This is a genomic window from Streptomyces sp. NPDC104831, assembly GCF_055583025.1.
In genome coordinates this window covers 84,836-140,952 of the sequence record NZ_JBVJOT010000005.1, presented here as the reverse complement: position 1 = coordinate 140,952, position 56,117 = coordinate 84,836, and the positions used below count along the sequence as shown (strand labels likewise).

At 71.3% G+C, this 56,117-nt stretch carries 52 protein-coding genes and 1 tRNA gene (1 of these 53 cut by a window edge); 28 read left to right on the top strand and 25 right to left on the bottom strand.

Features of this window, described 5'->3' with window-relative positions; translation table 11 throughout:
* The 7 genes from ACZ63H_RS05580 to ACZ63H_RS05550 all read left to right on the top strand — a co-directional run.
* On the top strand, positions 1-501 hold the 3' portion of the coding sequence (locus ACZ63H_RS05580) for an SCO family protein (protein ID WP_469862423.1). 156 nt of this gene lie to the left of the window's left edge; 501 of the gene's 657 nt are visible here — the last part of the coding sequence; its start codon lies off the left edge, out of view; the stop codon is at positions 499-501.
* Positions 498-962, top strand: a complete 465-nt coding sequence (locus tag ACZ63H_RS05575) for a copper chaperone PCu(A)C (protein ID WP_469862421.1) — start codon at positions 498-500, stop codon at positions 960-962. Before ACZ63H_RS05580 ends, ACZ63H_RS05575 begins: the two co-directional genes overlap by 4 nt.
* A gap of 13 nt (positions 963-975) precedes the next feature.
* The gene (locus ACZ63H_RS05570; RefSeq protein WP_469862419.1) at positions 976-3,018 is read left to right on the top strand and encodes a copper resistance CopC/CopD family protein; all 2,043 of its coding nucleotides are present in this window, start codon (positions 976-978) and stop codon (positions 3,016-3,018) included.
* Positions 3,019-3,026: 8 nt separating this feature from the next.
* Positions 3,027-4,307: an iron uptake transporter deferrochelatase/peroxidase subunit gene (efeB, locus tag ACZ63H_RS05565; RefSeq protein WP_469862417.1), complete on the top strand. Its 1,281-nt coding sequence runs from the start codon at positions 3,027-3,029 to the stop codon at positions 4,305-4,307.
* A 101-nt stretch (positions 4,308-4,408) separates the two neighbouring features.
* Positions 4,409-5,341, top strand: a complete 933-nt coding sequence (gene pheA, locus ACZ63H_RS05560) for a prephenate dehydratase (RefSeq protein ID WP_469862415.1) — start codon at positions 4,409-4,411, stop codon at positions 5,339-5,341.
* A gap of 552 nt (positions 5,342-5,893) precedes the next feature.
* Positions 5,894-7,171, top strand: coding sequence for a serine--tRNA ligase (gene serS, locus ACZ63H_RS05555; protein ID WP_469862413.1), 1,278 nt, complete (start codon positions 5,894-5,896; stop codon positions 7,169-7,171).
* Positions 7,168-7,965, top strand: a complete 798-nt coding sequence (locus ACZ63H_RS05550) for an HAD family hydrolase (protein ID WP_469862411.1) — start codon at positions 7,168-7,170, stop codon at positions 7,963-7,965. The genes serS and ACZ63H_RS05550 overlap by 4 nt, the downstream gene beginning before the upstream one ends.
* A gap of 142 nt (positions 7,966-8,107) precedes the next feature.
* On the opposite strand, the gene ACZ63H_RS05545 is transcribed toward ACZ63H_RS05550, so the two are convergent.
* The 5 genes from ACZ63H_RS05545 to ACZ63H_RS05525 all read right to left on the bottom strand — a co-directional run bounded on the left by ACZ63H_RS05545 (position 8,108) and on the right by ACZ63H_RS05525 (position 11,982).
* Positions 8,108-8,197 (bottom strand) — tRNA-Ser (locus ACZ63H_RS05545).
* Between the two features lie 283 nt (positions 8,198-8,480).
* Positions 8,481-9,200: an ABC transporter permease subunit gene (locus tag ACZ63H_RS05540; RefSeq protein ID WP_469862409.1), complete on the bottom strand. Its 720-nt coding sequence runs from the start codon at positions 9,198-9,200 to the stop codon at positions 8,481-8,483.
* A gap of 10 nt (positions 9,201-9,210) precedes the next feature.
* Positions 9,211-10,122: an ABC transporter ATP-binding protein gene (locus ACZ63H_RS05535; protein WP_467940546.1), complete on the bottom strand. Its 912-nt coding sequence runs from the start codon at positions 10,120-10,122 to the stop codon at positions 9,211-9,213.
* Positions 10,119-11,027, bottom strand: coding sequence for an ABC transporter permease (locus ACZ63H_RS05530; protein WP_469862407.1), 909 nt, complete (start codon positions 11,025-11,027; stop codon positions 10,119-10,121). The genes ACZ63H_RS05535 and ACZ63H_RS05530 overlap by 4 nt, the downstream gene beginning before the upstream one ends.
* The gene (locus ACZ63H_RS05525; protein ID WP_469862538.1) at positions 11,017-11,982 is read right to left on the bottom strand and encodes an ABC transporter ATP-binding protein; all 966 of its coding nucleotides are present in this window, start codon (positions 11,980-11,982) and stop codon (positions 11,017-11,019) included. Before ACZ63H_RS05525 ends, ACZ63H_RS05530 begins: the two co-directional genes overlap by 11 nt.
* Positions 11,983-12,222: 240 nt before the next feature.
* Between ACZ63H_RS05525 and ACZ63H_RS05520 the strand changes: the two genes are divergently transcribed.
* The 4 genes from ACZ63H_RS05520 to ACZ63H_RS05505 all read left to right on the top strand — a co-directional run bounded on the left by ACZ63H_RS05520 (position 12,223) and on the right by ACZ63H_RS05505 (position 16,893).
* Complete coding sequence (locus ACZ63H_RS05520; RefSeq protein WP_469862405.1) at positions 12,223-13,065, top strand: M24 family metallopeptidase; 843 nt, start codon at positions 12,223-12,225, stop codon at positions 13,063-13,065.
* A complete protein-coding gene (locus ACZ63H_RS05515) occupies positions 13,062-14,816 on the top strand; it encodes an SDR family oxidoreductase (RefSeq protein ID WP_469862403.1) in 1,755 nt (584 codons plus the stop codon). Before ACZ63H_RS05520 ends, ACZ63H_RS05515 begins: the two co-directional genes overlap by 4 nt.
* A 208-nt stretch (positions 14,817-15,024) precedes the next feature.
* Positions 15,025-15,927 carry an LLM class flavin-dependent oxidoreductase gene (locus ACZ63H_RS05510; protein WP_469862401.1) on the top strand — a complete coding sequence of 301 codons (903 nt, stop codon included), beginning with the start codon at positions 15,025-15,027 and terminating at the stop codon, positions 15,925-15,927.
* Positions 15,928-16,023: 96 nt separating this feature from the next.
* Positions 16,024-16,893, top strand: coding sequence for an HAD hydrolase family protein (locus ACZ63H_RS05505; RefSeq protein WP_469862399.1), 870 nt, complete (start codon positions 16,024-16,026; stop codon positions 16,891-16,893).
* 166 nt (positions 16,894-17,059) lie between these two features.
* On the opposite strand, the gene cydD is transcribed toward ACZ63H_RS05505, so the two are convergent.
* From cydD to ACZ63H_RS05490, 3 genes are read right to left on the bottom strand one after another with little or no spacing between them, the layout of a single operon-like run.
* Positions 17,060-20,584: a thiol reductant ABC exporter subunit CydD gene (cydD, locus tag ACZ63H_RS05500; protein ID WP_469862397.1), complete on the bottom strand. Its 3,525-nt coding sequence runs from the start codon at positions 20,582-20,584 to the stop codon at positions 17,060-17,062.
* A gap of 59 nt (positions 20,585-20,643) precedes the next feature.
* A complete protein-coding gene (gene cydB / locus ACZ63H_RS05495; RefSeq protein ID WP_469862396.1) occupies positions 20,644-21,651 on the bottom strand; it encodes a cytochrome d ubiquinol oxidase subunit II in 1,008 nt (335 codons plus the stop codon).
* Between the two features lie 15 nt (positions 21,652-21,666).
* Entirely contained in the window at positions 21,667-23,175 is a 1,509-nt protein-coding gene (locus ACZ63H_RS05490; protein ID WP_469862394.1) for a cytochrome ubiquinol oxidase subunit I, read from the bottom strand.
* Positions 23,176-23,383: 208 nt separating this feature from the next.
* On the opposite strand from ACZ63H_RS05490, the gene ACZ63H_RS05485 reads away from it, so the two are divergent.
* Entirely contained in the window at positions 23,384-23,761 is a 378-nt protein-coding gene (locus tag ACZ63H_RS05485) for a cyclophilin-like fold protein (protein ID WP_469862392.1), read from the top strand.
* Positions 23,762-23,814: 53 nt separating this feature from the next.
* Here the strand turns inward: ACZ63H_RS05485 and hisC are convergent, their stop codons facing one another.
* Positions 23,815-24,894: a histidinol-phosphate transaminase gene (hisC, locus tag ACZ63H_RS05480; RefSeq protein ID WP_469862390.1), complete on the bottom strand. Its 1,080-nt coding sequence runs from the start codon at positions 24,892-24,894 to the stop codon at positions 23,815-23,817.
* 455 nt (positions 24,895-25,349) lie between these two features.
* Here hisC and ACZ63H_RS05475 point away from each other — a divergent pair, with 455 nt between their 5' ends.
* The 3 genes from ACZ63H_RS05475 to ACZ63H_RS05465 all read left to right on the top strand — a co-directional run bounded on the left by ACZ63H_RS05475 (position 25,350) and on the right by ACZ63H_RS05465 (position 28,894).
* A complete protein-coding gene (locus ACZ63H_RS05475; RefSeq protein WP_469862388.1) occupies positions 25,350-26,462 on the top strand; it encodes a LacI family DNA-binding transcriptional regulator in 1,113 nt (370 codons plus the stop codon).
* Between the two features lie 308 nt (positions 26,463-26,770).
* Entirely contained in the window at positions 26,771-27,859 is a 1,089-nt protein-coding gene (locus ACZ63H_RS05470; protein ID WP_469862386.1) for a metallophosphoesterase, read from the top strand.
* A 180-nt stretch (positions 27,860-28,039) separates the two neighbouring features.
* On the top strand, positions 28,040-28,894 hold the full coding sequence (locus tag ACZ63H_RS05465; protein WP_469862384.1) for a hypothetical protein: 855 nt from the start codon (positions 28,040-28,042) through the stop codon (positions 28,892-28,894).
* Between the two features lie 54 nt (positions 28,895-28,948).
* Here ACZ63H_RS05465 and thiC read toward each other — a convergent pair whose 3' ends face one another.
* Entirely contained in the window at positions 28,949-30,733 is a 1,785-nt protein-coding gene (thiC, locus tag ACZ63H_RS05460) for a phosphomethylpyrimidine synthase ThiC (RefSeq protein ID WP_469862382.1), read from the bottom strand.
* Positions 30,734-30,985: 252 nt separating this feature from the next.
* Between thiC and ACZ63H_RS05455 the strand changes: the two genes are divergently transcribed.
* Entirely contained in the window at positions 30,986-32,416 is a 1,431-nt protein-coding gene (locus tag ACZ63H_RS05455) for a YibE/F family protein (RefSeq protein WP_469862536.1), read from the top strand.
* A gap of 81 nt (positions 32,417-32,497) precedes the next feature.
* Here the strand turns inward: ACZ63H_RS05455 and ACZ63H_RS05450 are convergent, their stop codons facing one another.
* The 4 genes from ACZ63H_RS05450 to ACZ63H_RS05435 all read right to left on the bottom strand — a co-directional run bounded on the left by ACZ63H_RS05450 (position 32,498) and on the right by ACZ63H_RS05435 (position 34,851).
* A complete protein-coding gene (locus ACZ63H_RS05450) occupies positions 32,498-32,935 on the bottom strand; it encodes an SsgA family sporulation/cell division regulator (RefSeq protein WP_318202501.1) in 438 nt (145 codons plus the stop codon).
* Between the two features lie 99 nt (positions 32,936-33,034).
* Positions 33,035-33,748 (bottom strand): IclR family transcriptional regulator, encoded by a 714-nt coding sequence (locus ACZ63H_RS05445; RefSeq protein WP_469862380.1) that lies wholly within the window; start codon positions 33,746-33,748, stop codon positions 33,035-33,037.
* Between the two features lie 440 nt (positions 33,749-34,188).
* Positions 34,189-34,401 (bottom strand): DUF5326 family protein, encoded by a 213-nt coding sequence (locus ACZ63H_RS05440; protein WP_469862378.1) that lies wholly within the window; start codon positions 34,399-34,401, stop codon positions 34,189-34,191.
* Positions 34,402-34,533: 132 nt separating this feature from the next.
* A complete protein-coding gene (locus ACZ63H_RS05435) occupies positions 34,534-34,851 on the bottom strand; it encodes a cupin domain-containing protein (RefSeq protein WP_469862376.1) in 318 nt (105 codons plus the stop codon).
* A 102-nt stretch (positions 34,852-34,953) separates the two neighbouring features.
* Here ACZ63H_RS05435 and ACZ63H_RS05430 point away from each other — a divergent pair, with 102 nt between their 5' ends.
* The 5 genes from ACZ63H_RS05430 to ACZ63H_RS05410 all read left to right on the top strand — a co-directional run bounded on the left by ACZ63H_RS05430 (position 34,954) and on the right by ACZ63H_RS05410 (position 38,676).
* Positions 34,954-35,331 (top strand): phage holin family protein, encoded by a 378-nt coding sequence (locus ACZ63H_RS05430; protein ID WP_469862374.1) that lies wholly within the window; start codon positions 34,954-34,956, stop codon positions 35,329-35,331.
* A gap of 7 nt (positions 35,332-35,338) precedes the next feature.
* Positions 35,339-35,830, top strand: a complete 492-nt coding sequence (locus tag ACZ63H_RS05425) for a low molecular weight protein-tyrosine-phosphatase (protein ID WP_469862372.1) — start codon at positions 35,339-35,341, stop codon at positions 35,828-35,830.
* Complete coding sequence (locus ACZ63H_RS05420) at positions 35,827-36,975, top strand: cystathionine gamma-lyase (RefSeq protein WP_469862370.1); 1,149 nt, start codon at positions 35,827-35,829, stop codon at positions 36,973-36,975. Before ACZ63H_RS05425 ends, ACZ63H_RS05420 begins: the two co-directional genes overlap by 4 nt.
* A 225-nt stretch (positions 36,976-37,200) precedes the next feature.
* Positions 37,201-38,106 (top strand): LysR family transcriptional regulator, encoded by a 906-nt coding sequence (locus ACZ63H_RS05415; protein ID WP_469862368.1) that lies wholly within the window; start codon positions 37,201-37,203, stop codon positions 38,104-38,106.
* A gap of 87 nt (positions 38,107-38,193) precedes the next feature.
* Entirely contained in the window at positions 38,194-38,676 is a 483-nt protein-coding gene (locus ACZ63H_RS05410; RefSeq protein WP_469862366.1) for an NUDIX hydrolase, read from the top strand.
* Positions 38,677-38,682: 6 nt separating this feature from the next.
* Here the strand turns inward: ACZ63H_RS05410 and ACZ63H_RS05405 are convergent, their stop codons facing one another.
* Together ACZ63H_RS05405 and ACZ63H_RS05400 are read right to left on the bottom strand one after the other, a co-directional pair.
* Positions 38,683-39,834, bottom strand: a complete 1,152-nt coding sequence (locus ACZ63H_RS05405) for a globin domain-containing protein (RefSeq protein ID WP_469862534.1) — start codon at positions 39,832-39,834, stop codon at positions 38,683-38,685.
* Positions 39,835-39,935: 101 nt separating this feature from the next.
* Positions 39,936-40,568 carry an HAD family hydrolase gene (locus ACZ63H_RS05400; protein WP_469862365.1) on the bottom strand — a complete coding sequence of 211 codons (633 nt, stop codon included), beginning with the start codon at positions 40,566-40,568 and terminating at the stop codon, positions 39,936-39,938.
* A 152-nt stretch (positions 40,569-40,720) separates the two neighbouring features.
* Between ACZ63H_RS05400 and ACZ63H_RS05395 the strand changes: the two genes are divergently transcribed.
* On the top strand, positions 40,721-41,587 hold the full coding sequence (locus tag ACZ63H_RS05395; protein ID WP_469862363.1) for a GNAT family N-acetyltransferase: 867 nt from the start codon (positions 40,721-40,723) through the stop codon (positions 41,585-41,587).
* Between the two features lie 69 nt (positions 41,588-41,656).
* Here ACZ63H_RS05395 and ACZ63H_RS05390 read toward each other — a convergent pair whose 3' ends face one another.
* Both ACZ63H_RS05390 and ACZ63H_RS05385 read right to left on the bottom strand, forming a co-directional pair.
* Positions 41,657-42,076 (bottom strand): GlcG/HbpS family heme-binding protein, encoded by a 420-nt coding sequence (locus ACZ63H_RS05390; protein WP_469862362.1) that lies wholly within the window; start codon positions 42,074-42,076, stop codon positions 41,657-41,659.
* Positions 42,077-42,184: 108 nt separating this feature from the next.
* The gene (locus ACZ63H_RS05385; protein ID WP_469862360.1) at positions 42,185-43,393 is read right to left on the bottom strand and encodes an MFS transporter; all 1,209 of its coding nucleotides are present in this window, start codon (positions 43,391-43,393) and stop codon (positions 42,185-42,187) included.
* A 141-nt stretch (positions 43,394-43,534) separates the two neighbouring features.
* Between ACZ63H_RS05385 and ACZ63H_RS05380 the strand changes: the two genes are divergently transcribed.
* A complete protein-coding gene (locus tag ACZ63H_RS05380; RefSeq protein ID WP_469862358.1) occupies positions 43,535-43,993 on the top strand; it encodes a MarR family winged helix-turn-helix transcriptional regulator in 459 nt (152 codons plus the stop codon).
* Between the two features lie 9 nt (positions 43,994-44,002).
* The gene (locus ACZ63H_RS05375) at positions 44,003-44,455 is read left to right on the top strand and encodes a GNAT family N-acetyltransferase (RefSeq protein WP_469862357.1); all 453 of its coding nucleotides are present in this window, start codon (positions 44,003-44,005) and stop codon (positions 44,453-44,455) included.
* Positions 44,456-44,530: 75 nt separating this feature from the next.
* On the opposite strand, the gene ACZ63H_RS05370 is transcribed toward ACZ63H_RS05375, so the two are convergent.
* Positions 44,531-45,916 (bottom strand): serine hydrolase domain-containing protein, encoded by a 1,386-nt coding sequence (locus tag ACZ63H_RS05370; RefSeq protein WP_469862355.1) that lies wholly within the window; start codon positions 45,914-45,916, stop codon positions 44,531-44,533.
* A gap of 226 nt (positions 45,917-46,142) precedes the next feature.
* Positions 46,143-47,618 carry a replicative DNA helicase gene (gene dnaB, locus ACZ63H_RS05365; protein ID WP_469862353.1) on the bottom strand — a complete coding sequence of 492 codons (1,476 nt, stop codon included), beginning with the start codon at positions 47,616-47,618 and terminating at the stop codon, positions 46,143-46,145.
* A gap of 482 nt (positions 47,619-48,100) precedes the next feature.
* On the opposite strand from dnaB, the gene ACZ63H_RS05360 reads away from it, so the two are divergent.
* Positions 48,101-49,438, top strand: coding sequence for an MATE family efflux transporter (locus ACZ63H_RS05360; RefSeq protein WP_469862351.1), 1,338 nt, complete (start codon positions 48,101-48,103; stop codon positions 49,436-49,438).
* A gap of 190 nt (positions 49,439-49,628) precedes the next feature.
* Here ACZ63H_RS05360 and rplI read toward each other — a convergent pair whose 3' ends face one another.
* The 4 genes from rplI to rpsF all read right to left on the bottom strand — a co-directional run bounded on the left by rplI (position 49,629) and on the right by rpsF (position 51,364).
* Positions 49,629-50,075: a 50S ribosomal protein L9 gene (gene rplI / locus ACZ63H_RS05355; protein WP_030938854.1), complete on the bottom strand. Its 447-nt coding sequence runs from the start codon at positions 50,073-50,075 to the stop codon at positions 49,629-49,631.
* A gap of 18 nt (positions 50,076-50,093) precedes the next feature.
* Positions 50,094-50,330: a 30S ribosomal protein S18 gene (gene rpsR, locus ACZ63H_RS05350; RefSeq protein WP_003949403.1), complete on the bottom strand. Its 237-nt coding sequence runs from the start codon at positions 50,328-50,330 to the stop codon at positions 50,094-50,096.
* Between the two features lie 81 nt (positions 50,331-50,411).
* A complete protein-coding gene (locus ACZ63H_RS05345; protein ID WP_469862349.1) occupies positions 50,412-50,993 on the bottom strand; it encodes a single-stranded DNA-binding protein in 582 nt (193 codons plus the stop codon).
* Between the two features lie 80 nt (positions 50,994-51,073).
* The gene (gene rpsF / locus ACZ63H_RS05340) at positions 51,074-51,364 is read right to left on the bottom strand and encodes a 30S ribosomal protein S6 (RefSeq protein WP_003991486.1); all 291 of its coding nucleotides are present in this window, start codon (positions 51,362-51,364) and stop codon (positions 51,074-51,076) included.
* A 274-nt stretch (positions 51,365-51,638) separates the two neighbouring features.
* On the opposite strand from rpsF, the gene ACZ63H_RS05335 reads away from it, so the two are divergent.
* The 3 genes from ACZ63H_RS05335 (at position 51,639) to ACZ63H_RS05325 (ending at position 54,308) form a co-directional block, all read left to right on the top strand.
* Positions 51,639-51,953 carry a hypothetical protein gene (locus tag ACZ63H_RS05335; RefSeq protein WP_469862347.1) on the top strand — a complete coding sequence of 105 codons (315 nt, stop codon included), beginning with the start codon at positions 51,639-51,641 and terminating at the stop codon, positions 51,951-51,953.
* A gap of 119 nt (positions 51,954-52,072) precedes the next feature.
* Positions 52,073-53,191: a lipid II:glycine glycyltransferase FemX gene (locus ACZ63H_RS05330; RefSeq protein WP_469862345.1), complete on the top strand. Its 1,119-nt coding sequence runs from the start codon at positions 52,073-52,075 to the stop codon at positions 53,189-53,191.
* Positions 53,192-53,276: 85 nt separating this feature from the next.
* The gene (locus tag ACZ63H_RS05325; protein ID WP_318202481.1) at positions 53,277-54,308 is read left to right on the top strand and encodes an alanine racemase; all 1,032 of its coding nucleotides are present in this window, start codon (positions 53,277-53,279) and stop codon (positions 54,306-54,308) included.
* A 90-nt stretch (positions 54,309-54,398) separates the two neighbouring features.
* Here the strand turns inward: ACZ63H_RS05325 and ACZ63H_RS05320 are convergent, their stop codons facing one another.
* On the bottom strand, positions 54,399-55,952 hold the full coding sequence (locus tag ACZ63H_RS05320; protein WP_469862343.1) for a glycosyltransferase family 87 protein: 1,554 nt from the start codon (positions 55,950-55,952) through the stop codon (positions 54,399-54,401).
* Positions 55,953-56,117: the final 165 nt, after the last annotated feature.

Below are 56,117 nucleotides of genomic sequence, written 5' to 3'. Positions count from 1 at the left end.
TTCGACAAGCCGGCGCTGGTGCTCACCGACACCCACGGCAAGAAGTACGACCTCCGCAAGGAGACCCAGGGGCACCCGACCCTCGTCTACTTCGGCTACACCCACTGCCCGGACATCTGCCCGGCGACGATGAGCAACATCGCCGTCGCCAAGAAGTCGCTGCCCAAGGCCGAACAGGACGATCTGAAGGTCGTCTTCGTCACCACCGACCCCGGCCGCGACACCCCGGCCGAGCTGGGCAAGTGGCTCAAGGGCATCGACCCCGAGTTCATCGGCCTGACCGGCGACTTCGCCAGGATCCAGGCCGGCGCGCGGACCCTCGGCATCGCCGTGGAGCCGACGAAGAAGGACGAGAACGGCAAGCTCGTCTCCATGCACGGCACCCAGGTCGTCGCCTTCTCCCCGAAGACCGACGCCGGATACGTCCTCTACGGCGAGAGCGCCACGGCCGACGACTACACCAAGGACCTGCCCAAGCTCGTCGAGGGAGCCAACCCGTGAGGCGTCCGGCCGTCCTGACCGCGGGCGCGCTCACCGCCGCCCTGGCCCTCACCGGCTGCTCGGACTCCGCGAGCGCGGACGCCGGGAAGGCGGACCTGTCCGTCAGCTCCCCCTACATGCCCCAGCCCGTCTCCGCCGACATGGCCGCCGGTTTCCTGACGATCACCAACAAGGGCGGGGCGGGCGACGAGCTGACCTCGGTCAGCAGTGACGTCGCCGGCGAGGTCACCATGCACAGCACCACCGGCGGGGCCATGGCGCAGGAGTCCTCCTTCGGCATACCGGCGCACAGCCGGCTCGTGTTCCGCAGCGGGGGCAACCACCTGATGTTCGAGAAGCTGAAGCGTGCGCCGAAGCAGGGCCAGACGGTCACCGTGAAGCTCACCTTCGCCCGGTCCGGACCGCTCACCGTCGAGATGCCGGTGGAGTCCGCGACGTACACCCCGTCGACCGGCCACTGAAGGAGGGACCACCGTGACCCGGACCACCGCCCCCCGTCTGCGGACCCTGCTGCTGCTCCTGCTCGCCGTCACCGGCGCGCTGCTGGTGGGCGCCTCACCCGCCTCCGCCCACGCGGCGCTGACCGGCAGCGACCCCGCGCAGGGGGCGGTGGCCGGACAGGCACCCACCCGGGTGTCGCTCACCTTCTCCGAGAAGGTGGCCATGAGCGACGACTCCGTGCGCGTCCTCGACCCCCGGGGCAAGCCGGTCGAGACGGGCGGCGCCGTCAACGTGAGCGGGACGACGTACGCCGTGAAACTGAAGGGCCGCCTGGCCAAGGGCACGTACACCGTCACCTACCAGGTCGTCTCGGCGGACAGCCACCCCGTCGCCGGTGCCTACACCTTCTCCGTCGGCGCGCCCTCGCCCACCGTCGTGTCCGGCGCCGGTCCGGCCGCGGGCGGCGGGGTCGTCGGCGGGCTCTACGCGTTCGGCCGGTACGCGTCGTACGCCGGTTTCCTCGTGCTCGCCGGCGGCGCGGCCTTCGTGCTCGCCTGCTGGCAGCGCGGCGCGGGGGTGCGGGCCGTGCAGCGGCTGGTCGTCGGCGGCTGGATCACGCTGACCGCGGCCACCCTGTGGCTGCTGCTCCTGCGCGGCGCGTACACCACCTCCGGAAAGTTCGCCGACGTCTTCGACCTCGATCTGCTCGGCCAGGTGCTCCAGACCAAGACCGGGGCCGCGCTGGTCTCCCGGCTGCTGCTGCTCGCCGCCGCCGCGCTGTTCGTCGCCGTCCTCTTCGGCACCTACACCCGGCGTACGGACGTCACCGAGAAGCGGGACCTGACCTTCGGGCTCGCGGTCGGCGGGACGGTCGTCGCGGCCGGGCTCGCCACCACCTGGGCCATGGCCGAGCACGCCTCCACCGGGCTCCAGCCGGGTATCGCCATGCCGGTGGACGTCGTCCACCTGCTGGCCGTCGCCGCCTGGCTGGGCGGGCTCACCGCCCTGCTGACCGCGCTGTACCGGGCGCCCGCCGAGCATCCGGTGGAGGCCGCCGCCGTCCGGCGCTTCTCCCGGCTGGCGTTCGGCTCCGTCGTCGCGCTCGCCGCCACCGGCGTCTACCAGTCCTGGCGTCAGCTCGGCTCCTGGCCGGCGTTCACCGAGACCCGCTACGGGCAGTTGCTGCTGGCCAAGATCGCGCTGGTGGCGGTGCTGGTCGGCATCGCGGGCCTGTCCCGGCGCTGGACGGGCCGGCTCACCGACCGCGGCGCGGACGCCGGGCGGGACCGGGCGGAAGGGGCCCCCGCCGCCGACACCGCAACCGATGCAGGCACCGGCACCGGCACCGGCACCGGCACCGAGCGGGAAGGGGCCGAGCGGGTCACCGCCGCCGACGCCGGTCTGTCCGGCGCGGCCCGGGAGGAGCAGGTCCTCGCCGCCGCGACGACCGGTGGCGGCGGCGCGGGCGGGGACTCCGGCGACGCCGGTGACGCCCGGCGGGCCGCCCAGCTCGCCCGGCAGCGCGCGGCCGTCGACGCCGCCCGGCGCAAGCGGCTGCGCGACGCCGACGAGAACCGCTTCGGACTGCGCCGCTCGGTGCTCGCCGAGGCCGGTGTGGCCCTCGTCCTGCTCGCCGTCACCACCGCGCTGACCCAGACCGAACCGGGCCGCACCGAGCAGGAGGCCGAGGCGGCCGTCTCCGCCCCGGCCGGCTCCGGCACCTCGGCGGCCTCCGGCGCGCTCACCCTGGACATGCCGTTCGACACCGGCGGCACCGGCGGCAAGGGCGTCGTCCGCATCGACCTGGACCCCGCGCGCACGGGCGGCAACGAGATGCACGTCTACGTCCAGCGGCCCGACGGGCGGCCCCTCGACGTCCCGGAGGTGAAGGTCTCCTTCACCCTGGAGGCGAAGAAGGTCGGCCCGCTTCCGGTGAACCCCGACCACATCACCACCGGCCACTGGTCGGCGAGCGGGGTGCAGCTGCCCATGGCCGGCGACTGGAAGGTCGCCGTCACGGTCCGCACCTCCGACATCGACCAGGCGACCGTCTCCAAGAACGCGCAGATCGGCTGAACCACACCATGCCCGACCAGTCCCTCTCCCAGGTCCGTACCCCCGACGCGCCGGCGGCGGAGCCGGTGACCCGCGCGAGCGGCGTCTCCCGGCGCGCCCTGCTCGGCACCGCCGGCGCCACCGGGCTCGTGCTCGGCGCGGCCGGCGGGGCCGTGGGGTACGCCGCCGCGCCCGCCGGGGCCACCCCGCTGACCGCGCTGGGCTCCGGCCGGGCGATGTTTCACGGGAAACATCAGCCCGGCATCACCGAGGGCCTCCAGGCGCGCGGCCACCTCGTCGCCTTCGACCTGGCGGCGGGCGCGGGCCGCAAGGAGGCGGCGGCCCTGCTGCGCCGCTGGTCGGCGACCGCCGAGCGGCTGATGGCGGGCGAACCCGCTCCGCACGACGACACCGACGTGGCCCGGGACGCGGGACCGTCCTCGCTGACCGTCACCTTCGGCTTCGGGCACAGCTTCTTCGCCAGGACCGGGCTGGAGAAGCAGCGGCCGACCGCGCTGGACCCGCTCCCGGACTTCTCCTCCGACCGGCTCGACAAGGGCCGCAGCGACGGCGACCTGTGGGTGCAGATCGGCGCGGACGACTCCCTGGTCGCCTTCCACGCCCTGCGCGCGATCCAGAAGGACGCGGGATCGGCCGCGCGGATCCGCTGGCAGATGAACGGCTTCAACCGCAGTCCGGGGGCCACCGACCGCCCCATGACGGCCCGCAACCTCATGGGCCAGCTCGACGGCACCGGCAATCCCAAGCCGTCCGACGCGGACTTCGAGAAGCGGATCTTCGTGCCCTCCTCGGGCGAGCCGGCGTGGATGGCGAACGGCTCCTACGCCGTCGTCCGCCGCATCCGCATGCTCCTGGACGACTGGGAGAAGCTGTCGACCACCGCCCAGGAGCAGGTCATCGGGCGCCGCAAGGACAACGGGGCACCGCTGTCCGGCGGCGACGAGACGACCCCGATGGACCTGGAGAAGGCCGACACCAAGGGCGACTACCTGGTGCCGCTCAACGCGCACGCCAGGATCACCCGGCCCGACCGGAACGGCGGCGCGGCCATGCTGCGGCGCCCCTTCTCCTACCACGACGGCATCGACCCGGACGGCACCCCGGACGCCGGTCTCCTCTTCATCTGCTGGCAGGCCGATCCGCTGCGCGGCTTCGTCCCGGTGCAGCGCAAGCTCGACCGGGGCGACGCGCTGTCGCCGTTCGTCCGGCACGAGGCGAGCGGCCTGTTCGCGGTGCCGGGCGGGGCGGCGAAGGGCGAGTACGTGGGGCAGCGGCTGCTGGAGGGATGAGCGCGGCCGCTTGAGGGAGGACCCGGATTCAAACCACCCGGTCGAGTGGCATTTCTGAGACACCTGCCTCAGGCCCCGCTACGGCCATTAGGGTGAGGACCATGCCAGCGAGCTATGCCTATCTCGGTCCGGAGGGAACCTTCACGGAGGTCGCCCTGCGCACGCTTCCGGAGGCGGCCACACGGGAGCTGATCCCGTACATCTCGGTGCAGTCCGCGCTGGACGCGGTGCGGGCCGGCGAGGCCGAGGCCGCGTTCGTGCCGATCGAGAACTCCGTCGAGGGCGGCATCACCACCACCCTGGACGAGCTGGTCGCGGGCGAACCGCTGATGATCTACCGCGAAGTACTGCTGTCGATCACCTTCGCGCTGCTGGTCCGGCCCGGCACGAAGCTCGCGGACATCAAGACGGTCTCCGCCCACCCGGCCGCCCAGCCGCAGGTGCGCAACTGGCTGCGCGCCCACCTCCCGGACGCGGTCTGGGAGTCGGCCGCCTCGAACGCGGACGCCGCCCGCCTGGTCCAGGAGGGGCGATACGACGCCGCCTTCGCCGGCGAGTTCGCCGCCGCCCGGTACGGCCTGGAGGCGCTGGAGACCGGGATCCACGACGCGGAGAACGCCCAGACCCGATTCGTGCTGGTCGGCCGCCCGGCCCGGCCGGCCGCTCCCACGGGTGCCGACAAGACCTCGGTGGTCCTGTGGCAGCGGGACGACCACCCCGGCGGGCTGCGCGATCTGCTCGGCGAGTTCGCCTCGCGCGGCATCAACCTGATGCTGCTCCAGTCCCGGCCGACCGGCGCGGGCATCGGCAACTACTGCTTCTGCATCGACGCCGAGGGCCATATCGCCGACCGGCGGATGACGGAGGCGCTGATGGGGCTGCGGCGGATCTGCCTCCAGGTGCGTTTCCTCGGTTCCTATCCGCGGGCGGACATCGCGCCGGGCGAGGCCCGGCCGACCCCGCGGGGGATGTCGGACGAGGAGTTCATGGCGGCGGCGGACTGGGTGGCGCGCTGCCAGGACGGCCGGTTCTGACCGGTCATACGGCCTGACGAACGTTATCCACAGAAGTTATCCACAGGTTCCCTTCTCGACCTGGGGACAAGTCGACAGGACGGGAGCACAGGGTCGACAAATCGCCCTGTGCCGCCCAGCCGTGACCTCTCCCCTTCGACCCGCCCTTCGTCCACCCGTTTCCTTTGGTTCATCTTTTGGGGCGACCGTTTTCCACCCGAAAGTGGGCGTCACCGACGTTTGACCCGGGAATTCTGCGGCCCGTGGAGACTTTTCCCAGTGATCAATTCCAGAGTCCACAGATCTTCCACACAGCCTGTGGATAACTCTTCCCAGGGCGGGGATCCCTGTGGACAACCGGCTCGCCAAATCCCGTTCTCCACAAGGGAATCGGGTCAACCGGACGCCCGGGGGCTGCCCCGTCCCAGGGAGTGAGACACTTTCGCCTTGACCTGCGGCGGCGGAGAGGGGACACCCTCGGCAATTACCGCATAACGGAACGTAGGCCGCGAATGGGAACTCACCGTAATAGGGATTCGTGAGCCGTGACCCGGCACCGGTAGCCTGGGCCCCGTGATTGACCTTCGCCTGCTTCGTGAGGACCCCGACCGTGTGCGCGCATCCCAGCGCGCCCGTGGAGAGGACGTCGCGCTCGTCGACTCCCTCCTGTCTGCCGACGAGCGGCGCAGGTCCTCCGGCGTCCGCTTCGACGAGCTGCGCGCCGAGCAGAAGCAGCTCGGCAAGCTGATCCCCAAGGCTTCCGCCGAGGAGAAGGCCGAACTGCTGAGGCGGGCCGAGCAGCTGAAGGCCGACGTCAAGGCCGCCGACGCCGAACGCGACGCGGCCGACGCCGAGACCCAGGAACTGCTGCTCCGGCTCGGCAACCTCGTCCACCCCGACGTGCCCGTCGGCGGCGAGGAGGACTTCGTCACGCTGGAGACGCACGGCGCGATCCGCGACTTCGCCGCCGAGGGCTTCGAGCCCAGGGACCACCTGGAGCTGGGCCAGCTGCTGGGCGCGATCGACGTCGAGCGCGGCGCCAAGGTCTCCGGCTCCCGTTTCTACTTCCTCACCGGTGTCGGCGCCCTGCTGGAGCTGGCCCTGGTGAACGCGGCGATCGCGCAGGCCGGCGCGGCCGGTTTCACCCCGATGCTGACCCCGGCGCTGGTCCGCCCGCAGTCCATGGCCGGCACCGGCTTCCTCGGCCAGGCCGCCCAGGACGTCTACCACCTCGACAAGGACGACCTGTACCTGGTCGGCACCTCCGAGGTCCCGCTGGCGGCCTACCACATGGACGAGATCATCGACGCGGACCGGCTGCCGCTGCGGTACGCGGGCTTCTCCCCGTGCTTCCGCCGCGAGGCGGGCTCGCACGGCAAGGACACCCGGGGCATCTTCCGCGTGCACCAGTTCGACAAGGTCGAGATGTTCTCGTACGTCGCCCCCGAGGACTCCCAGGCCGAGCACCAGCGCCTGCTGGAGTGGGAGAAGCAGTGGCTGACCTCGCTGGAGCTGCCGTTCCGCGTCATCGACGTCGCCTCCGGTGACCTCGGCTCCTCGGCCGCCCGCAAGTTCGACTGCGAGGCGTGGATCCCGACCCAGGGCAAGTACCGCGAGCTGACCTCGACCTCGGACTGCACCGAGTTCCAGTCGCGCCGGCTCTCCATCCGCGTCCGCGACGGCAAGCAGGTCAAGCCGCTGGCCACGCTCAACGGCACGCTGTGCGCCGTACCGCGCACCATCGTGGCGATCCTGGAGAACCACCAGCGGGCCGACGGCTCCGTCCACGTCCCCGAGGTGCTGCGCCCGTACCTGGGCGGCCGTGAGGTGCTGGAGCCGGTGTCCCGGTGAGCTTCCCCTACGGGCTCATCGCCACCGACCTCGACGGAACGCTGCTGCGCTCCGACGAGTCGATCTCACAGCGCACCCGTGACGCGCTCGCCGCGGCCACCGCGGCGAGCGCGGCCCACATCGTCGTCACCGGCCGCGCGGTCCCGTGGACCCGGCACATCCTGGACGACCTCGGCTACGACGGCCTCGCCGTCTGCGGCCAGGGCGCCCAGGTGTACGACGCCGGAGCGCACCGGCTGCTGACCTCGGTCACCCTGGACCGGCAGCTGGCGGGCGTGGCCCTGGCCAAGATCGAGGCCGAGGTGGGCCCGCTGTACCTGGCGGCCAGCCGGGACGGCCTGGACGGCGAGGTGCTGGTGGGCCCGGGTTACGCGGTCACGGGACGGCTGCCCGGCACCCCGTTCACGGACGTCTCCGACCTGTGGGCGGCCCCGCTGAACAAGATCTACATACAGCATCCGACGCTGGGCGACGACGAGCTGGCGGCGGCGGCCCGGCAGGCGGCCGGCGGCTTCGTCACGGTGGCCATGGCGGGGGCGGGCATCGTCGAACTGCTTCCGCTCGGCCTGTCCAAGGCCACGGGCCTGTCGCTGGCGGCCCGCCGGCTGGGTCTGAAGGCGGCCGACACGATCGCCTTCGGCGACATGCCCAACGACATCCCGATGTTCGCCTGGGCGTCCCGGGGCGTGGCCATGGCCAACGCCCACGCGGAGCTGAAGGCGGTGGCCGACGAGGTCACGGCCTCCCACGAGGAGGACGGCATCGCGGTGGTCCTGGAACGCCTGCTGGCGTAGCCGCCCGGCAGGAGCGCCCCGAAGGAGTGCGGGACCGTGTCCGACGTGCGGCTCCGCCGCGCGGGCGCGGCCGGCCACCCGGACCCGCACCCGGCGGCGGGCCCGGGCTTCACTGACGGCCGAGCCCCAGTGTCCGGACGTCTGGCGGAGGATGCACGGATCGAACGTGCGCGGGCCCTCGGACCCGACCACGGCTCAGCAAGCCGGTGCCTTACCACTCGGCCAATCCTCCGGGTGGGCGGCCCACGCGGGCATGGAGCTCGCGTGCTCGAAGCGGCCGCCCCGGGCGGTTCCCTGGCTCTACGGAGAGGTGGCGACTACTCCGGAGCCGGCCTCGGTCCGCCCTGACGGGAGCCGGGCGTACTGCCGTGCATGGACATCGCCCACCTCCACTCCCGGTTCGTGTCGCCGGGACGATCCCGGCGGATGGGGCACGACCACTGCCCCGCCGCCGCAGCGGACGCCACCGAATAACGGGCGCGTGGAGACGGGCCGCCCAGGAGGGCCGGGCTTCCTCACTCCTCTCCGGCGAGCGTCAGCGACCGCAGCTTCTGGCCGGCGTACCAGGTGGCCAGGGCGGTGACCGCGACCAGCAGCACGGTGGCCGTCGGCAGGCTCACGTCGGAGGTCACCAGCTGCCCGTCGGCGATCTTGTGGGCGACGGCCAGCGACCACTGCTGCACGCTCAGCGTGCGCGCGCCCGGCACCAGCGAGCCGAACAGGGCCTCCCAGACCAGGGCGTAGACGAGTCCGAAGACCACCGCGTGCCGGGAGACCGTGCCCAGCAGCAGGAACAGCGCCGAGTAGGCGATGGAGGAGACCAGCGCGGCGACCGTGTAGGCCACGGCGACCTGCTGGCCGTTGCCGTTCAGGATCAGGCCCGCGATCAGGGTGGGCACGGCCGAGAAGACCATGGTCACGGCGATGGCGACGATGAGCTTGGTGAAGATGATCGTGGGCCGCTTCAGCGGCTTGGACAGCAGATAGACGACGGAGCCGTCGTCGATCTCCGGGCCGATGGCGCCCGTGCCCGCGATCACGCCGACGATCGGGACCATGGTGGCGAGCGCGAAGCCGCCGAGGACGTCGGAGGCGGTCTGGTCGTCGGCTCCGGTCAGGGCGCGCACGGCCACGGAGATGACGATCAGCAGCAGCGGCAGCGCGCCGAGGATGAGGGCCCGGCGACGGCCGAGCAGGGCCCGGTAGGTGAGTCGGGCGACGGTGGGGTCGTACATCTTCGGCCTCCTACGCCGCGACCAGATACGAGAAGACGGACTCCAGGGACTCGTCGGACGGCGAGACCGTGAGCAGCCGGATGCCGTGGTCCTTCGCGACCTTCGGCAGCAGGGCGGTGAAGCGGCCGAAGTCGACGGCCTGGACGCGCAGGGCACCCTCGGCGTGATCGACCTCGATGCCGGCCGTGGAGGGGTCGGCGATCAGCGCGGCCGCGAGGGCGCGGTCGTCGCTGGAGCGCACCAGATAGCGGTGCGGGCGGTCGGTCATCAGGCGGCGGATCCGGCGGAAGTCGCCGCTGGCCGCGTGCCGGCCGGCGACGACCACCTCGATGTGCCGGGCGAGCTGCTCGACCTCTTCGAGGATGTGCGAGGAGAACAGCACCGTGCGGCCCTCGTCGCCCATCTTGCGCAGCAGGTCCATCAGCTGCATGCGCTGACGCGGGTCCATGCCGTTGAACGGCTCGTCCAGCAGGAGCAGCGACGGGTCGTGCACCAGGGCGCTCGCCATCTTCACGCGCTGCCGCATGCCCTTGGAGTACGTGGCGATCTTCCGGTCCTGGGCGTACTCCATCTCCACCGTGGCCAGGGCGCGCTGGGCGGCCTTGGCGCCGAGGCCGTGCAGTTCGGCGTTGGCGACGACGAACTCCCGGCCGGTGAGGAAGTCGTACATCGCCTCGCGTTCGGGGACGATGCCGATGTGCCGGTAGATGGCCTCGTTGCGCCACACCGGCTGCCCGTCGAGGGTGACCGTGCCGGTGGAGGGGGCGAGGAAGCCGCCCATCATGTTGATCAGCGTGGACTTCCCGGCGCCGTTGGGGCCGAGCAGTCCGGTGACACCGGGGCCGATGGTCATGGTGATGTCGTTGACGGCGACCACGTTGCCGAACCAGCGGGAGACATGGTCGATGTTCAGCGTGGTCACAGTCCCACCTTCCGGTAGCGGCGGATCAGGATGCCGTAGCAGGCGGCGATCAGGCCGAGGACGAGCAGGACGTGGACCACGCCCTGGGCACCGGACGGGCCGGTGCCGCCGGGGTATGCGGAGGTGCCGCCGAGGAACGCGGACTGCACGCCGTCGATCAGCGTGATCGGCGAGAACAGCCCGATCCACGGCACGGCGGCGCTGCTGCCCTGGGTGTCGGCGATGGCCTGGAGGGTGGAGACCGCGCCGTAGGAGATGGTCAGCACGGCGATCACGGCGGCGATGCCGAAGCCGCGGCGCGGGGTGAACGCGGCGATGACCAGGCCGATGCCGGCGAAGAGCAGCGAGAGGAGTGCCACGGAGACCAGTCCCTGGGCGAATTCCTTGGTCTGGTGGGCGAAGCCCATCTTGGACAGGAGTGCGCCCGCGTACATCACCAGCAGCGGGGCGCCGGTGAGCACGAACAGCGCGGAGGCGAGCGCCGCGAACTTGGCGCGGACGTAGTCGGCGGTCTCGATGGGCCGCGAGAAGTACAGCGGCACGGTCTTGAAACGCAGGTCGCGGGAGACCGCCTGGGGTGCCTGCGAGGCGACGTACAGGCTGATCACGGCCTGGGTGACGATCGCGTACCGGGTGTAGGCCACCGGCAGTTCGTGCGCCTTGGTGACGACGGCGACGGCCACCATGATGGCGGCCGGCACGCACATCACCGCGAACAGCAGCATCGGCAGCACCTTGGACTTCACCGAGCGGCCGAGGCCGTACGCGCCGCGCAGGGACTGCGAGTACAGCGAGCGGCGGGCGTAGGAGCGGCCGAGGCGGGGGCCGTCGTAGCCGCGGTAGCCGATGTCGTGGATGCGGCTCTGGTCGCCGGTGGGCGTTGCCAGGGGGTGCTCAACCGCCATGGCCGACCGCCTCCTTCCGCTGTTCGTCGCTGCTGGTGAAGACCTCGGAGATGTGGTGCCGGCGCTGCTCCATGCGCACCAGGCCGAGATCGAGTCCGGCGACCACGTCCCGGACGAGGTCGTACGTCTCCTCGCCGGTGGCGGTCAGCAGCAGGATGTGTCCCGCGCCGGGCAGCCCGCCGGCCTCCGCGTGGGTCTCGACCCCGTGTGCGTGCAGCGCGTCGCGGACCGCGCGGGTGCCGTCGGGATGGGCGTCGCTGTCGGTGACCTCGATCGCGAGGGTGGTCGTGGTCTGGGTGAAGTCGGTGGTGGAGCTGGAGCGCAGCAGCTTGCCGCCGTCGATGACGACCACGTGGTCGCAGGTGCGCTCCAGCTCGCCGAGCAGGTGGGAGGTGACCAGGACCGAGATGCCGAAGTCGCTGTGGATGCGGCGGATCAGGCCGAGCATCTCGTCGCGGCCGACCGGGTCGAGGCCGTTGGTCGGCTCGTCCAGGAAGATCAGCTGCGGGTCGTGCACCAGGGCCTGGGCGAGCTTCACGCGCTGCTTCATGCCGGTCGAGTAGCCGCCGATGGGGCGGTAGCGCTCCTCGTACAGCCCCACGTGGCGCAGGGTGTCGGCGGTGCGTTCGCGCGCGGCGGCGGGCGGCAGGCCGGACATGCGGGCCATGTGGACGACGAACTCGGTGGCCGAGACGTCCGGCGGCAGGCAGTCGTGCTCCGGCATGTACCCCACGCGCTCGCGGATGGCGGCGCCCTTGGCGGCGACGTCGAGGCCGAGCACCTCGGCCCGGCCCTCCGTGGCGGGGGACAGCCCCAGCAGGATCTTGATCAGGGTGGACTTGCCGGCGCCATTGGCCCCGACGAGTCCGGTCACACCGGGCCCGATGTCCACGGACAGCCGGTCGAGCGCGGTCACCCGGGGGAACCGCTTGCTCAGGCTTTCGGTCGCGATCACAGTCACGCCTACGACGTTAGTGATCCGGACCACGTCCGTCGTCAGACCTCAGAGCCGTTTCGCCGTCCGCCCCAGGTATTACGGGGCCCTAAGGGTCGCCCACCCGAGGGCAGGGCCGGGCGTGGCAGAGGACGGTTGTCCACAGCCCTTGATCCCGCCTATTGACGCCACCTCTAACAAGTGCCAGATTCGCCTGTGTCAAGTTACGGACGCGTAGCGCTCTCGACGGGACGGGGCGGCATGACGACGGCAGTGAGCAGCGGACCCTCCGCGGACCTGCGGGGATTCAAACGGGTGCAGCGCCTGGCCTACGAATGCGCGGAGGCGGTGGCGGCCCGGCTCGAACCGGGCGTGACCGAGCGTGAGGCGGCGCGGATGCAGCGCGAGTGGCTGCGCGAGCGCGGAGTGCGGGACTGGTTCCACCTGCCCTTCGCCTGGTTCGGGGACCGCACGGCCTTCGCGGGCTTCCGCGTCCCGCTCCAGTTCTTCCCCACCGGCCGCGCCCTGGAGCCCGGGATGCCGTTCATCCTGGACCTGGCGCCGGTGTACGAGGGCTACCCGGCGGACGTCGGCTACTCCGGCTCACTGGGCGTGAACCCGGTGCAGGACCGGCTGATGGCCGATCTGGAGGCGCACCGGGAGCTGATCCTGCGCGAGGTGCGCGAGCGGCGCCCGCTGCGGGAGATCTACCAGGACGTGGACCGGCTCATGGTGCGTCAGGGTTACGCCAACCGGCACCGCGCCTACCCCTTCGGAGTGATCGCCCACAAGGTGGACCGGGTACGGCGGCGCCGCTGGTCGCCCCACCTGTTCGGATTCGGCACCCAGTCCCTGAAGGGCCTGGCCTCCGACGCGCTGCGCGGCCACCGCGAGGGCTGGTCGCCGCTGTGGTCGCCGTACCGCTTCTCGGACCACCCGCCGCGGCCGGGCCTGTGGGCGGTCGAACCGCACCTCGGCTTCCGGGGCACGGGCGCGAAGTTCGAGGAGATCCTGGTGGTCACCGACTCCCGGGACGCCGAGGAGAGCGCGTTCTGGCTGGACGACGATCTGCCGCACGTGCGGCGCTGGGCGGAGGAGAAGTGACCTTGGAGGGTGCACGCGAGCGCCGGGTGCGCACGGGCGGGGTCGAGCTGTGCGTGGCCGAACTGGGCGACCCGGCACAGCCGACCGTCGTCCTGGTGCACGGCTACCCGGACAGCAAGGAGGTCTGGTCGGAGGTCGCCGGCCGGCTGGCCGACCGCTTCCACGTGGTGCTCTACGACGTCCGGGGCCACGGCCGTTCCACGGCGCCCCGGCCCCTGCGCGGCGGCTTCACGCTCGCCAAGCTCACCGACGACTTCCTGGCCGTCGCGGACGCGGTCAGCCCGGACCGGCCGGTGCACCTCGTCGGGCACGACTGGGGCTCGGTGCAGTCCTGGGAATTCGTCACGGTCGGCCGCGCGGAGGGCCGCATCGCCTCGTTCACCTCGATCTCCGGCCCCTGCCTGGACCACTTCGGGCACTGGATCGACGCGCGCGTGAAGCGTCCGACGCCCCGGCGGGTGGGCCAGTTGCTCGGCCAGGGCGCCAAGTCCTGGTACGTCTATCTGCTGCACACCCCGGCCCTGCCGGAGCTGGCCTGGCGCGGCCCGCTCGGCAAGCGCTGGCCGGGCATCCTGGAGCGTGCCGAAGGGGTGCCGGCCGGCGACTACCCGACCGCCTCCCTCCCCTCGGACGCGGCCCACGGCGCCTGGCTGTACCGGGACAACGTCCGCGCCCGGCTGCGCAGGCCACGCCCCGACGCGTACGCCCACGCGCCCGTGCAGCTCATCACCCCCGAGGGCGACGTGTTCCTCTCGGAACGGCTGTACGACGACCTGGACCGGTGGGTGCCCCGGCTGACCCGGCGCACGCTGCCCGCCGGGCACTGGGTCCCGCGCACCCGGCCCGATCAGCTGTCGGCGTGGATCGAGGAGTTCGTCACCTCCGTGGAGGGCGGCCGGCCCGCCCCGCGGCCCACCGGCCGGCACGCCGAGCGGTTCGCCGGCCGGCTGGTGCTGATCACCGGCGCGGGCAGCGGCATCGGGCGGGCGACGGCGTTCGCCTTCGCGGAGGCCGGCGCGCGGGTGATCGCCGTCGACCGCGACGCCGAGTCCGCGGCCCGCACCGCCGAGCTGTGCCGGCTCGTCGGCGCGCCCGAGGCGTGGGCCGAGCCGGCCGACGTCTCCGACGAGCAGGCCATGGAGAAGCTCGCGGAGAAGGTCCACCGCGAGCACGGCGTGCTGGACGTGCTGGTCAACAACGCGGGCATCGGCCTGTCGGGCTCCTTCTTCACCACCACGGCCGACGACTGGCGCACGGTGCTGGACGTGAACCTGTGGGGCGTCATCCACGGCTGCCGGCTCTTCGGGGCCCGCATGGCCGAGCGCGGCCAGGGCGGCCACATCGTCAACACGGCGTCGGCGGCGGCCTACCAGCCCTCGCGCCTGCTGCCGGCCTACAGCACCTCCAAGGCGGCGGTGCTGATGCTCTCCGAGTGCCTGCGCGCCGAGCTGGCGCCCAAGGGGATCGGCGTCACGGCGGTCTGCCCGGGCATCGTCAACACCAACATCACCGCCACCGCCCGCTTCACCGGTGTGGACGAGGCCGAACAGCGCCGCCGCCGGCAGCGTTCCGCCCGCCTGTACGGCCTGCGCAACTACCCGCCGGAGAAGGTGGCCGACGCGATCCTGGACGCGGTGGCCCGCGACAAGCCGGTGGCGCCGGTGACCCCGGAGGCCAAGGGCGCCCACCTGCTGTCCCGTCTCGCACCGGGTCTGCTGCGCAGGATCGCGCGGCTGGAACCGAGGCTGTGAGGAGGAGGGGGCGTGGTGTCCCCGGGCACCACGCCCCCCGGTTGTCCACAGTTTCGTCGATTCGGCTGTGGATAACCCCACTTCGTTGTGGATCAAACCTCCGAACGGGAAAACCCGCGTGATCCGCGTCTCTCCGTCCGCGGCCGCCAAGCGCGTGCGCGGATGACCGTTTCCCCCGCCACCGGTGGACCCGCTTACTCTCGGACACATGAGTCTGCGTCTGAGCACCGTGATCCTTCCGTACCGCCGCTGGCACGAAGGAGCCCGTTCGGCGTGGCAGCGTGCCGAACAGCTCGGCTTCCACACGGCGTACACCTACGACCACCTGTCCTGGCGCAGCTTCCGGGACGGCCCCTGGTTCGGCGCCGTCCCGACACTGACGGCCGCCGCGGCGGTCACCGACCGGCTGCGCCTCGGCACGCTCGTCACCTCCCCGAACTTCCGCCACCCGGTGACCCTCGCCAAGGAACTGGTCTCCCTGGACGACATCTCCGGCGGCCGGATCACCCTCGGCATCGGCGCCGGCGGCACCGGTTTCGACGCGACCGCCCTCGGCCAGGAGCCCTGGTCCCCGCGGGAGCGCGCGGACCGGTTCGCCGAGTTCGTGCCCCTGCTCGACCGGCTGCTCACCGAGGACACGGTGAGCCACGAGGGCCGGTTCTACTCGGCTCACGAGGCCCGGAACATCCCGGGCTGCGTCCAGCGCCCCCGGCTGCCGTTCGCCGTGGCGGCCACCGGTCCGCGTGGTCTGAAGCTCGCCGCGCGCCACGGCCAGGCGTGGGTGACCACCGGCGACCCGAAGCTGTACGAGACCGGCACGCCGGAGCAGTCCGTCGAGGCCCTGCGCGGACAGATCGGCAGGCTCGCCGAGGCGTGCGAGGCCGCCGGGCGGGACCTGGCCGGGCTGGACAAGATCCTGCTCACCGGATTCACCCCCGACCGTGGCCGGCCGCTGTCGTCCTTGGACGCCTTCGTGGACTTCGCCGGCCGCCACCGGGAGCTGGGCTTCACGGAGATCGTGATCCACTGGCCCGTTCCGGACTCCGTTTTCACGGCGGACGAGAAGACCTTCGAGCGGATCGCCATGGAGGCGCTCCCCCAGCTGGACTGATCCGGGGCCGTCCCGGCCGCCCTCATCCGCGTCGCCTGTGTCTCATCTGTGCACAGCCCCGCACGCCCGTGCGGGAGCCTGCGCGAGAATGGCCGGGTGACCTCAGCGACCAGACAGCCCGGAACCCCTGCCGCCGCCCTGCCGGCGCGGCTGATCGCCACCGACCTCGACGGCACTCTGCTGCGCGACGACAAGTCGGTCTCCGCGCGGACCGTCGCCGCGCTGGCCGCCGCCGAGGAGGCCGGGATCGAGGTCTTCTTCGTCACCGGCCGGCCGGCCCGCTGGATGGACGTGGTGAGCGAACACGTCCATGGTCACGGCCTGGCGATCTGCGGCAACGGCGCCGCCGTGGTCGACCTGCACGGCGGTCCCGGCGCCCACCGGTTCGTGAAGGTCCGCGAGCTGACCCGGCGAGACGCCCTGGCCGCCGTGCGGCTGCTGCGCGACGCGGCCCCCGGCACGGTGTTCGCGGTCGAGCAGACCTACGGCTTCCACCAGGAGCCGGACTATCCCAAGCTGCACATGGAGATACCGGAGACCCTCCTGCCCGCCGAGGAACTGCTCGCCCCCGACGGCCCGACCGCCGACCAGCCCGTGCTCAAGATCCTCGCCTACCACCCCTCCCTCGACCCCGACGCCTTCCTCACGCTGGCCCGTCTGACGGTCGACGGCCACGCCAACGTCACCCGCTCCAGCCCCAGCGCCCTGCTGGAACTGAGCGGACCGGACGTCTCCAAGGCCAGCACCCTCGCCCTGTGCTGCGCCGAGCGCGGCATCTCGCACGAGGAGGTCGTGGCCTTCGGGGACATGCCCAACGACGTGGAGATGCTGACCTGGGCCGGCCAGTCGTACGCGATGGGCAACGCCCACCCGGACGCCGTCGCCGCCGCGTCGGGCCGTACGGTCGCCAACAACGAGGACGGCGTGGCGGTGGTGATCGAACGGATCCTCGCGGACCGGGGGTAACGGGGGCGGGAGCCCCTCCCGTGGCGCGGGGCGGATGACACGGGCCGTACGAGGCGGGGTGCGGGAGCGGCGGGGCGGCGGGCCACGGGCCTGAGGCGGCGGGGATTCCGTCGCCGCGGCGGCGCTGCCTGTCGCGCCCCGGCCGGTCCGCTTCGCCCCGCCGGCCTCACCGCGCTCCCACCAGTTCCTCCACCTCGGCCTCCCGGGCGGCCATCTCCCGCAGCGGCCCCTCCTCGGCCAGCAGCCGCCGGTACGGTCCGCGCTGCACCACCCGGCCCGCGTCGAGGACGATCACCTCGTCCACCGCGTCGAGTCCCGCCAGCCGGTGGGTGATCAGCAGCGTGGTGCGGCCCTCCGTGACGGCCAGCAGATCGGCGGTCAGCGCGTCCGCCGTCGCCAGGTCCAGGTGCTCGGCGGGCTCGTCCAGGACCAGCACCGGGAAGCCGGCCAGCAGCGCGCGGGCCAGCGCCAGCCGCTGCCGCTGCCCGCCGGACAGCCGGGCCCCGTGCTCGCCGACGAGCGTGTCCAGACCGTCGGGCAACGACTCCACCCAGTCCAGCAGCCGGGCCCGCGCCAGCACTCCGCGCAACTCGGCCTCGGTCGCGTCCTTCCTGGCCAGCAGCAGGTTCTCGCGCACCGAGCTGTCGAAGAGGTGCGCGTCCTGCGCGCACAGCCCGACCAGCCGCCGCACGTCGTCCCCCGCCACCGCGCACGCGTCCACACCGGCGAGCGTGTACGAGCCCGCCCGCGGATCCAGGAACCGCAGCAGCACCTGCGCGAGCGTCGTCTTGCCGGAACCGGAGGCCCCCACCACGGCGACCCGGCGCCCCCGCTCCAGTGTCAGGTCCACCCCGGCGAGCGCCTCACGCCGCTGCCCCTCATGGCACGCGACCACGCCCTTGAGCACCACCGGGAACGGCGACACGGGCGCCGGCCGGGGCTGCTCCGGCTCGCGTACGGGATCGGCGGCGTCCAGGATCTCGTACACCCGCTCCGCGCTGCGCCCCACCCGCTGCCGGTAGCGCACCGCGAGCGGCAACCCCAGGACGGCCTCGAAGGCGGCCAGCGGGGTCAGCGCGACGACGGCCATCGCCACGCCGCCCAGCCGGCCTGCCGCCACCGCCTGGGCGCCGAACAGCGCGGTGGCCGTGACGGTCAGCCCGGAGATCAGCGCGGTGAGCCCGTCGCCGAGTCCGGTGACGGCGGCGGCGCGCGCGGCGATCCGGGTGAGGGCGCCGTCGGCCCGCCGGGCCGCGTCCGTACGGTCCGGCAGCGCACCGGCGACGGTCAGCTCGGCGGTGCCGGTGAGCAGGTCCGCCACCCGGGTGGCGAGCACGCCCCGGGCGGGCGCCAGGCGCCGTTCGGTCCGCCGGGCCACGGCCGCGGTGAGCAGGGGCACGCCGACGCCCGCCGCCAGCAGGCCCGCCGCGAGGGCGGTGCCGGCCTCGGGCAGCAGCCAGGCCGTGAAGCCGACGGAGGCGGCCGAGACGGCGACGGCGGCCCCGGCGGGCAGCAGCCAGCGCAGCCAGTAGTCCTGGAAGGCGTCCACGTCCGCGACCAGCCGGGTGAGCAGATCGCCGCGCCGCGCGCCGCGCAGGCCCGCGGGGGCGAGGCGTTCCAGACGCCGGTACACCGCCACCCGGGTGTCGGCCAGCATGCGCAGGACGGCGTCGTGCGAGACCAGCCGCTCCGCGTAGCGGAAGACGGCCCGCCCGATACCGAAGGCACGGGTGGCGGTCACGGCCACCATCAGATAGAGCACCGGCGGCTGCTGCGAGGCCCGCGAGATGAGCCAGCCGGAGGTCGCCATCAGCCCGACGGCACTTGCCAGGGCGAGACTGCCCAGCACCAGGGCCCCGGTCAGCCGTCCCCGGACCCCCGCGCCCAGCGCGCGAACCCGGGCCGGCGCACCCCGCCCCCGGTCCCCGGCCGGCGCACCGCCCCCGCCGAGCCCTTCCTCCTCCGGCCCGTCGTGCCGGGCGGCGCGAGGCAGGGGGTCCAGGGGGTCGGGCCCGTGGGACGCCCGGCCGACCGCCGGGTGCTCCGCGACATCCGCGACATCCGCGCCATCCAGCCGTACGACCCTGTCGGCCACCCCGAGCAGCGCGGGACGGTGCACGACGAGGAGCACGGTCCGCCCGGCGGCCAGCCTCCGCACCGCCGCGACGACCTCCTCCTCCGTCGCCCCGTCCAGCGCGGCCGTCGGCTCGTCCAGCAACAGCACGGGCCGGTCCGCGAGAAACGCCCGGGCGAGCGCGAGCCGCTGCCGCTGGCCCGCCGACAGCCCCGCGCCGTCCTCCCCGAGCACGGTGCGGGCCCCGTCCGGCAGCGCCGCCACGAACTCCCACGCACCGGCGTCCCGCAGCGCCCGCCGCACGGCGTCGTCGTCGGCCCCGGGCCGGGCCAGCCGCACGTTCTCCGCGATGGTCCCGGCGTACAGATGAGGCCGCTGCGGCACCCACGCGATCCGCGACCGCCACTCCTCCAGGTCGAGCCCGGCGAGATCGGCGCCCCCGATCCGCACCCGCCCCCCGGTGGGCCGTACGAACCCGAGCAACACGCCCAGCAGCGTCGACTTGCCCGCACCGCTCGGCCCGACCAGCGCGACGGTCTCACCGGGCTCCACACGGAACGACACTCCGGTCACCGCGTCCGAAGAGCGCCCCGGGTGGCGGACGGTGACGTCCTCGAAGGCCACGGCGCCCGCGGGCACCGCGCCGGTGCCCGGTGCCGGCGCCGGCGTCTCCAGCACGGAGAAGACCTCCTCCGCGGCGGCCAGCCCCTCCGCCGCCGCGTGGTACTGCGCCCCCACCTGCCGCAACGGCAGATACGCCTCGGGAGCCAGCACCAGGATCACCAGCCCGGTGTACAGGTCCATGTCCCCGTGCACGAGCCGCATCCCGATGGTCACGGCCACCAGCGCGACGGACAGCGTGGCCAGCAGCTCCAGCGCGAAGGAGGAGAGGAAGGCGATCCGCAGGGTGCGCAGGGTGGCCTGCCGGTACTCCCCGGTGATCCGCCGGATGGACGCGGCCTGCGCCTTGGCCCGGCCGAACACCTTCAGCGTCGGCAGCCCCGCGACCACGTCCAGGAAGTGGCCGGACAACCGGGACAGCAACCGCCACTGACGGTCCATCCGGGACTGGGTCGCCCAGCCGATCAGCATCATGAAGAGCGGAATCAGTGGCAGGGTGCCGACGATGATCGCCGCCGACACCCAGTCCTCGGTGACGATCCGCGCCAGCACCGCCACCGGCACGACCACGGCCAGTCCCAGCTGCGGGAGGTAGCGCGAGAAGTAGTCGTCCAGGGCATCGACCCCGCGGGTGGCCAGGGTGACCAGTGAGCCGGTCCGCTGCCCGGCCAGCCAGCCCGGGCCGAGCGCCGCCGCCCGGTCCAGCAGCCGCCCGCGCAGCTCCGACTTCACCGCCGCGCCGGACCGGTGGGCCGCGAGTTCGGTGAGCCACGCGACCAACGCCCGTCCCACGGCCACGGCGGCCAACAGCAGCAGGGGAGTGCGCAGATCGGTGGCCGAGCGACCGTGCTGGAACGCGCCGACGACGATCTCGGCGACGAGCATCGCCTGCGCGATGACCAGTCCGGCCCCCATGGCCCCCAGGCCGACGACGGCCATGAGGAAGAGGCGGGTGGCGCGGGCGTACCGCAGAAGGCGTGGATCGATTGGTTTCACGTGAAACATGCCCTTCGGTCCAGAGGGTGTGTTTCACGTGAAACACACCCTCGGCGGACTCAGTGAGCGGCGTCGGGAGCGATGTGCTGCGTACCGATCCGCTTGCGGAACACCCAGTAGGTCCAGCCCTGGTAGAGCACGACGAGCGGAGTGGCGATCGCCGCGAGCCACGTCATGATCTTCAGGGTGTAGGGGCTCGACGAGGCGTTGGTGACCGTCAGGCTCCAGTCCCCGTTCAGGGTGGACGGCATGACGTTCGGGAAGAGCGAGAGGAAGAGCATCGCCACGGTGGCCACGATGGTGACGCCGGACAGCGAGAAGGCCCAGCCCTCCCGTCCCGCCTGGTTGGCCACCAGTGCGGCGACCAGGGCGACGACGGCCACGACCAGGGCGACCAGACTCTTGCCGTCCCCGCTGTCGGCCTGCGTCCACAGCAGGAAGGCGAGCGCCACGAGGGTCGCGGCCAGGCCGGTCCAGCGGGCCAGCCTCCGTGCTCGCACCCGGATGTCGCCGACGGTCTTGAGCGCGGTGAAGACCGCGCCGTGGAAGGTGAACAGCGTGAGCGTCACCAGACCGCCGAGCAGGGCGTACGGGTTGAGCAGGTCCCCGACATCGCCGACGTACTCGAAGTGCCGGTCGATCTTCACGCCCCGCACGATGTTCCCGAAGGCCACGCCCCACAGGAACGCCGGGAGGAGCGAACACCAGAAGATCGCCGTCTCCCAGGTGCGCTGCCAGTTCTCCTCGGGGCGCTTGACCCGGTACTCGAAGGCGACGCCCCGGACGATCAGGCAGACCAGGATGAGAAGCAGCGGCAGGTAGAAGCCGGAGAAGAGGGTGGCGTACCACTCGGGGAAGGCGGCGAAGGTCGCGCCGCCCGCGGTGAGCAGCCACACCTCGTTGCCGTCCCAGACCGGGCCGATGGTGTTGATCAGCACCCGGCGCTCGGCCCGGTCCCGGGCCAGCAGTTTGGTGAGGATGCCGACTCCGAAGTCGAAGCCCTCCAGGAAGAAGTAGCCGGTCCACAGGACGGCGATCAGGACGAACCAGACGTCGTGAAGTTGCATGACTGTTCCCCCGGCCTAGTACGAGAAGGCCATCGGCTTGTCGGCGTCACGGGTGTCGCCGCCGATCTTCGTGGGCGGGTTGAGGTCGGCCTCGGTGAGTTCGGGCGGGCCGGCCTTGACGTACTTCGCGAGCAGCTTGACCTCGACCACGGCGAGGATCGCGTACAGCGCGGTGAAGACGGCCATCGAGGTGATGACCTCGCCCTGGGAGACACCGGGGGAGACCGCGTCCCGGGTCTGCAGCACGCCGTAGACGACCCACGGCTGGCGGCCCATCTCGGTGAAGATCCAGCCCCAGGAGTTGGCGATCAGCGGGAAGGCCATCGTCCAGGTCGCGATGCGCCAGTACCAGGGGGTCAGCGTCGGGCTGAGCGCCTTGCTCTTGAACAGCACCAGGTGCGGCACCTCGTCCTCGCCGACCCTCAGGTGCTGCGGCAGCATGAACTTCTTGCGGGTCAGCCAGAGCCCGGCCAGCCCGATGGCGAAGGAGGCCATGCCGAAGCCGATCATCCAGCGGAAGCCCCAGAAGGCCACCGGGATGTTGGGCCGGTAGTCACCGGGCCCGAACTTCTGCTGCTCGGCCTTGTTGACGTCGTTGATGCCGGGGACGTACGAGGTGAAGTTGTCGTCGGCGAGGAAGGACAGCAGGCCCGGGATCTCGATCGCCACGGAGTTGTGGCCCTTGTCCACGTCGCCGTAGGCGAAGATCGAGAACGGGGCCGGCTTCTGGCCGTCCCACAGCGCCTCGGCGGCGGCCATCTTCATCGGCTGCTGCTTGAACATCACCTTGCCGAGGGTGTCGCCGCTGACCGCGGTGAGCAGGCCGGCGACGACCACGGTGATCAGACCGAGCCGCAGTGAGGTCTTCATCTCGCGGATGTGCTTCTTGCGGGCCAGGTGGTAGGCGGATATGCCCACCATGAAGGCGCCGCCGGTGAGGAAGGCCGCCGACAGGGTGTGGAAGGCCTGGCTGAGGGCGGTGTTCTGGGTCAGGACGGCCCAGAAGTCGGTCAGCTCGGCCCTTCCCCTCGCCTTGTCGATCTTGTAGCCGACCGGGTGCTGCATCCAGGAGTTGGCCGCGAGGATGAAGTACGCCGAGAGGACCGTGCCGATCGAGACCATCCAGATGCAGGCCAGGTGGATCTTCTTCGGCAGTCTGTCCCAGCCGAAGATCCACAGGCCGATGAACGTGGACTCGAAGAAGAACGCGATCAGGGCCTCGAAGGCGAGCGGGGCGCCGAAGATGTCACCGACGAAGCGCGAGTAGTCCGACCAATTCATGCCGAACTGGAACTCCTGGACGATGCCGGTGACCACGCCCATGGCGATGTTGATCAGGAAGAGCTTGCCCCAGAACTTGGTCGCCCTGAGGTACTTCTCCTTCTCCGTGCGCACCCAGGCCGTCTGCAGCCCGGCCGTGAGCGCGGCCAGGGAGATCGTCAACGGAACGAACAGGAAGTGGTAGACGGTGGTGATGCCGAACTGCCAGCGCGCCAGTGTTTCCGGCGCCAAAGCCAGGTCCACGTCGTCACTCTCCTTACTACGGCGTGGTCAGCGGCGGTTTGCCCCTGTTTGTTGCCCTCATACAGGAGCAAACGGGACGCGCTTGTGAACGCGTTCACATTCACAAGCCATTATGACGCACTGATTTTCGGCCGCGGCAGGGGGTCCCTCCTCCGCCATCGCGTCAAGACCTTGGCAGCGACTTCAACATCTTGTTGAATTGCGCGCCATGCAGATACGCATTTCCTGGCCCGCGGGCAACATCACCGCGACGCTCGTCGGGGACACCCCGACGGCACAGGTCCTCGCCAAGGCGCTGCCGCTCGTCTCGACCGCGCGCACCTGGGGGGAGGAGGTGTATTTCGACACAGGCGTCTCTGTTCCACGTGAAACGGACGCCCGCCAGGTCGTGGAACCGGGCACGGTGGCCTTCTGGACGGAAGGGGACGCCCTCGCCCTCCCCTACGGCCCCACGCCGATCTCGCACGGCGGGGAGTGCCGCCTCGCGGGCCCGTGCAACATCCTCGGCAGCCTGGACGGGGACGCCGGTCTCCTGGCGACCGTACGAGCCGGCGACCCCGTCCGTGTGGAACTGATCGAGGAGTAGCGCTCCTACCGCGTCACGGCTCCTCGCCGTCCTCCGGCGCTACCACCGCCGGGTCACTGTCCCTTGGGGAACGCCTCCGCCACCTTGAGGAAGATGTCGTTCGCCTCGGCCTCGCCGACCGTCACCCGCACACCCTCGCCCGGGAACGGCCGGACCACCACCCCGTGCTCCTCGCAGGCCTGCGCGAACGCGACGGTGCGCTCCCCCAGCCGCAGCCACACGAAGTTGGCCTGCGTCTCCGGCACCGTCCAGCCCTGGTCCCGCAGCGCGTCGACCACGCGCGTGCGCTCACACACCAGCGAGCCGACCCGGCCCAGCAGCTCGTCCTCGGCCCGCAGCGAGGCGATCGCCGCCTCCTGCGCGAGCTGGCTCACGCCGAACGGCACCGCCGTCTTGCGCAGCGCCGCCGCCACCGGCTCATGGGCGATCGCGAAGCCGACCCGCAGGCCGGCCAGCCCGTACGCCTTGGAGAAGGTCCGCAGCACACAGACGTTGGGCCGCTCCCGGTACAGCTGGACACCGTCGGGCACCTCGGGATCGCGGATGAACTCGCGGTATGCCTCGTCCAGCACCACCAGCACATCGCCGGGCACCCGGTCGAGGAACCGTTCCAGCTCGGCCCGCCGCACCACCGTGCCGGTCGGATTGTTCGGGTTGCAGACGAAGATCAGGCGCGTGCGCTCGGTGATCGCGTCCGCCATCGCGTCCAGGTCGTGCACGTCGCCCGGCGTCAGCGGCACCTGCACCGACCGGGCGCCGCTGACCTGCGTGATGATCGGGTACGCCTCGAACGACCGCCAGGCGTAGATCACCTCGTCACCGGGGCCGCTGGTGGCCTGGATCAGCTGCTGGGCGACCCCCACCGAGCCGGTTCCGGTCGCCAGGTGGGACAGCGGCACCCCGAAACGGTCGGACAACTCGTTCATCAGCCCGGTGCAGCCCATGTCCGGGTAGCGGTTGACCTCGCAGGCCGCCGCGGTCACGCTCTCCAGCACGCCCGGCAGCGGCGGGTACGGGTTCTCGTTGGAGGACAGCTTGTAGGCGACCGTCCCGCCGGCCGCGGCCGGCTTGCCCGGCTTGTAGGTGGGGATACCCTCCAGCTCGGCGCGCAGCTTGGGGCTTGTCTCGCTCACCGCAGTCCTCCTCGCGACCACCGGCGGACCGTCGACACCACCGGCATCCAATACTCCACACCTTAAGAGGATTCGGCCCCGCTGCGTACAGGTCGGGCACCCGGCGACCCGGCGGGCACCGGGCCCGGGAAGGCACGGATCTCCCGGTTCCCGTCGCCATCGGAGGCATCGCCGCATGAAGGCGTGCGTTTCGGGGGGCGCTCCATACATATATCTACGCGCCGGTGGCTTGCGCCCTGGCGCGCATCGCCCGTGAAGGTGAGTTGAGACCTCTTCGAAACATCGGACCCTCGGCAGGTCCACCCGCCCCGGCAGGCCACGTCTTGCCCTGTAATGCCACAAGCTCCTTTGTTTCCAAGGCATTTGATGCCCAAAAGCCATGCAGAAACGTGCCTCCCAAGGAGTGCATATGCGTCCGCACTACCCCACCGCATGAGCCCTACTATCGGCTCGCCATGACAGCAGCAGGGAAGCACCAGGTGAGCCGAGCGGAAACCTCACGCCGAGGCAGCCGACCGGGCCGGGCGGGCATCAGAGACGTCGCCGCCGCCGCCGGGGTCTCCATCACGACCGTGTCCGACGCCCTCAACGGCAAGGGCCGGCTCCCGGATGCCACCCGGCGCCATGTCCGCGAGGTGGCCGACCGCCTCGGGTACCGGCCCTCGGCCGCCGCCCGCACCCTCCGTACCGGCAAGTCGGGCCTGATCGGCCTGACCGTGACGACCTACGGGGATGAACCTTTCACCTTCACGGAGTTCGCGTACTTCGCGGAGATGGCCCGGGCCGCGACCTCGGCCGCGCTCGCCCGCGGCTACGCCCTGGTCATCCTGCCCGCGACCTCCCGCCACGACGTCTGGTCCAACGTGGCCCTGGACGGCACGGTCGTCATCGACCCCTCCGACCAGGACCCGGTCGTCAGCGAGCTCGTCCGGCAGGGGCTGCCGGTCGTCTCCGACGGCCGCCCGGCCGGCGCCCTCCCCGTCACCGCCTGGGTCGACAACGACCACGAGGCCGCCGTGCTCGGCATCCTCGATCACCTCGCCGCCGCCGGCGCCCGCCGCATCGGCCTGCTGACGGGCACCTCGACGGACACCTACACCCACCTGTCGACCAGCGCCTACCTGCGCTGGTGCGAGCGGGTCGGCCAGGACCCGGTCTACGAGGCGTACCCGGCGCACGACCCGTGCGCGGGTGCCGTCGCCGCCGACCGGTTACTCGCCCGGCCCGACCGGCCCGACGCGGTGTACGGGCTGTTCGACCCCAACGGCACGGATCTGCTCGCCGCCGCACGCCGTTACGGCCTGCGCGTGCCCGACGACCTGCTGCTCGTGTGCTGCAGCGAGTCGACCATGTACGCCAGCACCGAGCCGCCCATCACCACGCTCTCGCTGAAGCCGCGCCGTATCGGCACCGCCGTCGTCCAGCTCCTCATCGACGCCATCGAGGGCGTCGAGTCCGAGCAGCCGGTCGAGCAGGTGATACCGACGGAGCTGATCGTGCGCACCTCCTCGCAGCGGCGCTCCCCGCGCACGACGGTCAGTCCACCACGGACACCCGACGACCGGTAGCGTCCTGCGCCGCCCCCGGGCGGCACAGGGTGACACGGAGCGGTGCGGGGCCCGGCGGGCGCGTCACGGGGCGCGTCCGGTGCGGCACGAGAACCGGCCGGGCGAGGGATCAATCGGCCGAGAGCTGGTCGAACATCTGCCCAAACGGGGCGAAAGCCGCGGTGAACTGGAGTCTTGTTCCGATTCACCACCCCTGGGTCATCACACGGCGCGACGCGCATTCCTATGATGGGCCCCACGACACCGCGGACCGCTGCGACCAGGCAGTCCGAAGCGGTGCAGATGCGGCGCGATGGTGGAGGGGTCTGATGACTCAGGGGGCCGGTCAGGGACCCGAGGCGGAGCGGACGGCGACGCTGCGCGACTTCCGGGTACCCGCGTACGTGCACGAGACCGGTCCGTACGTCCACGACGTCCACGACGTCCACCCCGGCAACGCCGTCCCGGCCGCCGACGAGGCGTACCCCGACGGCTACACCCCCACCCAGCGCGACCTGCCGGTCATCAACCGCGGCGACACCCTCCAGGTCCCCGTCGAGCCGGTACCCGCCGCGCCGGCCCCGCAGCCCGCGACCGGCCCCGGACCGCTCTACGTCGTCGGCGACGTGCACGGCTATCTGGACGAGCTGGTGGCCGCCCTGCAGGAACAGGGCCTGATCGACGCCGCGGGGCAGTGGTGCGCCGGCACCACCCGGCTGTGGTTCCTCGGCGACTTCACCGACCGCGGCCCGGACGGCATCGGCGTCATCGACCTGGTCATGCGGCTGTCGGCCGAGGCCGCCGCGGCGGGCGGCTACTGCAAGGCCCTCATGGGCAACCACGAGCTGCTGCTGCTCGGCGCCAAGCGGTTCGGCGACACCCCCGTCAACTCCGGCGCGGGCACCGCCACCTTCCAGGCCGCCTGGCTGCTCAACGGCGGCCAGAAGACCGACATGGACCGCCTCCAGGACCACCATCTGCAGTGGATGGCCCGCCTCGACGCGGTGGAGATGGTCGACGGCTATCTGCTCCTCCACTCCGACACCACCGCCTACCTCGACTACGGCGACTCCATCGAGGCGGTCAACGACACCGTCCGCGAGACCCTGACCCGCAACGACGCCGACGAGGTCTGGGATCTGTTCCGCAAGTTCACCAAGCGCTTCTCCTTCCGCGACGAGGGCGGCGCCGACGCCGTGCGTTCCCTCCTCGACACGTACGGCGGCACCCGCGTCGTCCACGGGCACAGCCCCATCCCCTACCTCCTCGGCGAGGTCGGCTCCGAGGACGGCGAGGAGGGCTCCGGCCCGGCCGTGGCAGGCCCGCACGTCTACGCCGACGGGCTCGCCATCGCCATGGACGGCGGGGTGACCATGGCCGGAAAACTGCTGGTCCGGCAACTCCCCCTGGAGCTGTGACCGTTCCCCGGGCAGGCATCCCCCCGACCGCGTACGCGCAGGCCGGACGGCAATTTCCGGCAATCCCCTGTCACCGCGCGCCGTAGCGGCTCTACCATCGGCTTGTCCGTAGCAGGCTCCCCTCCGTTTCCGCCCGACGGCATCGACGTGGGAGCCGCAAGCCCTACGGAGCATCGGGGGATGCACATGAACAGCGTTCCGCAGCACCTGACGAGCGAGGACCTCCGGGACTTCGAGCGACTGCTCGACGAGGCACTGCGCTCCGCCCCGCACCGACCGGAACCGGCCGCTGCCGCACAGCGGCTCACCACCGCGCAACTGCGCGCCCTGGCGCTCGACGCCTCCGCCCTGATCACGGCGGCCGCGGCGGCCGAGTACCGGCGCTACGCCGAACTCCGCGACGCCCTGCGCCAACCGGCGCCGTCCGCCCCGGCGCCCGCGTCCGCCGGTCCTCGTCCGGCGGACGCGGGGCCCGCCGCCGCACCCGGCGACATCGCCGAGGACACCGGCGCGGGCGCCGTCGCGGTCATCGCCGTGCTGGCCCCCGTTCTCTCTGCGGCCGCGGCGGTCGTCTTCCTGCTCACCGGCTACGTCCTGCGGGCGTTGAGCCCGGGGCAGACCCTCGCCCGGACCCTGCTCGCCACCGGCTGGGTGTTCGGCGCGCTGACCGCGGCGGCGACCCTCGTCGCCGCCGTCGGACTGCTGCTCGCCGCCTTGCGCCACCGCTCCCCGACGGACACCGAGGCCCGGGACACGGCGGACGAGGAGGAACTGGAGAGGGCCAGAGACGCCTGGCGGCACGCCCTGCTGGAGCGCGGCATCCTGCCCTTCCTCCGGGAGGTGCCGGCCGCTCCCGGCCCGGCGGCCGTGCGGCACCCGGTCCCGCCCGCACCGGACGGCCGCATACCGCGTCTGGGCTACGACCGGCCGGGCTTCGGCAGCCCCGGCGACAACACGGTGTCCGGCCGCCCCGGCTTCACCAGCCCCGACTACACGGGCCCGGACTACGGCGGCCCGGAGCACCTCCCCGAGTAGCCCGGCCGCGCACCGGGCCACCCGGTCTCGGAAGGCTCGGCCCGCCGGGCCGGCTCAGTCGGCGAGGGGCAGGTACACCCGGTTGCCGGCCTCCGCGAACTCCTTCGACTTCTGGGCCATGCCCTCCTCGATCTCGGCCCGGCTGCCGCCGTGCTCCCGCCGGATGTCCTGCGAGATCTTCATGCTGCAGAACTTGGGGCCGCACATGGAGCAGAAGTGGGCCGTCTTGGCGGGTTCGGCCGGCAGGGTCTCGTCGTGGAACTCCCGTGCCGTGTCGGGATCCAGGGCGAGGTTGAACTGGTCCTCCCAGCGGAACTCGAAGCGGGCGTCGGACAGCGCGTCGTCCCACTCCTGCGCCCCGGGGTGCCCCTTGGCGAGGTCCGCGGCATGCGCGGCGATCTTGTAGGTGATGACGCCGGTCTTGACGTCGTCCCTGTTGGGCAGGCCCAGGTGCTCCTTGGGCGTGACGTAGCAGAGCATCGCCGTGCCCCACCAAGCGATCATCGCGGCACCGATGCCGGAGGTGATGTGGTCGTACGCCGGCGCGACGTCCGTGGTCAGCGGGCCGAGCGTATAGAACGGAGCCTCATCGCAGATCTCCTGCTGGAGGTCGATGTTCTCCTTGATCTTGTGCATCGGGACGTGCCCGGGGCCCTCGATCATCGTCTGTACGTCGAACCGCCGGGCAATCCGGTTGAGTTCCCCGAGCGTGCGCAACTCCGCGAACTGGGCCTCGTCGTTGGCGTCCGCGATCGAGCCCGGCCGCAGACCGTCGCCCAGCGAGTACGTGACGTCGTAGGCGGCGAGGATCTCGCACAGTTCCTCGAAGTTCTCGTACAGGAACGACTCCTTGTGGTGCGCGAGGCACCACGCGGCCATGATGGAGCCGCCGCGCGAGACGATGCCGGTCTTGCGGTTGGCGGTGAGCGGGACGTAGGGCAGCCGGACGCCCGCGTGGACCGTCATGTAGTCCACGCCCTGCTCGGCCTGCTCGATGACGGTGTCCTTGTAGATCTCCCAGGTCAGTTCCTCGGCCTTGCCGTCGACCTTCTCCAGCGCCTGGTAGAGCGGCACCGTGCCGATGGGCACGGGGGAGTTGCGCAGCACCCACTCGCGAGTGGTGTGGATGTTGCGGCCGGTGGACAGATCCATGACCGTGTCGGCGCCCCAGCGGGTCGCCCAGGTCATCTTCTCGACCTCCTCCTCGATGGAGGAGGTCACCGCCGAGTTGCCGATGTTGGCGTTCACCTTCACCAGGAACCGCTTGCCGATGATCATCGGCTCGATCTCCGGGTGGTTGACGTTGGCCGGCAGCACCGCCCGGCCCGCCGCGATCTCCTCGCGGACCACCTCGGGCGAGACGTTCTCCCGGAGGGCCACGAACTCCATCTCCGGCGTGATCTCGCCCCGGCGGGCGTACGCGAGCTGGGTCACCGCCTGACCGTCGCGTCCCCGCCGCGGCTGGCGCGGGCGTCCGGGGAAGACCGCGTCCAGGTTGCGCAGTCCGCCGCGCGGCGAGGTGTGCTTGATCCCGTCGTCCTCGGGACGGACCGGCCGGCCCGCGTACTCCTCGGTGTCACCGCGGGAGATGATCCAGTTCTCCCGCAGCGCCGGCAGGCCCCTGCGGACGTCCGTGTCGGCGAGTGGATCGGTGTACGGGCCCGATGTGTCGTACAGCGTGACCGACTGCCCGTTGGTGAGGTGCACCTGACGGACCGGCACCCGAAGGTCGGGGCGCGAGCCCTCGACATACGCCTTGTGCCAGCCGATGGACTTCCCGGCCTCCGCGGACTTCTCGTCCTGGGCGGAGGCAGGCGTGCGTGCGTCCTTGTTGGTCATGAGACCTACTCCCTACGCCGGCATTACCCGGTAACAGGTTCGGCGGTCGACGCAGCGGTTTCCGTCGGCACGACGCTTCGTGCGGAACACCGCTTGTTCCACGTGAAACATCGCCACCACGGAGGTCAGCGCCCTCTCAGCCCGGTGCTCCGAGCTCCCGCGTGTGCAAAGGTGCCTCCACGCTAGCGCCATGTGTGGCGCGGTGAACAGTGGGCCCCCTCGCGTTCTTGGGATGATCGGGCGGTGACCAGCATGGAGCAGTATCCCTCTCAGCCCCCCGGGCCGCGCCGCCGAGATGGCTCGGAGCAGGGCACCGGGCACGGCCACCAAGCCCCCGAGAACGGCCGGGAATCCGCTCCCGGGCACGGTCACTCGCACGGCCACAGCCACAGCCACGGCCCCGCCGCTCCCGTCTCCCTGCATCTGCGCAAGGTCATCGCGGCGGTCCTGGTGCCCTTCACGGCAGCGGTCCTGGTCGGGCTCGTGGTGCTCTGGCCAGGACAGGCCCCGTCCCACAAGCGCACCGGGGTCGGCTTCGACCGGCAGACCCAGCAGGCCACGGTCACCCGGGTCGTCGAGCTGAGCTGCGCGACGGCGAACGCCTCCGGGGTGCCCCCGACCGGTGACACCTCCACCGCCGAGGGCAGCTCGGCCCGGCAGCAGGCCGACGGCCCCTGCAAGAAGGCCACGATCCGGGTCGACACCGGCAAGGACAAGGGCCGCACCTTCACCGAGATCGTGCAACCGGACCAGTCACGCCAGCTCTCGCAGGGCGAGAAGGTCGTGGTCGCCTACGAACCCTCGGCCCCGAAGAACCTGCAGTACGCGGTGACCGATGTGAACCGCAAGTTCCCCATGACCCTGCTCGCCGGCATCTTCGCGGTGGCCGTGGTCGTGGTGGGCCGGCTGCGCGGGGTCATGGCGCTGGTCGCCCTGGCCGTCAGCTTCCTGGTCCTGACGCTGTTCATCCTGCCGGCGATCCTCCAGGGATCTAACCCCCTGCTGGTGGCCGTGGTCGGGTCGAGCGCCATCATGCTGGTCGCGCTGTACCTGTGCCACGGGCTGTCGGCCCGTACGTCGGTGGCGGTGCTCGGCACGCTGATATCGCTGGCGCTGATCGGTGCGCTCGGATCGCTGTTCATCGGCTGGGCCGCGCTGACCGGCAACACGGACGACAACACCGGTCTGATCCACGGCCTGTATCCGTCGATCGACATGAGCGGTCTGCTGCTGGCCGGGGTCATCATCGGATCGCTCGGCGTGCTCGACGACGTGACGGTCACCCAGACGTCGGCCGTCTGGGAACTGCACGAGGCCAACCCTTCGATGGGCTGGCGGGGACTGTACCGGGCGGGCATCCGGATCGGCCGTGACCACATCGCGTCCGTGGTCAACACCCTGGTGCTCGCCTATGCCGGTGCCGCACTGCCGTTGCTGCTGCTGTTCTCGGTCGCGCAGAGCAGCGTGGGGACCGTGGCCAACAGCGAGCTGGTGGCCGAGGAGATCGTGCGCACGCTGGTGGGCTCGATCGGCCTGGTCGCCTCGGTCCCGGTCACCACGGCGCTGGCCGCGCTGGTGGTGTCGGCCGACCGGGGCGGACGGGAGACGGGGGCGGCCGGTGTACCCGCCGGGGCCCGGTCCGCCCCGGCGCGCGGCGGCCGGGGCCGGCGCCGGAAGCGGTGAGCGGCGGCGGCACCGCGGCCGTTGCGCAGAAGCGTTCCTGCAAGGCACCGCACGCGTGGGCGGGCCCCTTGCCGTGACACCTCAGCCGGCGCTCTGCTCCTCGGCCAGGATGCGGTCCAGCGCCTCGTCCAGGTGCGCGTCGAAGTCGGCCAGCGCTGCCTCCTGACCGAGCGGCACCAGCTTGTCCGTGCGGTCGAGGAACGCCACGAGCGGGGGCGCCGACGAGCGGAAGAGCGCGTGGTCGCCTCCGACCTGAAGCCGGATCAGCACCTCGCCCAGGACCTCGGAGTCGACGGGGGAGATGCGCACGTCCCCCTCCCCGCACGGACGGCCGACCCCGTCGATGAGCAGTTCACGCCCGAACGCCCAGGTGACGGGTGCGTCGCCGGGGAGATGAAAGGTGAGCCGCACGGCATAGGGATCACTGGTCTCGTAGCGCAGCTCCACCGGGATGCGGAAGGAGAGCTCCTCGGAGACGAGAAAGCTCATCATGACTTCTGCCTGTACGGACTCGCGCATTGCCTACCCCGTCATAGGACGTCGACTGGCCGGGATTGATCCCTCTGACCGTGGTCAAATCTTGCTCAACGTACACAGTGGATCACAAGGAGTGAGTTTTCAGATACTGATAGAGAGTGTCAGCGATCCCAGATGACGCCCGATCTCCGTCTGGAGCCGACGGGCCGCGGGCATCAGCCGGTCGGACTGGTGGGCGGGCAGCGAGATGGCCATGGTGGCCGCGGTCGCGCCGACGGTGATGGGGATCGCCGCGCAGACCGTCCCGACGGCGTACTCCTGGCGCTCCACCGTCGGCTCCATCCGGCCGGTCCGGGCCAGCCGCCGCAGGAGCGCGTCGTTGTCCCGCACGGTGTACGGGGTGACGGGCCGTACGGGGTAGCGGGCGAGATGGTCGCGGCGCGCGTCCTCGTCCAGCTGGGACAGCAGGCACTGCCCGATCGCGTGCGCATGGCCGGTCTCGCGGAAGTCCGCCCACTCCTCGACCGCCGGTGCCTGGCGGGAGGAGGAGACGCACATGACCTCGATCTCGCCCTCCCTGTATCTCGCGTAGTACAACGGCACACCGATCGAATCGCGCCAGTGCGCGAGCGTGTCCGCCACCATGCTGCGACGTTTCTGCTGTGCTCCGCCGTGGGCCAGCCGCTCCGCGGCGGCACCGAGGAAGAACAGCCCCTTGTCCCGGTGCAGATAGCCCTCGTGCACCAGCGTGCGCAGCAGGTGGTAGGCGGTGGGCAGCGCGAGGCCGGTCTCTCGCGCGAGCTGTTTGGCGGGGGCGCCGTAGGGGTGCGAGGCGACGGTCTCCAGCAGGCGCATGGCGCGCTGGACGGATCCGATGAGCGTGGCGGCGGGCGCGGCCGGGGGACGCGGTGCCGACCGGCCGGCGACGGGCGGCGATTCGCGGGCGCCCGCGGCGGGCGGGGGGCCGGGGCGGTTGGCCGCGGGCGCGCCGGCCTGGCTGGGAACGAGCGGGGACGGCGGTCGCTGGTAAGGGGGTGCGCAGGGACGCGGTGCGACGGCGGGTGCGGGGGGTGCTGCCGGTGCGGTGTCAACCATGGCCAAGGGGTCACTCCCGAAGCGCGAGGGGGGAGCCCGTGCGAGGGGTGGAGCACGGGATCTGCGCCTCCCACGGAGCCGGAGTCCGCGGGGGGTTCCGGACTTTAACGGGCCCGCCACCGCGCCCGGACCGCCCCGGACGGAAACTTCCCTCCCCCGAGGGAACCGCCCGTATCACCGCTGACCGGCGACCTGACGCCTCACCACCCGCTGCGGGACGAGGAGTTCCCCGAGAACCGGCGCACGACGTAGATCAGTCCGCCGACGAGGGCGACGAAGACCAGTGCCTTGAACAGCAGGCCGATCACGAACCCGACCACGCTCGCTATCAGGCCGCCGAACACGGCCAGGGCGATGACCGGCACCGCGACCCACTTCACCCACCACGGCAGCCCCGCGAAGATCTCTCGCATCGCCTCGTCCTTTGCGTTCTCGTGCGTTGTCTGTGATACGCACTCGATGCTAGGGCCGCGAGGGGCCTGAGCGGGGGTTTCGCATCCCTTGTCCTGCCCTGACCCGTCCCCTAGGGAACGCCGGGGCCGGGCTCACGCCTCGGGCGGAGAGAACACGACGAGCACCCTGAGATCCTCGCTGATGTGGTGGAACCGGTGCGGGACCCCGGCGGGCACGTACACGACACTGCCCCGCGCCACCTGGGTCGTCTCCGGGCCGACCGTGAGCGAGGCCCGGCCGCTGACCACGAGGTACACCTCGTCCTGGCCGTGCGGCTGCTGCGGGTCGTGCCCGCCCGCGTCGAGGGCGTACAAGCCGACCGACATGTTCCGCTCGCGCAGGAACTGCAGGTAGGCCCCCTCGTTGGCGGCGCGCTCCGCCTCCAGGTCGTCCAGCCGGAATGCCTTCATCGCCGCCGCCGTCCTCGCCTCACTGCTCGCCGCTCCCCTGCTCCCCGTGGCCCGCCCGCCGCCGTCCGGCCGGGTTCCGTCCGGTCTGCCACGATCAGACACATGAGGAATTTCCTAGTCAAGACGATCGCCAACGCCGGTGCCCTGGCGGTCGCGGTATGGGCGCTCGACAAGATCACCCTGACCGGTGACGGCACCGCCAGGAAGGCCGGCACGCTGATCGTCGTCGCGTTGATCTTCGGCCTGGTCAACTGGCTGGTCAAGCCGATCGTGAAGGTACTCACCTTCCCGCTGTTCATCCTGACCCTGGGACTGATCACCCTGGTCGTGAACGCGCTGATGCTGCTGCTGACCTCCTGGGTGTGCGGAAAGCTCGATCTGAGCTTCCATGTGGACGGTTTCTGGACGGCCGTCCTCGGTGGTCTGATCGTCTCCGTCGTCTCCTGGGCGCTGCACGTCGTCCTGCCCGACGAGGACTGATCGCGCCATGACCTACCGCGTCTGTTTCGTGTGCACCGGCAACATCTGCCGCTCCCCGATGGCCGAATCCGTCTTCCGCGCGCGCGTGGCGGAGGCCGGCCTGGAGGAACTGGTGGCGGTCGACAGCGCCGGCACGGGCGGCTGGCACGAGGGCGAGCCGGCCGACCCGCGCACCGTCTCGGTCCTGGAAGAGCACGGTTACGACAGTGCGCACACGGCCCGCCGGTTCCTGCCGTCGTGGTTCGCCCGGCTCGACCTGGTGATAGCCCTGGACACCGACCACCTCAGGGCCCTGCGCCGGCTCGCGCCCACCGAGGAGGACGCGCGCAAGATCCGCCTGCTGCGCTCCTACGACCCCGGCGCCGGCGCCGACCTCGACGTCCCGGACCCGTACTACGGGGGCCGGGACGGCTTCGCGGAGTGCCTTGAGATGGTGGAGGCGGCGAGTACGGGGCTGCTCGCCGCTGTACAGGACGAACTGGAAGGACGGGCCGCATGAGCGAGGGCACGAGGAGCGAGGACCGAACGGGCGACGGTACGCGCGCGGTACGGGCGGGACTGCCCGAGCCGGTCAAGCACGAGCCGACCCTGCCCGGACCGGTGTTCGCGGCCCACTTCCACCTGCCCGGTGAGGTGTCGGGACCGTACGCGTACGGCCGTGACGACAATCCGACCTGGACCCTGCTGGAGCGCGCCATAGGCGAGCTGGAGGCCCCGGGCCGGGAGGACGTCGAGACGCTGGTCTTCGCCTCCGGCATGGCGGCGATCTCCTCCGTGCTGTTCTCCCAGCTGCGCGCCGGGGACGCGGTCGTGCTGCCCTCCGACGGCTACCAGGTGCTGCCGATGGTCGGCGCCCAGCTGGAGGCCTACGGCATCGAGGTGCGCACCGCGCCGACCGGCGGCGACGCCCAGCTGGAGGCGCTGGACGGGGCGCGACTGCTGTGGATCGAGTCTCCGTCGAACCCCGGGCTCGACGTGTGCGACATCCGGCGGCTGACGGAGGCGGCCCACGCGCGGGGCGCGCTGGTCGCCGTGGACAACACACTGGCCACCCCGCTCGGGCAGCGCCCGCTGGAGCTGGGTGCCGACTTCTCCGTGGCCAGCGGTACCAAGCAGCTCACCGGGCACGGTGATGTCCTGCTGGGCTATGTCGCCGGCCGCGGCGCCGAGACGATGGCCGCCGTACGCCGCTGGCGCAAGATCGTCGGCGCGATCTCCGGGCCCATGGAGGCATGGCTCGCGCACCGGTCCATCGCCACGCTCCAGCTGCGCGTCGACCGGCAGAACGCCACCGCTCTCGCGGTCGCCGAGGCGCTGCGGCAGCGGCCCGAGGTCTCCGGACTGCGCTACCCGGGCCTGCCCGACGACCCCTCGCACGCGATCGCGGCGCGGCAGATGCGCCGCTACGGCTGTGTCGTCTCCTTCACGCTGCCCACGCGCGCGCGTGCCGAGCGTTTCCTTGAGGCCCTGCGCCTGGTGGAGGACGCGACGAGCTTCGGCGGGGTGCGGTCCACGGCCGAGCGGCGCCGCCGCTGGGGCGGGGACGACGTGTCGGAGGGCTTCGTCCGGATGTCCGTCGGCGCGGAGGACCCTGAGGACCTGGTGGCCGACGTGCTGCGTGCCCTGGACGAGTCCGCCGGGTAGCCGCTCGCACGCCTGGTCGCCGCGGCTGCCGGACGGTCCGAGCCTCCCCCCTCGTGGCTCGGACCGCCTGCGGTCCTCGGGTGGGAAGACCGCCCGAACCAGGCTAGTTGACTCTGCGTCAGTGTCCAATCACGGTAGCGACAGGGACCTATCGGCATATTTATAGTTGGCTCCTGCCCGGCGGCCGGCGAAGGGCGAGGAGGCAGGGACAGGGGAGGGCACGCCATGGATCTGGCCTTGCTGCGAACCTTCGTCACCGTGCACCGGGCTGGTTCCTTCACCCGCGCCGCCGCTCTGCTCGGCCTCTCCCAGCCCGCCGTCACCTCGCAGATCCGCACGCTCGAGCGCCAGCTCGGCAGGCCGCTCTTCCTCCGTCAGGCGCGCGGGGTGACCCCGACGACCGTCGGCGACGAACTCGCGCACCGGGCCGCACCGCATCTCGACGCCCTGGTGGAGATAGCCGAAGGCGGGCTGGACGACGACCAGACGTCGCGGACGCTGCATCTGGCCGGCCCGCCGGAGTTCACCGCCGAACGCGTGCTGCCCGCCCTCACCGGTCTGACCGGCGACGACGGCCGGGCCCTCGCGCTGCGCGTCTCCTTCGGCGCCGCCGAGGAAACGCTGGAGGGTCTGGCCTGCGGCCGGCACGACCTGGCCGTCAGCACGACCAGACCGCGCGGGAACCTGCTCACCGCCACTCCGCTGTGCGACGAGGAGCACGTACTGGTCGCCGCCCCGCACTGGGCGGAGCGCATCGGGCCGGACAGCGTGCGGCTGAAGGGGGCGCCGGCCCTGGAGGACCTGCCCGTCGTGGAGGTCCACGAGTCGCTGCCGCTCGTCTCGCGCTACTGGACCTCCGTCTTCGACTGCCGGCCGGCCGCCACGGGCACGGTGATCGCCCCCGACCTGCGGGCCGTGCTCTCCTGTGTGATCGCCGGTGCCGGGTTCGCGGTGCTGCCCCGCTATCTGTGCGCGCCGGCCCTGGAGCGGGGCGCGATCGTCACCCTGCTCGACCCGCTGGTGCCTCCGTTGCGCACGTACTTCCTGGTGGTGCGGACCGGCACCCTCGCCCTGCCCAGTGTCGCGCGGGCCCACGAGTGGCTCCGGCGCGCGGCCGCGGCCTGGTGCTGACGCCGCCCGGGTGGGGTGCGCGCGCAGCGGTCGGCGCGTGACGCTTTGCGATGTTTCACGTGGAACCAGCGGGGCCACATTTCTCCCATGACCGTCCGACCCGTGGTCAAGCGCACCGCCCGCGCCGTTCTCCTGGACGGTGACGACCTGATCCTGATCAAGCGCACCAAGCCCGGCGTCGATCCCTACTGGGTCACTCCCGGTGGCGGGGTCGAGCCCGGGGACTCGACCGTCGTGGACGCCCTGCACCGGGAGGTGTACGAGGAACTCGGCGCCAAGATCACCGACGTGGTGCCGTGTTTCGTGGACACGGTGGAGCACATCGGCGAGGACTGCGGCTCGACCGGTGTGAAGGTGCAGCACTTCTTCGTCTGCCGGCTGGAGTCGATGGACCCCGCCCTGCGGCACGGCCCCGAAGTGGACGAACCGGCCGGGGAGTACGAGATCGTCCGCGTCCCGTTCACCCGTGTCGGCATCGCCTCCGTCCACCTCGTCCCGCTGTCCCTGCGCCACTACCTGGACGGGAACATCGAGGGCGTACGCGCCATGCACGCCCCCGACCTCGGCTGAGCACCCTCAGTACGCGCCGGCGAGCAGGTCGTCCACCGAGTCGTGCCGTATGCGGCCCGGCGGGATGCCGATGCCCCGGAGCGTCTGGACACCGCTGCGGATCATCGCGGCCGGGCCCGAGAGGTAGGCGTCGTAGCCGGGCCACGGCCCGTGCGCCCGTACGGCGTCGGGCAGCCGGATCCGCTCGTCCGTGACGGTCCGGACCGACAGCCAGGGATGGATCCGCCGGAGCCTGAGCAGGGTGTCGAGGTCGTACAGGCCGTGATCGGTGCGGGCGCCGTAGAAGACCTCGACCGGCCGGCGCTCGCCGTGCTCGGCCACGTCCTCCACCAGGGCCTTGATGGGGGCTATGCCGGTACCGCCGCCCAGGCAGAGCAGTCCGCTGTCCGTGGTGTGGTCGACGGTCATCGAGCCGGCCGGCGGCCCGAGGCGGATCACATCGCCGGGCCGGGCCCGGTGCACCAGGGCGTTGGACACCCAGCCCGCCGGGACGGCCTTCACATGGAACATGAGCAGTCCGTCCGAGCGGGGCGCGCAGGCGATGGAGTAGTGCCGCCACACCCGCGGCCACCACGGGGTCTCCACGCTGGTGTACTGGCCGGCGAGGAAGGGGTAGGGCTGGTCGGGCCGGACGGTCAGGACCGCGATGTCGGGGGCGCGCAGGTCGTGGCCGACGATCTCGGCCTGCCACCAGGCCGGGCCACGCAGTTCGTCCTCCGCCGCCGCATCGATCATGACCTGGGAGAACAGGGTGTAGGCCCGGACCCAGGCGGCTTCGGTCCCGGGGTCCCAGACGGCGGTGGCATACCTGCTCAGTGCGCCGATGAGGCACTCTCCCAGGGCCGGATAGTGCTCGGCACGCGCCCCGTACTTGCGGTGTCCGCGCCCCAGGCCGCGCAGGTGGCCGAGGAGGACCGGAGTGTCGTCCAGGTGCTCGGCCGCGGTGAGCAGCGCCTTCAGCAGGCGCTCCCGCTGGACGTCCACCGCGGCCGGGAACAGGGAGCGCAGTTCGGGGTGCCGGACGAAGAGGAGAGCGTAGAAATAGGAGGTGACCTGGTCGGCGACGGGAGTGATCTCGGTCAGCGTGCGGCGGATGAGGCGGGCATCGGCGCTCTCCTGAGCGCCCGGCGGCGGAGACGGGGGTGCCGTGCGCGGCATGAACCAGCCCTCCCCGTCCGGCTTGCCGTTCTCCCCCGGCGTGCTGATCGCAGCATCCATGGTGTGCCCTCGCCTCGAACGTCGTCTGGTCGGTACGTCGACTACCGTGTCAGTCCCACCAGTTCATAGGCTCCCCACAGGTCCCGTCCCGAGTAGGAGTGGGTGGCGAGACCCGTCAGGTGGGCATCGGCATTGACCGCCACGGACACCGGCACGGCGGCGAACAGGTCCTTGTCGGACGATGAGTCGCCGTACGCCACACAGTCCGCCCGAGTCACCCCGAACTCCGCGCAGAGCCGGTCCGCGATGGTCACCTTGGCCGCCGCGTTGAGGACCCCGGCCGGGTCGACGGGCTCGGCGAACGGCACGGCCGGGAAACGGGAGCCATGGGCCGCGTGGGCTCCCCATTCCAGCAGGCGTTCGACGAAGAAGGAGGGCGAGAGAGACACCACCGCGCAGTACTCGCCCGCACTCCTGATCTCCGCCCAGACCTCGCGGATCCGGGCCAGCCAAGGAGCCGTCTGGAACGCGGCCCGCACATGCGCCTCGGTCAGACCGGCCCACAGGTCGTACACCTGCGCGGCATACTCCGGTGGACCGATCCGTCCGTCCGCGATCGCCCGCTCCAGCTCCATCGTCTCGGTCACCAGGCCCAACTGACGCGATATCTCCAAGGGAGCGGTCGTCCCGTGCAGCAACGTGCCGTCCAGATCGAAGAGGTGAAGTCTCGTCATGGCGCCGAGGCTAGTGGGCCGATCAATGTTTCACGTGAAACACCGCACAGCTGACCGATGGCTGTACGGATGTCCATGAGATGGCCAAAAGAACGTGCGTCTGCATCGAAACAGGTGGACGGCGGGGGCGCCGTTCGGACAGCCTGACCTGCGTGCCAACTCCTTCCCTCACCACTCTGCCCATCCGTCGCCTGACGCTCCGCGATCTCGCCGCCTGCGCCGACCTGTCCGAAGACCGGGGGTGGCCACGCGAGGAACACAAGTGGGGCTTCCTCCTCACCGCCGGGAAGGGATACGGCATCGACGACCCCGAGGGCGGTCTCGTCGCCGCGTGCGTCGTCACCGAGTACGGCGGGTGGGGGCGGCCGGAACTCGGCGCCATCGGCATGGTCCTGGTGGCCGGACGCCATGCGCGCCAAGGAGTAGGCCGCCGCTTGATGCGGCACGTCGTCTCGGTCATGGGAAGCACTCCGCTGACCCTGCACGCCACCCCCAACGGCCGGCCTCTCTACGAAGAGCTGGGCTTCAAGGTGACGGGCCGGGCCGAGATGCTGAGGGGCCGCTTCACTCCCGGCGGACCGGAGTCCGGGGTCGTCACGCGCGCCGCCACCGCGGAGGACCTCCCGGCGATCGTGCGCCTCGACGAGGAGGTGTTCGGCACCGATCGCACCCCTCTCATCACCCGGCTGCCCGCCTTCGCAGACCAGCTGCGGGTCGCCGAGGAGGAAGGCCGGCTCATCGGCTACACCGCCGCGTGGCCCAACATGGACACCCATGTGGTCGGCCCGCTGATCGCGAGGGACACGGAGACCGCCAAGGCGCTGATCGCCTCGCTGGCGGCCCGTACCGAACGCCCGCTGCGCACCGACATCGACGTGCGTCATGGCGAACTGCTGGACTGGGCGAAGGAGCGGGGGCTGGCCTCCGTGGCCTTCAACTCGGTGATGACCTACGGCATCACCGAGCTGCCGGGGGACTGGACCCGGCGGTTCGCCCCGCTGACGGTAGCCGCCGGCTGAACCGTGTGATGCGCGCCGGCCCCGCCGCTCGGAGCGGCGGGGCCGGCGTGACCGGGTCCGACCCGCGGGTCAGGCGAGCGCCTGTACGGCCGCGGCGGCGAACCCGTGGTCCTGCTCCGGCGCACCGCCGCCGACGCCGATCGCGCCGATCAGCCGGCCGTCCCGGTGGACGGGCAGGCCGCCCGCGATGAACAGCAGGGGCCGGTCGAGGGCCGTGGGCAGGGTGTGGAACGGGCCGCCGGGCTGGACGGCGTCGACGAGGTCGGCGGTGGGCGCGTTCAGCTGGAGCGCCGTGTAGGCCTTGCGGGTGCTGGTCTCGCCGGAGATCAGCACGGCCCGGTCGTCCCGGCGGAAGGCGAGCAGGTGGCCACCGGCGTCCAGGACGGTGACGCTGACGGTGACTCCGGCGCCCTCGGCCGCCCGGCGGGCCGTGGTGACGAGCAGCTCGGCGTCCTCGGTGGTGAGCGGCGTGACGGCGGTGGTGCTCATGGAGCTGTCTCCTTGGATGGTGCTGGGTGAGTACTCGCCGTACCGGGGCGGGGCCCCGGTACGGACGTCTGCGGGGGATACGGGGTCCGGCGCACGTGGGGCGACGGCTCAGTGGTGGACGGGAGCCCGGTGGTCCGCCGGCGTACCGGAGGCGGCCACACTGCCGCGCGCGGCGTCGCGGCGCTCCAGGGCGGCGGAGAGGACGGCGAGGAGCAGGGCGGCGGCGGCGAGGACGGCACCGACCCAGTTGGGGGACGTGTAGCCGAAGCCGGCCGCGATCACCACGCCGCCGAGCCAGGCGGACAGGGCGTTGCCCAGGTTGAAGGCGCCGATGTTCACCGCGGACGCGAGCGTCGGGGCGCCGTGCGCCTGGTCGAGGACGCGCTTCTGCAGCGGCGGTACGGTGGCGAAGCCCAGGGCGCCGATCAGCGCGATGGTCACCGCGGCCGCGATCTTGTTGTGCGCGGTGAGCGTGAACAGTGCCAGGACGACGGCCAGGGCGCCCAGGGAGACGTACAGCATCGGCATCAGGGCGCGGTCGGCGAACTTGCCGCCGACGAGGTTGCCGCCGACCATGCCGAGGCCGAACAGGACCAGCAGCCAGGTCACCGAGCCGTCGGAGAACCCGGCGATGTGGGTCATCATCGGCGCGATGTAGGTGATGGCCGCGAAGACTCCGCCGAAGCCGAGGACGGTCATCGCCATGGCGAGCAGGACCTGGGCGTTCTTGAAGGCGGCCAGCTCGTGGCGCAGCCGCACCCCCTCGGGGCTGGGCAGCTCGGGGACGAGCTTGGCGATACCGGCGAGCCCGATGACGCCGAGGCCGGCGACGATGCCGAAGGTGACGCGCCAGCCGATGCTCTGCCCGATGAGCGTGCCCAGCGGGACGCCGACGACATTGGCGACGGTCAGGCCGGTGAACATCATGGCGATGGCGCCGGCCTTCTTGTGCGGTGCGACCAGTTCCGCCGCGACGACCGAGCCGATGCCGAAGAAGGCGCCGTGGGCGAGGGAGGCGATCACGCGTCCGAGCAGCATGACCGCGAAGGCCGGGGCGACGGCGGAGAGCAGGTTTCCGGCGACGAAGAGGCCCATGAGCAGCATCAGCATGCGCTTGCGCGGGACCTTGGTGCCGAGCACGGTCATGATCGGGGCACCGATGACCACGCCGAGGGCGTAGCCGGTCACGAGCAGGCCCGCCGTGGGGATGGAGACCCCGAAGTCGTCCGCGACCTCGGGCAGCAAGCCCATGATCACGAACTCGGTCGTTCCGATTCCGAAGGCCCCGATCGCGAGGGCCAGGAGCGCGAGAGGCATGTGGGGGTACACCTTCCAGGATTGCAGGAGCGCTTTGCCTGCCTTCACAATAATTGCAAGCGCTGGCTAAATGCAACTGCCGACTATTGCGCCGGTGCTCTACTCTTGTGGTGGAGCCGCTCCGGGACGGAGGAAACGCCAATGACAGCGACGGACCCCGCGCTCACCGCCCTCGCCCAGGGCTGGTGCGCCCTTTCCGCCCTGCACGGAAGGATCGAGGCGCACATCGAGCGCGCCCTGCAGGCCAAGCACGACCTCAGCGTGCGCGAGTACTCACTGCTGGACGTGCTCAGCAGGCAGCACACCGGTGAGGGCGGGCATCTGCAGATGAAGCAGGTCGCCGACGCGGTCGTCCTCAGCCAGAGCGCCACCACCCGCCTGGTGACCCGGCTGGAGAACCGCGGCCTGCTCGAGCGCTACCTCTGCCCCACCGACCGGCGCGGCATCTACACCAACGTCACCGAGGCAGGCCTGCGCCTGCTGGAGGAGGCGCGGCCCACCAATGACGCCGCTCTGCGCGAGGCGCTGGACGCCGCCGCCAAGAACCCCGAACTGGCCCCGCTGGTCCGGGTGGTGGAGTCGCTGAGCGTCCCCGCATAGGGTGCGCGCATGGGAGATCTTGAGATACGCGCCGCGACCGCCGACGACCTTCCGGCGATCGTCGCGATGCTCGCCGACGATCCGCTCGGTGCCCAGCGCGAGTCGCCCGACGACCTGACGCCGTACCGCGCGGCGCTGGAACGGCTCGTCGCCGACCCGAACCAGCACCTTGTCGTCGCCGTGCGCGAAGGCCGTGTGATCGGGACCCTGCAACTCACGGTCATCCCGGGGCTTTCGCACCGGGGCGCCACCCGCGCGCTCATCGAGGCCGTGCGCATCCACGCCGACGAGCGGGGCAGTGGGCTGGGCAGCCGTCTGATCGAGTGGGCGATCGACACCTCCCGGCGGCTGGACTGCCGGCTGGTGCAGCTCACGTCCGACAAGGCGCGCACCGATGCCCACCGCTTCTACGAACGACTGGGCTTCACTGCCTCGCACGAGGGCTTCAAACTGCGGCTCTGACCGTGCCGCAGCACGCCAGAACGGCCCAAGGGGTGTGTTTCACGTGAAACACACCCCCTCCGGTCCGGTCAAGGACTAGCGGATGCCCCGCCATCCCTCCGGGTCCACGCCACCGGGCACCGGGGCCTCGGGGTCGTACGGCTGCCGAGTGAACACGAACGAGCCGAGATCGAGATGGCTCAGGGAACCGTCCGGCCGCCGTACGGGCCGCAGCAGCTCACCGGCGTAATAGCCCTCCAGCCCGGTCCAGGTGCCGTCACCGTTGGCGCGGAGCCGGGCCTTGCGGCCTCCACCGGTCAGCGGTGCCAGGGAGATCAGGCCGTCGGCGGTCGCACGCAGGCCGAACGCCTGGGTGCCCCAGTACCACTGCCCCACCAGCTCCAGCAGCGCCGGGTCGACCTCGCGCAGGGGCCGCCAGGGTTCGGGGATGCGGGGTTCCGCCTCGGCGACGATCCGGACCAGGTCCGCCGCCACGGCACCCGGCAGCGGCCCGCTGGTGCAGTTGGTGAGCACCACCGCGGCGACATCGTCCTCCACGCTGATGCTCAGGTTCGCCAGGAAGCCCGGCAGCGAACCGGAGTGCCCGACGAGCAACCGGCCGTTCCGGTGCTGGATCTGCATCCCCAGGCCGTATGTGGCCCCGTCCACCACGTCCGTGCTCTCGGCCGGGGCCGCGGCGGTCCGCATCTCCGCCACCGACCGCGCGCCGAGCACCCGGTCGTCTCCCCGGGCCAGGAACGCGGCGAACCGCGCCAGGTCCCCGGTCGTCGACCAGAGCTGGCCGGCCGGTGCCATCCGGCCCAGATCCTCCACCGGCTCGGGCAGCAGCGCGTCGGCCCACGGATGCACGGCCCATCCGCCCGCGTGCGGTGCCTGGGGCCGCGTGCTCGTCCGGTGCAGGCCGAGCGGTTCCAGGATCTCGTCACGCAGCACGTCCTCCCAGGCGGCGCCGCGCATCTCCGCCACCAGGGCACCGAGCAGGGTGTAGCCCGTATTGGAGTAGTGGTGCCGCCGGCCGACGGGGTGCAGCAGGGGCTGTTCGCCCAGCACATCGCTCAGCTCGGGCCGCAGCGAGCCGGGGGTCCGCTCCCACCAGGGGGCGGGGGTCTCGGCCGCCAGCCCCGCGGTGTGGGCGAGGAGTTGCGCGATGGTCGCCTCTCCCACGCCAGTGCCCGGCAGGTGCTTCTCCAGCGGATCCCCGAGATCGAGCCGACCCTCGTCGCGCAACCGCAGCACCAGCACGGCGGTGAAGGTCTTGGTGATGGACCCGATCCGGTACTGCACGGTCTCGTCCGGTGCGTGCCCGCCCACGCAGGTCCGCGCCCCGTGCCAGACCGCCTGCCCGTCCCGCACCACGGTCGCCACCAGCGAGGGAGCCCGCCCTTCGGTCTGCGCGACGGCGATCCGATGCAGCAACGCGCGCCGCGTGGCCGGCAACAGGGCTTCCTGATGTGTCGTCATGCCCCCAGTCCACCCGGTGACCACGGTGGCCGTCGAATCCATCACCCCCGGTCCGGGCGACCGCGTATGCCGGGCCCCCTCCGTGCCGGTCCCCCTGTGCCGTCGTCCGTCGGAGCCGGCACGGCCGTGGCCTCATTCATCCGGTCATCATGCGGAAAAGCGGCCGTGTGACCGCACGACCGCTGTCAGACGGAGAAGGGGGCACAGGGACCTACGCGTCGGCCGGTCAGGTCTGGGCCATGTCCACGAAACGGGAGTAGTGGCCCTGGAAGGCGACCGTGATGGTGGCCGTGGGGCCGTTTCGGTGCTTGGCGACGATCAGGTCGGCCTCGCCCGCACGCGGGGACTCCTTCTCGTACGCGTCCTCGCGGTGCAGCAGGATGACCATGTCGGCGTCCTGCTCGATGGAGCCGGACTCACGCAGGTCGGAGACCATCGGCTTCTTGTCGGTGCGCTGTTCGGGACCACGGTTGAGCTGGGAGAGCGCGATGACCGGGATCTCCAGCTCCTTGGCGAGCAGCTTGAGGTTACGGGACATGTCCGAGACCTCCTGCTGACGGCTCTCGGCGCGCTTGGAGCCGCCGGACTGCATCAGCTGGAGGTAGTCGATGACGACCAGCTTCAGGTCGTTGCGCTGCTTCAGGCGACGGCACTTGGCCCGGATCTCCATCATCGACAGGTTCGGGGAGTCGTCGATGTAGAGGGGCGCGGCCGACACGTCCGGCATCCGGCGGGCCAGGCGTGTCCAGTCCTCGTCGGTCATCGTGCCGGACCGCATGTGGTGCAGGGCGACCCGGGCCTCGGCGGACAGCAGGCGCATCGCGATCTCGTTGCGCCCCATTTCGAGCGAGAAGATCACGCTCGGCAGGTTGTGCTTGATCGACGCCGCCCGCGCGAAGTCCAGCGCGAGCGTCGACTTACCCATGGCGGGGCGGGCCGCGATGACGATCATCTGGCCGGGGTGGAGACCGTTCGTGAGGGAGTCGAAGTCGGTGAACCCGGTGGGCACGCCCGTCATCTCGCCGCTGCGCGAGCCGATCGCCTCGATCTCGTCGAGGGCGCCCTCCATGATGTCGCCGAGCGGGAGGTAGTCCTCACTGGTGCGCTGCTCGGTGACGGCATAGATCTCGGCCTGCGCGCGGTTGACGATCTCGTCCACGTCGCCGTCGGCCGCGTAACCCATCTGTGTGATGCGCGTACCGGCCTCGACCAGGCGGCGCAGGACGGCGCGCTCGTGGACGATCTCCGCGTAGTACTCGGCGTTGGCCGCCGTCGGGACGGTCTGGACGAGGCTGTGCAGATACGCGGCGCCGCCGACCTTGTTGATCTCGCCGCGCTTGGTCAGCTCGGCGGCGATGGTGATCGGGTCCGCGGGCTCGCCCTTGGCGTAGACGTCCAGGATGGCCTGGTAGATCGTCTCGTGCGCGGGCTTGTAGAAGTCGTGGCCCTTGAGGATCTCCACGACGTCGGCGATGGCGTCCTTGGACAGCAGCATGCCGCCCAGCACGGACTGCTCGGCGTCCAGATCCTGCGGCGGAACGCGCTCGAAGGCGGCGGCGCCGTCCCAGGACCCGTTCTCGCGGCCCCGGTCGTGCTGCTCGTCCCGCCCACGGCCGCCGTCACCCCGCCGGCGGGAGGCCGGCAGACGATCGCTGGGTCCGCTGTCGGCCCACGGATCGTCCAAGGGCTCGGAAATGCTCACCGAGCCACCTCCTCCCGTCCGCACGGCGGACCTCGCCGTGGCCTCTTTTGTACGGCACGACACTGACAAATCGAGAAGCCCTGCTCCGGTTCTCGCGCGTCGGATTCGTGGCGGTTCCCGGGCCGGGAGAGGGTCGCTCGCCGGGCCGTGGGAAGGAGTGGGCGCCGCACCACGGTAGGCCCGTCGGCACCGTCAGCCAATCTGGTTATCCACAGGCCATGTGGACGACCGGCCCGATGCTGTGGAGAACTCGCCGAAACCTGTGCACGACCCGGTGGACAGCCCTGTGAACAAGCCCTCGATCTTCTCGGCACCACTGCTCTGACCTGCCCTTTTACGATCCACCGGCTGTGCAGAAGAAAAACTTCCGCAGTCGGGCCAAGATCGCTTCGAACGGTACCCGAAAGGACACACCCCGAGAGGAGAAGTAAGGATCACCAAGCGGTTGCGTCACTTACCTGTGGACGATTAGATTGATGCGCATGACACAGGCCCCAGAGATCCCCCAGGCCGTCCGGCGGCGGCACGACCGAGAGATCGTCGCGCTGGCCGTCCCGGCCTTCGGTGCCCTGGTCGCCGAGCCGCTTTTCGTCATGGCCGACAGTGCGATCGTCGGCCACCTCGGGACCGCCCAGCTCGCCGGTCTCGGCGTCGCCTCGGCGCTTCTGACAACCGCCGTGAGCGTCTTCGTCTTCCTCGCCTACGCCACCACCGCCGCCGTGTCCCGTCGCGTCGGCGCCGGTGATCTCCCGGCGGCGATCCGGCAGGGCATGGACGGCATCTGGCTGGCGCTGCTGCTCGGCCTCGCCGTCATCGCCGTCGTCCTTCCGCTGGCCCCCGGCATCGTGGATCTCTTCGGGGCCTCGCCCACCGCGGCGCCTTACGCCATCAGCTATCTGCGCGTCTCCTCGTTGGGCATCCCCGCGATGCTCATCGTCCTGGCCGCGACCGGCGTGCTGCGCGGCCTGCAGGACACCAGGACCCCGCTCTACGTCGCCATCGCCGGGTTCGTCGCCAACGCCGCCCTCAACGTCGGGCTCGTCTACGGCGCCGGGCTCGGCATCGCGGGTTCGGCCTGGGGGACGGTCGTCGCGCAGTGCGGCATGGCCGCCGTCTATCTGACGGTGGTGGTCCGGGGAGCCCGCCGGCACGGCGCCTCCCTCCGGCCCGACGCCGCCGGTATCCGGGCCTCGGCCCAGGCCGGTGTCCCCCTGCTGGTCCGTACGCTCTCCCTGCGGGCGATGATCATGATCGCCACGGCGGTCGCGGCACGGCTCGGAGACGCCGACATCGCCGCGCACCAGGTCATCCTCTCGCTGTGGAACCTTCTGTCCTTCGCGCTCGACGCGATAGCGATCGCGGGACAGGCCATCATCGGCCGCTATCTCGGCGCGGACGACGCCCAAGGCGCGCGTCAGGCCTGTCGCCGCATGGTCCAGTGGGGCATCGCGACCGGCGTCCTGCTGGGCATGCTCGTCGTCGTCGCCCGGCCGCTCTTCCTGCCGCTGTTCACCAGTGACTCCGGGGTGAAGGACGCCGCGCTGCCGGCCCTGCTGCTGGTGGCACTGGCGCAACCGGTCTGCGGGATCGTCTTCGTCCTGGACGGGGTCCTGATGGGCGCGGGCGACGGGCCCTATCTGGCGTGGGCGATGGTCGCCACCCTGGCGGTGTTCGCTCCGGTGGCCCTGCTGGTGCCCACGCTCGGCGGCGGACTCACCGCGGTGTGGGCGGCGATGGCCCTCATGATGACGGTTCGCATGCTGACCCTGTGGCTGCGGACGCGATCGGGCCGCTGGATCGTGACGGGCGCGACCCGCTGACCACTGCGTCCACCGGTCACGTCACCACGTCGGAGGTACTGCCGTGCAGGTGTCCCGTTGACCGTTTCACGTGAAACATACCGCGGTGAACGCCCCGGCCATGGGGAACCCGGTCATGCCAGAGGGGCCGCATCCTGCACGGATGCGGCCCCTCTCAACGGCTCACACGAGCGTTGCGATCACGCGGCGGTCAGGCCGCGACGACCTCGATGTTGACCTTGGCGGCAACCTCGGGGTGCAGACGCACGGACGTCTCGTGGGCGCCCAGGGTCTTGATCGGAGCGCCCAGCTCGATGCGGCGCTTGTCGACCTCGGGGCCACCGGAAGCCTTGATCGCGGACGCGATGTCGGCCGGGGTGACGGAACCGAAGAGACGGCCGGCGTCGCCGGAGCGGACGGCCAGGCGGACCTTGACGCCCTCGAGCTGGGCCTTGACCTGGTTGGCCTGCTCGATGGTCTGGATCTCGTGGATCTTGCGGGCGCGGCGGATCTGCTCGACGTCCTTCTCGCCACCCTTGGTCCAGCGGATAGCGAACTTCCGCGGGATCAGGTAGTTGCGAGCGTAACCGTCCTTGACGTCGACGACGTCGCCCGCGGCACCGAGGCCGGAGACCTCGTGGGTGAGGATGATCTTCATGAGTCGGTCACCCTTCCCTTATCGCGCGGTGGAGGTGTAGGGCAGCAGCGCCATCTCACGGCTGTTCTTGACGGCCGTGGCGACGTCACGCTGGTGCTGCGTGCAGTTGCCGGTCACGCGGCGGGCACGGATCTTGCCGCGGTCGGAAATGAACTTCCGCAGCATGTTCGTGTCCTTGTAGTCCACGTACGTGACCTTGTCCTTGCAGAAAGCGCAGACCTTCTTCTTCGGCTTGCGCACAGGCGGCTTCGCCATGGTGATTCTCCTGTGTGATCAAGAAGTGGGGGTACGACCCACCCTCGGCCCGGACCGGCCCGGAAGGCCTGGCCCGAAGGCTTAGAAGGGGGGTTCGTCCGAGTAGCCGCCACCGCCGCCGGAGCCGCCGCCCCAGCCGCCGCCGCCCTGGTTGCCGCCACCGGCGGGAGCGCCGGTCGCCCAGGGGTCGTCGGCCGGAGCGCCGCCGCCCTGACCGCCGCCGGGGCCACCGCCCCAGCCGCCGCCCTGGCCGCCACCGCCGCCGCTGTAACCGCCCTGGCCACCGCGGCCACCGCCACCGGCGGTCTTGGTGACCTTGGCCGTGGCGTTGCGCAGGCTGGGGCCGACCTCGTCGACGTCCAGCTCGTAGACCGTGCGCTTGACGCCCTCGCGGTCCTCATAGGACCTCTGCTTCAGCCGGCCCTGCACGATGACGCGCATGCCTCGCTGGAGCGACTCGGCGACGTTCTCCGCCGCCTGACGCCAGACCGAGCAGGTCAGGAAGAGGCTTTCGCCGTCCTTCCACTCGTTCGTCTGACGGTCGAAGGTGCGGGGAGTGGACGCGACGCGGAACTTCGCGACCGCCGCACCGGACGGGGTGAAGCGCAGCTCGGGGTCGTCGACAAGATTGCCGATGACCGTGATGACGGTCTCGCCTGCCATGGGGGAACCTCTCGGCGGGTTTGCTGCTCTGGCTGCTTGGTTGCTGCTACTCGAATCCCGGGATCAGCTGAGCGCGGGGCTCAGTGGGTCTCGGGGCGGAGGACCTTGGTCCGCAGGACCGACTCGTTCAGGTTCATCTGGCGGTCGAGCTCCTTGACGACCGCAGGCTCGGCCTGCAGGTCGATGACCGAGTAGATGCCCTCGGGCTTCTTCTTGATCTCGTAGGCGAGACGACGACGGCCCCAGGTGTCGACCTTCTCGACCTTGCCGCCACCGTCACGGACGACGGACAGGAAGTTTTCGATCAGCGGGGAGACCGCACGCTCCTCGACATCGGGGTCGAGGATGACCATCACCTCGTAGTGACGCATGTGGAACCCACCTCCTTTGGACTCAGCGGCCACGGTCGTTCCGTGGCAGGAGGGTTGTGATGCGTACGCAACGGTATCGGCCGCCACTGACAGCCGGGGTTCCCCGGGGGGAGCCGGTCAGTGTGACCCGTACAGGTCTGGGCAGACACCACTGCAGACGGTACAGACTACCCGCACACCCGCTTCCGGTTGAAATCCGGCCGCCGGGACGGACAATCTGTACACAACGGGTGTGTACGGCGCTACGATGCGCCGCCTTCCGCAGGAGGTGCCCATGGCACAGGCATTGCAACCCAACACCGCCGGCTCCCTCTTCGCCTCGGACGGCAAGCCCCATCCGCTCCAGGACGCCCTGATGGCGGTGACGCTCGTCCTGGGCGTGCTGTCCTTCATCACGGCCTTCTTCCACAGCCTCCACCTGCTGACGTCGTGGGCGGGCCTGGTGGCGCTGTGCACCGGCGTGTACGGACAGTGGATCTCGGTGACCACGCGGGAGCGGTTCGGCCTGATCCTGGGCCTCGGTGCCGCGGGGGTCGGCTTCCTCATCGGCATGGCGCACGGTGGTCTGTTCGGTGGTGTCGTCGGCTGACTCCCCGGGCTGAAGGCCCGTATGCCCCAGTCGGGGCGCTCGCGAGGCGCAGTAGGCTTCGGCGCGAGAGCCGGAGCCCCTGAACCCATGGGGACACACCAGCCCGAGGAGCGCCCCGAATGACCCTGACCCTGAGGACCATCAGTCGCGAGCAGCATCTGGCCTTCATCCAGAGCCTGCCGGCGGCGAGCCACATGCAGGTCCCGGCCTGGGCCGATGTCAAGGCGGAGTGGCGCTCGGAGAACCTCGGCTGGTTCGACAAGAGCGGCCACATGGTCGGCGTGGGGCTGGTCCTGTACCGCCAGCTGCCCAAGATCAAGCGCTACCTCGCCTACCTCCCCGAGGGCCCGGTCATCAACTGGTACGCGCCGAACCTGGACGAGTGGATCCAGCCGATGCTGGCGCACCTGAAGCAGCAGGGCGCCTTCTCCGTGAAGATGGGCCCGCCCGTGATCATCCGCCGCTGGAACGCGGACACGATCAAGCGGGGCATCCAGGACCCGGACGTCAAGCGGCTGCGCGACCTGCAGGCCGACTTCATCGAGCCGCGCGCCTTCGAGGTGGCCGACAAGCTGCGCCGCATGGGCTGGCAGCAGGGCGAGGACGGCGGCGCCGGCTTCGGCGACGTGCAGCCCCGCTACGTCTACCAGGTGCCGCTGGCCAACCGCTCCCTGGAAGAGGTCCACAAGAACTTCAACCAGCTGTGGCGCCGCAACATCAAGAAGGCCGAGAAGGCCGGTGTCGAGGTCGTCCAGGGCGGCTACCAGGACCTGCCCGAGTGGCAGCGGCTGTACGAGATCACGGCCGTGCGCGACCAGTTCCGGCCGCGCCCGCTGTCGTACTTCCAGCGCATGTGGACCGCTCTCAACACCGAGGACCCCAACCGCATGCGGCTGTACTTCGCGCGCCACAACGGCGTGAACCTCTCCGCGGCGACGATGCTGATCGTCGGTGGGCACGTCTGGTACTCCTACGGCGCCTCCGACAACATCGGACGCGAGGTGCGGCCGTCGAACGCGATGCAGTGGCGGATGCTGCGCGACGCCTACGCGATGGGCGCCACCGTGTACGACCTGCGCGGCATCTCCGACTCGCTGGACGAGACCGACCACCTCTTCGGCCTGATCCAGTTCAAGGTGGGCACCGGCGGCCAGGCCGCCGAGTACCTCGGCGAATGGGACTTCCCGCTGAACAAGCTGCTCCACAAGGCGCTCGACATCTACATGTCGCGCCGCTGAGCCGCGCGGGCGTTTGATTCCATAGCCTTCACAGTTCTTCCCTCTCAGATCCACCGCAGCCACGAGAAAGGTCCCGGGTCCGGCCATGGCGCTCACGCTCTACGTCGATACCGCGCGCTGGCGGGCGCACCACAAGCACGTGCAGGAGCAGTTCCCAGGGCTCGTCCCGGTCTGCAAGGGCAACGGCTACGGCTTCGGACACGAACGGCTGTCGGAGGAGGCCACGCGGCTCGGTGCCGACCTGCTGGCCGTCGGCACGACGTACGAGGCCGCCCGCATCAAGGACTTCTTCGGCGGCGACCTGCTGGTGCTGACGCCGTACCGGCGCGGCGAGGAGCCCGTACCGCTGCCCGACCGGGTCGTCCGCTCGGTGTCCTCCGTCGACGGGGTCTACGGCCTCGTGGGCGCCCGTGTCGTCATCGAGGTGATGTCCTCGATGAAGCGGCACGGTGTCAGCGAGCACGACCTGCCGCAGCTGCACCAGGCCATAGAGAACGTCCGGCTGGAGGGCTTCGCCATTCATCTGCCGCTGGACCGCACCGACGGCTCGGACGCCGTCGAGGAGGTCATCGGCTGGATGGACCGGCTGCGCGCGGCGCGGCTGCCGCTGCACACGATGTTCGTCAGCCACCTCAAGGCGGAGGACCTGATCCGCCTCCAGCAGCAGTTCCCGCAGACCCGGTTCCGCGCCCGTATCGGCACGCGGCTGTGGCTCGGGGACCACGACGCCACCGAGTACCGCGGCGCGGTCCTCGACGTCACGCGCGTGGCGAAGGGCGACCGGTTCGGCTACCGCCAGCAGAAGGCGGCCTCCGACGGCTATCTGGTGGTCGTGGCGGGCGGTACGTCGCACGGCGTGGGTCTGGAGGCCCCGAAGGCCCTGCACGGCGTCATGCCGCGCGCCAAGGGCGTCGCCCGGGCCGGGCTGGCCACGGTCAACCGGAACCTCTCCCCGTTCGTCTGGGGCGGCAAGCAGCGCTGGTTCGCCGAGCCGCCGCACATGCAGGTGTCGATCCTGTTCGTGCCCTCGGACGCTCCCGAGCCGCAGGTCGGCGACGAGCTGGTGGCCCACCTGCGGCACACCACGACCCAGTTCGACCGCATCGTGGACCGCTGAGGCGGGTCACGACAGCCGGAAGGCCGTATCCGGGGTACCGGATACGGCCTTCCGCGCGTGTGCCCCACGCCGTCGGGGCACGCGCCGGTCTCAGGTCGCGCGGTCGTCGGGGGACGGGGTTCCGGGGCGGCCCCAGTCCACCGGAGGCGTCACGAGCCGGTCGGCATGCGCCGGCGGACCGGCCGGCGCTCCGAGTGCGAACACGTCCGCCGCGCCGTCGAGCACCCCGCCCGAGGGATCGTCGTCCCCGGAGCGGCGCACCACGTCCCGCTCCGGCATCAGGATGTCCCGTACGACGACGGCGCACAGGTACAGCGTGCCCAGCAGGTGCACCACGATCGCCCAGTGGTAGCCCTGGGTCGGCAGTCCCTTGTGGGCGTCTCCGCTCGTCGTGTAGGCGAGGTACATCCAGATGCCCAGGAAGTAGGCCACCTCGCACGCCTGCCAGATCAGGAAGTCCCGCCACTTGGGCCGGGCGAGGACCGCCAATGGCACCAGCCACAGGACGTACTGCGGCGAGTAGACCTTGTTGGTGAGGACGAAGGCGGCCACCATCAGGAAGGCGAGCTGGGCGAAGCGCGGCCGGCGCGGTGCGGTGAACGCCAGGGCGGCGATGCCGAGGAAGCACAGCACCACCAGCACGGTGGCCGCGTTGTTCACGAAGCCGGTGGTGGGCGGGTCGCTGGAGTTCTGCGCCCAGATCAGCCAGAAGGAACCGAAGTCGACGCCGCGCTCCTTGCTGAAGGTGTAGAACTTCGCCCATCCCTCGCGGATGTGGAAGCCCGTCGCGTCGTGCGTGAGCATCACGGGCAGGTTCACCACGAGCCAGGCGCCCACCGCGCCGGCCAGGGCCTGGAAGAACGCGCGCCATTTCCCGGCCCGCCAGCACAGCACCAGCAGCGGGCCGAGCAGCAGGAAGGGATACAGCTTGGCGGCCGTGGCGAGGCCCAGGAGGACGCCGAAGGCCAGGGCACGGCCGCGCGCCCACATCAGCATCGCGGCGGCCGTCAGCGCCACCGCGAGCAGGTCCCAGTTGATGGTCGCGGTCAGGGCGAAGGCGGGCGCCAGGGCGACCAGCAGGGCGTCCCAGGGGCGCCGGCGATGGGTGCGGGCCACGCACACGGCGATGACGGCGGCGCACACCATCAGCATCCCGGCGTTGACGAACCAGTACCACCGCTCCTGGTGCTGGATGGAGCCGCTGTGCGGGGTCAGCCAGGAGGCCACCTCCATGAACAAGCCGGTGAGCACCGGGTATTCGAGGTAGTCCATGTCGCCGGGCAGCTTGTCGAAGTACGGCACGAGATCGTCGGCGAAGCCGCGGCCCTGGTAGAGGTGCGGGATGTCCGAGTAGCAGGCGTGCGTGTACTGGCTGCTCGCGCCGAAGAACCAGGCGCTGTTGTAGCAGGGCGCCTTCTGGACCAGGCCGAGGGCGAACAGGCCGATCGCCACGAGTGCCACGACCCGCACCGGGGTCCACCAGGAGGTACCCGGCAGGGCTCGCCGCCCCATGGGGCCGCCGATCAGCTCACTGCCGGCGGCGGCGACCTCGTCCTCCCTGGTCGGCTGCACCGGTTCTGCCACGACGGACCGCACAAACTCGGGCTCGTGCGGGCTCGCGGGCGTCGTCTCTGCACTGGGCATGGGGCACATCCTGCCGTACCCGTCCGGGAAGCCGTACCCGTCCGGGAACACGCCACGGGCCGGGGGACCCCCCGGGGGGGGGGGGGCCGTGTTTTCCGTGAAACACCCCCCCTGGGTCGTCCCTCGCCCACCAAACCGGGAGGAAGCTGTGTGGGGGAAAAGAGG

What these genes read in the sequence shown, in the direction of transcription:
- ACZ63H_RS05445 (WP_469862380.1), bottom strand. Translation starts at nt 33,748, where the DNA reads ATGCGCCTGCTGGAGACCGTCGCCTCGCACCCCTACGGCGCCCCCGCC.
- ACZ63H_RS05385 (WP_469862360.1), bottom strand. Translation starts at nt 43,393, where the DNA reads ATGCCTCTCGCGCTCCTGGCCCTCGCGATCGGGGCCTTCGGAATCGGA.
- efeB (WP_469862417.1), top strand. Translation starts at nt 3,027, where the DNA reads ATGCCCGACCAGTCCCTCTCCCAGGTCCGTACCCCCGACGCGCCGGCG.
- ACZ63H_RS05510 (WP_469862401.1), top strand. Translation starts at nt 15,025, where the DNA reads ATGAGTCTGCGTCTGAGCACCGTGATCCTTCCGTACCGCCGCTGGCAC.
- thiC (WP_469862382.1), bottom strand. Translation starts at nt 30,733, where the DNA reads ATGACCAACAAGGACGCACGCACGCCTGCCTCCGCCCAGGACGAGAAG.
- ACZ63H_RS05470 (WP_469862386.1), top strand. Translation starts at nt 26,771, where the DNA reads ATGACTCAGGGGGCCGGTCAGGGACCCGAGGCGGAGCGGACGGCGACG.
- ACZ63H_RS05450 (WP_318202501.1), bottom strand. Translation starts at nt 32,935, where the DNA reads ATGCGCGAGTCCGTACAGGCAGAAGTCATGATGAGCTTTCTCGTCTCC.
- ACZ63H_RS05330 (WP_469862345.1), top strand. Translation starts at nt 52,073, where the DNA reads ATGACCCTGACCCTGAGGACCATCAGTCGCGAGCAGCATCTGGCCTTC.
- rpsF (WP_003991486.1), bottom strand. Translation starts at nt 51,364, where the DNA reads ATGCGTCACTACGAGGTGATGGTCATCCTCGACCCCGATGTCGAGGAG.
- ACZ63H_RS05325 (WP_318202481.1), top strand. Translation starts at nt 53,277, where the DNA reads ATGGCGCTCACGCTCTACGTCGATACCGCGCGCTGGCGGGCGCACCAC.
- ACZ63H_RS05405 (WP_469862534.1), bottom strand. Translation starts at nt 39,834, where the DNA reads ATGCCGCGCACGGCACCCCCGTCTCCGCCGCCGGGCGCTCAGGAGAGC.
- ACZ63H_RS05420 (WP_469862370.1), top strand. Translation starts at nt 35,827, where the DNA reads ATGAGCGAGGGCACGAGGAGCGAGGACCGAACGGGCGACGGTACGCGC.
- ACZ63H_RS05430 (WP_469862374.1), top strand. Translation starts at nt 34,954, where the DNA reads ATGAGGAATTTCCTAGTCAAGACGATCGCCAACGCCGGTGCCCTGGCG.
- ACZ63H_RS05540 (WP_469862409.1), bottom strand. Translation starts at nt 9,200, where the DNA reads ATGTACGACCCCACCGTCGCCCGACTCACCTACCGGGCCCTGCTCGGC.
- ACZ63H_RS05425 (WP_469862372.1), top strand. Translation starts at nt 35,339, where the DNA reads ATGACCTACCGCGTCTGTTTCGTGTGCACCGGCAACATCTGCCGCTCC.
- ACZ63H_RS05530 (WP_469862407.1), bottom strand. Translation starts at nt 11,027, where the DNA reads ATGGCGGTTGAGCACCCCCTGGCAACGCCCACCGGCGACCAGAGCCGC.
- ACZ63H_RS05455 (WP_469862536.1), top strand. Translation starts at nt 30,986, where the DNA reads ATGGAGCAGTATCCCTCTCAGCCCCCCGGGCCGCGCCGCCGAGATGGC.
- ACZ63H_RS05345 (WP_469862349.1), bottom strand. Translation starts at nt 50,993, where the DNA reads ATGGCAGGCGAGACCGTCATCACGGTCATCGGCAATCTTGTCGACGAC.
- rplI (WP_030938854.1), bottom strand. Translation starts at nt 50,075, where the DNA reads ATGAAGATCATCCTCACCCACGAGGTCTCCGGCCTCGGTGCCGCGGGC.
- ACZ63H_RS05370 (WP_469862355.1), bottom strand. Translation starts at nt 45,916, where the DNA reads ATGACGACACATCAGGAAGCCCTGTTGCCGGCCACGCGGCGCGCGTTG.
- cydB (WP_469862396.1), bottom strand. Translation starts at nt 21,651, where the DNA reads ATGCAACTTCACGACGTCTGGTTCGTCCTGATCGCCGTCCTGTGGACC.
- ACZ63H_RS05335 (WP_469862347.1), top strand. Translation starts at nt 51,639, where the DNA reads ATGGCACAGGCATTGCAACCCAACACCGCCGGCTCCCTCTTCGCCTCG.
- pheA (WP_469862415.1), top strand. Translation starts at nt 4,409, where the DNA reads ATGCCAGCGAGCTATGCCTATCTCGGTCCGGAGGGAACCTTCACGGAG.
- ACZ63H_RS05320 (WP_469862343.1), bottom strand. Translation starts at nt 55,952, where the DNA reads ATGCCCAGTGCAGAGACGACGCCCGCGAGCCCGCACGAGCCCGAGTTT.
- ACZ63H_RS05475 (WP_469862388.1), top strand. Translation starts at nt 25,350, where the DNA reads ATGACAGCAGCAGGGAAGCACCAGGTGAGCCGAGCGGAAACCTCACGC.
- ACZ63H_RS05410 (WP_469862366.1), top strand. Translation starts at nt 38,194, where the DNA reads ATGACCGTCCGACCCGTGGTCAAGCGCACCGCCCGCGCCGTTCTCCTG.
- ACZ63H_RS05440 (WP_469862378.1), bottom strand. Translation starts at nt 34,401, where the DNA reads ATGCGAGAGATCTTCGCGGGGCTGCCGTGGTGGGTGAAGTGGGTCGCG.
- ACZ63H_RS05520 (WP_469862405.1), top strand. Translation starts at nt 12,223, where the DNA reads ATGACGACGGCAGTGAGCAGCGGACCCTCCGCGGACCTGCGGGGATTC.
- ACZ63H_RS05415 (WP_469862368.1), top strand. Translation starts at nt 37,201, where the DNA reads ATGGATCTGGCCTTGCTGCGAACCTTCGTCACCGTGCACCGGGCTGGT.
- ACZ63H_RS05485 (WP_469862392.1), top strand. Translation starts at nt 23,384, where the DNA reads ATGCAGATACGCATTTCCTGGCCCGCGGGCAACATCACCGCGACGCTC.
- ACZ63H_RS05400 (WP_469862365.1), bottom strand. Translation starts at nt 40,568, where the DNA reads ATGACGAGACTTCACCTCTTCGATCTGGACGGCACGTTGCTGCACGGG.
- ACZ63H_RS05435 (WP_469862376.1), bottom strand. Translation starts at nt 34,851, where the DNA reads ATGAAGGCATTCCGGCTGGACGACCTGGAGGCGGAGCGCGCCGCCAAC.
- ACZ63H_RS05380 (WP_469862358.1), top strand. Translation starts at nt 43,535, where the DNA reads ATGACAGCGACGGACCCCGCGCTCACCGCCCTCGCCCAGGGCTGGTGC.
- ACZ63H_RS05465 (WP_469862384.1), top strand. Translation starts at nt 28,040, where the DNA reads ATGCACATGAACAGCGTTCCGCAGCACCTGACGAGCGAGGACCTCCGG.
- ACZ63H_RS05375 (WP_469862357.1), top strand. Translation starts at nt 44,003, where the DNA reads ATGGGAGATCTTGAGATACGCGCCGCGACCGCCGACGACCTTCCGGCG.
- rpsR (WP_003949403.1), bottom strand. Translation starts at nt 50,330, where the DNA reads ATGGCGAAGCCGCCTGTGCGCAAGCCGAAGAAGAAGGTCTGCGCTTTC.
- ACZ63H_RS05390 (WP_469862362.1), bottom strand. Translation starts at nt 42,076, where the DNA reads ATGAGCACCACCGCCGTCACGCCGCTCACCACCGAGGACGCCGAGCTG.
- ACZ63H_RS05360 (WP_469862351.1), top strand. Translation starts at nt 48,101, where the DNA reads ATGACACAGGCCCCAGAGATCCCCCAGGCCGTCCGGCGGCGGCACGAC.